This is a genomic window from Pseudomonas sp. S2_E01, from assembly GCF_054668365.1.
This window is the reverse complement of the sequence record NZ_CP162762.1, coordinates 5368855-5425539: the sequence shown is the minus strand read 5'-3', so window position 1 is coordinate 5425539 and position 56685 is coordinate 5368855. Positions and strand designations below refer to the sequence as shown.

51 protein-coding genes, 1 tRNA gene and 3 pseudogenes (2 of these 55 cut by a window edge) are annotated in these 56685 nt (G+C 56.1%); 18 read left to right on the top strand and 37 right to left on the bottom strand.

Annotated elements, in window-relative coordinates:
* The 3 genes from AB4O36_RS24995 to AB4O36_RS24985 all read right to left on the bottom strand — a co-directional run.
* Positions 1-2086: the 5' portion of an FdhF/YdeP family oxidoreductase gene (locus tag AB4O36_RS24995; protein WP_460140517.1), read on the bottom strand. Its footprint begins 263 nt before the window's first position; the window shows 2086 of its 2349 coding nt (coding positions 1-2086); the start codon lies at positions 2084-2086; its stop codon lies off the left edge, out of view.
* Positions 2083-2922 (bottom strand): formate dehydrogenase accessory sulfurtransferase FdhD, encoded by an 840-nt coding sequence (gene fdhD, locus AB4O36_RS24990; RefSeq protein ID WP_460140516.1) that lies wholly within the window; start codon positions 2920-2922, stop codon positions 2083-2085. Before fdhD ends, AB4O36_RS24995 begins: the two co-directional genes overlap by 4 nt.
* Positions 2923-3016: 94 nt before the next feature.
* On the bottom strand, positions 3017-3904 hold the full coding sequence (locus tag AB4O36_RS24985) for a LysR family transcriptional regulator (RefSeq protein WP_460119052.1): 888 nt from the start codon (positions 3902-3904) through the stop codon (positions 3017-3019).
* Positions 3905-4041: 137 nt separating this feature from the next.
* Here AB4O36_RS24985 and lysM point away from each other — a divergent pair, with 137 nt between their 5' ends.
* A complete protein-coding gene (gene lysM / locus AB4O36_RS24980; protein WP_460140515.1) occupies positions 4042-4491 on the top strand; it encodes a peptidoglycan-binding protein LysM in 450 nt (149 codons plus the stop codon).
* 93 nt (positions 4492-4584) lie between these two features.
* Here lysM and yrfG read toward each other — a convergent pair whose 3' ends face one another.
* Positions 4585-5247, bottom strand: coding sequence for a GMP/IMP nucleotidase (yrfG, locus tag AB4O36_RS24975; RefSeq protein WP_460119049.1), 663 nt, complete (start codon positions 5245-5247; stop codon positions 4585-4587).
* Between the two features lie 90 nt (positions 5248-5337).
* Between yrfG and nudE the strand changes: the two genes are divergently transcribed.
* Entirely contained in the window at positions 5338-5904 is a 567-nt protein-coding gene (gene nudE / locus AB4O36_RS24970) for an ADP compounds hydrolase NudE (RefSeq protein ID WP_460140514.1), read from the top strand.
* Entirely contained in the window at positions 5901-6728 is an 828-nt protein-coding gene (gene cysQ, locus AB4O36_RS24965) for a 3'(2'),5'-bisphosphate nucleotidase CysQ (protein ID WP_460140513.1), read from the top strand. The genes nudE and cysQ overlap by 4 nt, the downstream gene beginning before the upstream one ends.
* A gap of 110 nt (positions 6729-6838) precedes the next feature.
* Here the strand turns inward: cysQ and AB4O36_RS24960 are convergent, their stop codons facing one another.
* From AB4O36_RS24960 to rfbB, 7 genes are read right to left on the bottom strand one after another with little or no spacing between them, the layout of a single operon-like run.
* Positions 6839-7294, bottom strand: coding sequence for a thioesterase domain-containing protein (locus tag AB4O36_RS24960; protein WP_460140512.1), 456 nt, complete (start codon positions 7292-7294; stop codon positions 6839-6841).
* A gap of 28 nt (positions 7295-7322) precedes the next feature.
* Positions 7323-8717 carry a sigma-54-dependent transcriptional regulator gene (locus AB4O36_RS24955; RefSeq protein ID WP_460140511.1) on the bottom strand — a complete coding sequence of 465 codons (1395 nt, stop codon included), beginning with the start codon at positions 8715-8717 and terminating at the stop codon, positions 7323-7325.
* Complete coding sequence (locus tag AB4O36_RS24950) at positions 8714-10522, bottom strand: sensor histidine kinase (RefSeq protein WP_460140510.1); 1809 nt, start codon at positions 10520-10522, stop codon at positions 8714-8716. Before AB4O36_RS24950 ends, AB4O36_RS24955 begins: the two co-directional genes overlap by 4 nt.
* Before the next feature lie 35 nt (positions 10523-10557).
* On the bottom strand, positions 10558-11427 hold the full coding sequence (gene rfbD / locus AB4O36_RS24945; RefSeq protein ID WP_460140509.1) for a dTDP-4-dehydrorhamnose reductase: 870 nt from the start codon (positions 11425-11427) through the stop codon (positions 10558-10560).
* Positions 11424-11969 (bottom strand): dTDP-4-dehydrorhamnose 3,5-epimerase, encoded by a 546-nt coding sequence (gene rfbC, locus AB4O36_RS24940; RefSeq protein ID WP_460140508.1) that lies wholly within the window; start codon positions 11967-11969, stop codon positions 11424-11426. The genes rfbD and rfbC overlap by 4 nt, the downstream gene beginning before the upstream one ends.
* Positions 11966-12841 (bottom strand): glucose-1-phosphate thymidylyltransferase RfbA, encoded by an 876-nt coding sequence (gene rfbA / locus AB4O36_RS24935; RefSeq protein WP_460140507.1) that lies wholly within the window; start codon positions 12839-12841, stop codon positions 11966-11968. The genes rfbC and rfbA overlap by 4 nt, the downstream gene beginning before the upstream one ends.
* Positions 12838-13920, bottom strand: a complete 1083-nt coding sequence (gene rfbB, locus AB4O36_RS24930; RefSeq protein ID WP_460140506.1) for a dTDP-glucose 4,6-dehydratase — start codon at positions 13918-13920, stop codon at positions 12838-12840. Before rfbB ends, rfbA begins: the two co-directional genes overlap by 4 nt.
* Before the next feature lie 177 nt (positions 13921-14097).
* Between rfbB and AB4O36_RS24925 the strand changes: the two genes are divergently transcribed.
* The 5 genes from AB4O36_RS24925 (at position 14098) to AB4O36_RS24905 (ending at position 21346) form a co-directional block, all read left to right on the top strand.
* Complete coding sequence (locus tag AB4O36_RS24925) at positions 14098-17010, top strand: aminotransferase (protein ID WP_460140505.1); 2913 nt, start codon at positions 14098-14100, stop codon at positions 17008-17010.
* Positions 17011-17288: 278 nt separating this feature from the next.
* Positions 17289-18167, top strand: coding sequence for an N-carbamoylputrescine amidase (gene aguB, locus AB4O36_RS24920; RefSeq protein WP_460140504.1), 879 nt, complete (start codon positions 17289-17291; stop codon positions 18165-18167).
* Between the two features lie 5 nt (positions 18168-18172).
* Complete coding sequence (aguA, locus tag AB4O36_RS24915; protein ID WP_460140503.1) at positions 18173-19279, top strand: agmatine deiminase; 1107 nt, start codon at positions 18173-18175, stop codon at positions 19277-19279.
* 245 nt (positions 19280-19524) lie between these two features.
* Complete coding sequence (locus AB4O36_RS24910) at positions 19525-19737, top strand: hypothetical protein (protein ID WP_460119023.1); 213 nt, start codon at positions 19525-19527, stop codon at positions 19735-19737.
* Positions 19738-20059: 322 nt separating this feature from the next.
* The gene (locus tag AB4O36_RS24905; RefSeq protein WP_460140502.1) at positions 20060-21346 is read left to right on the top strand and encodes an OprD family porin; all 1287 of its coding nucleotides are present in this window, start codon (positions 20060-20062) and stop codon (positions 21344-21346) included.
* Positions 21347-21581: 235 nt separating this feature from the next.
* On the opposite strand, the gene AB4O36_RS24900 is transcribed toward AB4O36_RS24905, so the two are convergent.
* A complete protein-coding gene (locus tag AB4O36_RS24900; protein WP_460140501.1) occupies positions 21582-21863 on the bottom strand; it encodes a DUF3077 domain-containing protein in 282 nt (93 codons plus the stop codon).
* Between the two features lie 226 nt (positions 21864-22089).
* On the bottom strand, positions 22090-22413 hold the full coding sequence (locus AB4O36_RS24895) for a helix-turn-helix domain-containing protein (RefSeq protein WP_460140500.1): 324 nt from the start codon (positions 22411-22413) through the stop codon (positions 22090-22092).
* Positions 22414-22631: 218 nt separating this feature from the next.
* Here AB4O36_RS24895 and AB4O36_RS24890 point away from each other — a divergent pair, with 218 nt between their 5' ends.
* The 4 genes from AB4O36_RS24890 (at position 22632) to AB4O36_RS24875 (ending at position 25355) form a co-directional block, all read left to right on the top strand.
* On the top strand, positions 22632-22853 hold the full coding sequence (locus AB4O36_RS24890) for a tautomerase family protein (RefSeq protein ID WP_460119013.1): 222 nt from the start codon (positions 22632-22634) through the stop codon (positions 22851-22853).
* Positions 22850-23506 (top strand): DsbA family oxidoreductase, encoded by a 657-nt coding sequence (locus AB4O36_RS24885; RefSeq protein WP_460140499.1) that lies wholly within the window; start codon positions 22850-22852, stop codon positions 23504-23506. Before AB4O36_RS24890 ends, AB4O36_RS24885 begins: the two co-directional genes overlap by 4 nt.
* A 39-nt stretch (positions 23507-23545) precedes the next feature.
* The gene (locus AB4O36_RS24880; protein WP_460140498.1) at positions 23546-24256 is read left to right on the top strand and encodes an SDR family NAD(P)-dependent oxidoreductase; all 711 of its coding nucleotides are present in this window, start codon (positions 23546-23548) and stop codon (positions 24254-24256) included.
* Between the two features lie 130 nt (positions 24257-24386).
* Positions 24387-25355, top strand: a complete 969-nt coding sequence (locus tag AB4O36_RS24875; protein ID WP_460140497.1) for a LysR family transcriptional regulator — start codon at positions 24387-24389, stop codon at positions 25353-25355.
* 20 nt (positions 25356-25375) lie between these two features.
* Here AB4O36_RS24875 and AB4O36_RS24870 read toward each other — a convergent pair whose 3' ends face one another.
* Positions 25376-25837, bottom strand: a complete 462-nt coding sequence (locus AB4O36_RS24870) for a RidA family protein (RefSeq protein WP_460140496.1) — start codon at positions 25835-25837, stop codon at positions 25376-25378.
* Positions 25838-26092: 255 nt separating this feature from the next.
* On the opposite strand from AB4O36_RS24870, the gene AB4O36_RS24865 reads away from it, so the two are divergent.
* The 3 genes from AB4O36_RS24865 to AB4O36_RS24855 all read left to right on the top strand — a co-directional run bounded on the left by AB4O36_RS24865 (position 26093) and on the right by AB4O36_RS24855 (position 29567).
* The gene (locus AB4O36_RS24865) at positions 26093-26779 is read left to right on the top strand and encodes a hydrolase (RefSeq protein ID WP_460140495.1); all 687 of its coding nucleotides are present in this window, start codon (positions 26093-26095) and stop codon (positions 26777-26779) included.
* Positions 26780-26943: 164 nt separating this feature from the next.
* A complete protein-coding gene (locus tag AB4O36_RS24860; protein ID WP_460140494.1) occupies positions 26944-27351 on the top strand; it encodes a helix-turn-helix domain-containing protein in 408 nt (135 codons plus the stop codon).
* A gap of 776 nt (positions 27352-28127) precedes the next feature.
* The gene (locus tag AB4O36_RS24855; protein ID WP_460140493.1) at positions 28128-29567 is read left to right on the top strand and encodes a TIGR04141 family sporadically distributed protein; all 1440 of its coding nucleotides are present in this window, start codon (positions 28128-28130) and stop codon (positions 29565-29567) included.
* Between the two features lie 78 nt (positions 29568-29645).
* Here the strand turns inward: AB4O36_RS24855 and AB4O36_RS24850 are convergent, their stop codons facing one another.
* The 12 genes and pseudogenes from AB4O36_RS24850 to AB4O36_RS24795 all read right to left on the bottom strand — a co-directional run bounded on the left by AB4O36_RS24850 (position 29646) and on the right by AB4O36_RS24795 (position 42363).
* Positions 29646-30317 carry a Cap15 family cyclic dinucleotide receptor domain-containing protein gene (locus AB4O36_RS24850; RefSeq protein WP_460140492.1) on the bottom strand — a complete coding sequence of 224 codons (672 nt, stop codon included), beginning with the start codon at positions 30315-30317 and terminating at the stop codon, positions 29646-29648.
* A gap of 454 nt (positions 30318-30771) precedes the next feature.
* Entirely contained in the window at positions 30772-31899 is a 1128-nt protein-coding gene (locus tag AB4O36_RS24845) for a hypothetical protein (RefSeq protein WP_460140491.1), read from the bottom strand.
* Positions 31896-32525 (bottom strand): Cap15 family cyclic dinucleotide receptor domain-containing protein, encoded by a 630-nt coding sequence (locus AB4O36_RS24840; protein WP_460140490.1) that lies wholly within the window; start codon positions 32523-32525, stop codon positions 31896-31898. The genes AB4O36_RS24845 and AB4O36_RS24840 overlap by 4 nt, the downstream gene beginning before the upstream one ends.
* A 515-nt stretch (positions 32526-33040) precedes the next feature.
* Positions 33041-34021, bottom strand: a pseudogene (locus AB4O36_RS24835) (integrase domain-containing protein).
* Between the two features lie 910 nt (positions 34022-34931).
* A pseudogene (locus AB4O36_RS24830) lies at positions 34932-36249 on the bottom strand (tyrosine-type recombinase/integrase).
* A gap of 172 nt (positions 36250-36421) precedes the next feature.
* Positions 36422-36497, bottom strand: a tRNA-Thr gene (locus tag AB4O36_RS24825).
* Positions 36498-36616: 119 nt separating this feature from the next.
* Positions 36617-37858, bottom strand: coding sequence for a nucleoside deaminase (locus AB4O36_RS24820; RefSeq protein ID WP_460140489.1), 1242 nt, complete (start codon positions 37856-37858; stop codon positions 36617-36619).
* A 298-nt stretch (positions 37859-38156) separates the two neighbouring features.
* Positions 38157-39389: a methyltransferase gene (locus AB4O36_RS24815; RefSeq protein WP_460140488.1), complete on the bottom strand. Its 1233-nt coding sequence runs from the start codon at positions 39387-39389 to the stop codon at positions 38157-38159.
* Complete coding sequence (locus AB4O36_RS24810; RefSeq protein WP_460118985.1) at positions 39370-40059, bottom strand: ABC transporter permease; 690 nt, start codon at positions 40057-40059, stop codon at positions 39370-39372. Before AB4O36_RS24810 ends, AB4O36_RS24815 begins: the two co-directional genes overlap by 20 nt.
* Positions 40056-40751 (bottom strand): ABC transporter permease, encoded by a 696-nt coding sequence (locus AB4O36_RS24805; protein ID WP_460118983.1) that lies wholly within the window; start codon positions 40749-40751, stop codon positions 40056-40058. Before AB4O36_RS24805 ends, AB4O36_RS24810 begins: the two co-directional genes overlap by 4 nt.
* Before the next feature lie 78 nt (positions 40752-40829).
* Positions 40830-41576 (bottom strand): ABC transporter substrate-binding protein, encoded by a 747-nt coding sequence (locus AB4O36_RS24800; RefSeq protein WP_460140487.1) that lies wholly within the window; start codon positions 41574-41576, stop codon positions 40830-40832.
* A gap of 13 nt (positions 41577-41589) precedes the next feature.
* Positions 41590-42363: an ABC transporter ATP-binding protein gene (locus tag AB4O36_RS24795; protein WP_460140486.1), complete on the bottom strand. Its 774-nt coding sequence runs from the start codon at positions 42361-42363 to the stop codon at positions 41590-41592.
* Positions 42364-42928: 565 nt separating this feature from the next.
* On the opposite strand from AB4O36_RS24795, the gene gabP reads away from it, so the two are divergent.
* A complete protein-coding gene (gabP, locus tag AB4O36_RS24790) occupies positions 42929-44320 on the top strand; it encodes a GABA permease (protein WP_460118977.1) in 1392 nt (463 codons plus the stop codon).
* 81 nt (positions 44321-44401) lie between these two features.
* Here gabP and AB4O36_RS24785 read toward each other — a convergent pair whose 3' ends face one another.
* Genes AB4O36_RS24785 through AB4O36_RS24775 form a run of 3 tightly spaced genes read right to left on the bottom strand, consistent with a single transcriptional unit; the run spans position 44402 to position 46276 of the window.
* Complete coding sequence (locus AB4O36_RS24785) at positions 44402-44854, bottom strand: hypothetical protein (protein ID WP_460140485.1); 453 nt, start codon at positions 44852-44854, stop codon at positions 44402-44404.
* Positions 44855-44860: 6 nt separating this feature from the next.
* Positions 44861-45277: a hypothetical protein gene (locus AB4O36_RS24780; protein WP_460118967.1), complete on the bottom strand. Its 417-nt coding sequence runs from the start codon at positions 45275-45277 to the stop codon at positions 44861-44863.
* An 18-nt stretch (positions 45278-45295) separates the two neighbouring features.
* Positions 45296-46276 carry an alpha/beta hydrolase family protein gene (locus tag AB4O36_RS24775; RefSeq protein ID WP_460140484.1) on the bottom strand — a complete coding sequence of 327 codons (981 nt, stop codon included), beginning with the start codon at positions 46274-46276 and terminating at the stop codon, positions 45296-45298.
* Positions 46277-46484: 208 nt separating this feature from the next.
* Here AB4O36_RS24775 and AB4O36_RS24770 point away from each other — a divergent pair.
* Positions 46485-46933, top strand: a pseudogene (locus AB4O36_RS24770) (carboxypeptidase regulatory-like domain-containing protein).
* 20 nt (positions 46934-46953) lie between these two features.
* Here AB4O36_RS24770 and AB4O36_RS24765 read toward each other — a convergent pair.
* From AB4O36_RS24765 to AB4O36_RS24740, 6 genes are all read right to left on the bottom strand, one after another.
* Positions 46954-47745 carry a TSUP family transporter gene (locus AB4O36_RS24765; RefSeq protein WP_460140483.1) on the bottom strand — a complete coding sequence of 264 codons (792 nt, stop codon included), beginning with the start codon at positions 47743-47745 and terminating at the stop codon, positions 46954-46956.
* Positions 47746-47803: 58 nt separating this feature from the next.
* Positions 47804-48097, bottom strand: coding sequence for a hypothetical protein (locus AB4O36_RS24760; RefSeq protein ID WP_460140482.1), 294 nt, complete (start codon positions 48095-48097; stop codon positions 47804-47806).
* Between the two features lie 889 nt (positions 48098-48986).
* Positions 48987-49283 (bottom strand): helix-turn-helix domain-containing protein, encoded by a 297-nt coding sequence (locus tag AB4O36_RS24755; protein ID WP_460140481.1) that lies wholly within the window; start codon positions 49281-49283, stop codon positions 48987-48989.
* 638 nt (positions 49284-49921) lie between these two features.
* Complete coding sequence (locus tag AB4O36_RS24750; RefSeq protein ID WP_460140480.1) at positions 49922-50746, bottom strand: DUF4160 domain-containing protein; 825 nt, start codon at positions 50744-50746, stop codon at positions 49922-49924.
* A 4-nt stretch (positions 50747-50750) separates the two neighbouring features.
* On the bottom strand, positions 50751-51902 hold the full coding sequence (locus AB4O36_RS24745) for a DUF3696 domain-containing protein (RefSeq protein ID WP_460140479.1): 1152 nt from the start codon (positions 51900-51902) through the stop codon (positions 50751-50753).
* The gene (locus AB4O36_RS24740; RefSeq protein WP_460140478.1) at positions 51895-53061 is read right to left on the bottom strand and encodes a DUF262 domain-containing protein; all 1167 of its coding nucleotides are present in this window, start codon (positions 53059-53061) and stop codon (positions 51895-51897) included. The genes AB4O36_RS24745 and AB4O36_RS24740 overlap by 8 nt, the downstream gene beginning before the upstream one ends.
* A 296-nt stretch (positions 53062-53357) precedes the next feature.
* Between AB4O36_RS24740 and AB4O36_RS24735 the strand changes: the two genes are divergently transcribed.
* On the top strand, positions 53358-54065 hold the full coding sequence (locus tag AB4O36_RS24735; RefSeq protein ID WP_460140477.1) for a recombinase family protein: 708 nt from the start codon (positions 53358-53360) through the stop codon (positions 54063-54065).
* A gap of 758 nt (positions 54066-54823) precedes the next feature.
* On the opposite strand, the gene AB4O36_RS24730 is transcribed toward AB4O36_RS24735, so the two are convergent.
* The gene (locus tag AB4O36_RS24730) at positions 54824-56221 is read right to left on the bottom strand and encodes an FRG domain-containing protein (RefSeq protein WP_460140476.1); all 1398 of its coding nucleotides are present in this window, start codon (positions 56219-56221) and stop codon (positions 54824-54826) included.
* Between the two features lie 73 nt (positions 56222-56294).
* A protein-coding gene (locus AB4O36_RS24725; RefSeq protein WP_460140475.1) for a DUF6538 domain-containing protein crosses the window boundary here: on the bottom strand, positions 56295-56685 show its final stretch. The gene runs 1361 nt beyond the window's last position; only the last 391 of its 1752 coding nucleotides appear in the window; the start codon falls outside the window, past its right edge; it ends in the stop codon at positions 56295-56297.

The window sequence follows — 56685 nt, the reverse complement described above, 5'->3', positions numbered from 1 at the left end:
TGTCTGCCTCGTTGACGAACAGCACATCACGCTGACCTTTTACCCCGCGATAACGGTCGTTGAGACCGTAGATCGTAGTGTTGTACTGATCGTGGGAGCGCATCGATTGCATGATCAGGTCTGGCATCACACCCGTAGCGCGGGTGCGTTCGTGTACCAGGTCCTGTGGCAGCACATTGGCGCGGAAGTTGGCCCGACCCGAGGCGGTGGCCCACTTGCGCGCACCGGCTGTGTTGCCCAGATAGAAACCGCCCTTGTTCTTGATCTTCTCGTTGAAGCCCTTGAAGTTCGGGAGAATATCCGCGATCAGGTCGCGAATACGGCTGTAGTCGGCCACCAGCCAGTTCCAGTCCACCGGGTGGTTGCCCAGGGTAGCGGCGGCGATACCGGCCAGGATTGCCGGTTCCGAGCGCATCTGGTTCGACAGCGGCTGCAACTGGCCGTTGGAAGCGTGCACCATGCTGAAGGAGTCTTCCACGGTGACCGCTTGTGGGCCTTCGGTCTGGATATCGATGTCGGTGCGACCCAGGCACGGCAGGATCAGCGCGTCTTTGCCGCGAGCCAAATGGCTGCGATTGAGCTTGGTGCTGATCTGCACGGTCAGGTCGCAATTGCTCAGGGCCTTGAACGTGCGGGGGCTGTCCGGGGTGGCCTGGGCGAAGTTACCCCCCAGACCGATGAAGACCTTGGCCCGGCCTTCAGCCATGGCATGAATCGCCTCGACCACGTTGTGGCCGTTTTCGCGCGGGACCTTGAACTGGAAGCGACGTTCCAGGGCATCAAGGAACGCCACCGGAGGTCGCTCGTTGATGCCCATCGTGCGGTCACCCTGCACGTTGCTGTGGCCACGCACCGGGCACAGGCCGGCGCCCGGCCTGCCGATGTTGCCGCGCAACAGCATCAGGTTGGCGATTTCCTGGATGGTGGCCACCGAGTGACGATGCTGCGTGATGCCCATGGCCCAGCACATGATGACGTTCTTGCCCTTGGCGTACATGCGCGCCGCTTGTTCGATCTCGACCAAGGTCAGGCCGGACTGCTCGACAATCTGGTCCCACGAGGTGTCATCGATGACTGCCAGGTAATCCAGCACGTTGACGCTGTGCTCGTTGAGAAAGTCGTGATCGAACACGGCCGGTGCGCCAGCCTTCTGCGCATCGCGTTCCCATTGAAGGAGGAACTTGGCCATGCCGCGCATCAACGCCATGTCGCCGCCCAGTGCTGGACGGAAGTAGGCGGTGTTGGTCGGCTTGTCACCGTTGGTGAGCATTTCGATCGGCTTTTGCGGGTTCTGGAAGCGTTCCAGGCCGCGCTCCTTCAGTGGGTTGACGCACACCACCTGGGCGCCGCGCTTCACCGCTTCACGCAGTGGTTCAAGCATCCGCGGGTGGTTGGTGCCGGGGTTCTGGCCCCAGACGAAAATGGCGTCGGCGTGCTCGAAGTCATCATAGGTCACGGTGCCTTTGCCGACGCCGACGCTCTGTGACAGCGCGACACCGCTGGCTTCGTGGCACATGTTCGAGCAGTCGGGGAAGTTGTTGGTGCCATAAGCTCGGACGAACAACTGGTAGAGGAACGCCGCTTCGTTGCTGGCCCGGCCCGAGGTGTAAAACTCGGCCTGATCGGGGCTGGACAGGCCGCGCAGGTGTCTGGCGATCAGCGCGAAGGCATCGTCCCAGCTGATCGGCTGATAGCGGTCGGTTTCGGCGTTGTAGCTCATGGGCTCGGTGATTCGCCCCTGGTACTCAAGCCAGTAGTCACTTTGCTCCAGCAGAGCGGTAACGCTGTGTTTGGCGAAGAACTTACTGTCCACGCGTCGCTTGGTTGCTTCCCAGTTCACCGCCTTGGCGCCGTTCTCGCAGAACATCACCATGCCGCCTTCCAACGAATCGCCCCAGGCGCAACCCGGGCAGTCGAAACCGCCGTTCTTGTTGGTCTTGAGCATCATGCGCAGGTTCTTCAGCGCGTTGTCGCTGGTCAGCCAGGCCTGGGTCACGCTGATCAGCGCGCCCCAGCCACCGGCCGGGCCTTTGTAGGGTTTGTAGCGAGGGACGGGGGTCTGATCGGCTTGACGGTGTTGACTCACGCTTGGCTCTCCAACGCCGGGCTGTAGACCCGTGGGGCGTTCTTCTGTGGCAAATGGATAAGATTGAGGTTATGGCGACGGGCCCATTGCACGGCCAGGCCCGTGGGCGATGACAGGGTGACCAGGGTCTGGATGCCTGCGCGCAAAACTTTCTGGATCAATTCGAGGCTGCAACGACTGGTGACAATGGCCACACCGCCTGCCGTTGGGATTTTCTGGCGGATCAGTCCGCCAATCAGCTTGTCGAGGGCGTTGTGCCGGCCGATGTCCTCACGTCCCAGGCGCAATTCGCCGGTGGCGTCCATGAACACGGCTGCATGCACCGCGCCGCTGTACTGGCCCAAGGGCTGAAAGGCACCGATGCGCTGGCGCAGGCCCTCGAGCCATTCGACCGGGGGCAACGGCGTGCCCGGCATGACCTTGAGGTCGGGCAGCGCCTGCTCTACTGCTTCCACGCCACACAACCCGCAACCGCTGGTGCCGGCCAGTTGTCGACGCTGTTGCTTGAGGTTCCAGAAGGCGCGGTTGGCGATGGTCACTTGCGCATACTGCGCCGACCCCGAGCCACTGAGTTGCAGGTCGTAGATGTCGGAGGGGTCTTCGATGATGCCGCTGCCAATGCTGAAGCCCACGATGAAATCTTCAAGATCGGTCGGGGTTACCAGCATGACCGCCTGATTGATGCCGTTGTAGGCGATCGACAGCGCGACCTCTTCGGCCAGTGCAGTACTGGCATTTTCAGTGTATTGAAGGTCGCTGTAGGTGTACGTCTGGCTGGCGGCGGGCGCGGGCGTTTCGAGGGCTGGCGCCGCGCAGGTTGGGCGCTTGGCGTTCATGGGGCATCACCAACGGTTTGGTCAGTGTTAAGCCTAAGCGCGACAATGTGTCGCGTCTAATTGCTATTACTGATCTGCCGATAGATGACGTCGATCAAGAGTCGGTCGGTGATTTCTGATACAGCGCGAAACAGGCTTCCGCCAGCGCCGAGCGCGGTGCGCTGCGGCGCATGATCAGCCCCAGCCGGCTGAGGGTTTGCGCGTTTTCAATCGGCTGCAGGCGCAAGTGGTCGGTCAGGTTTTCCAGGCCGCCTTCCAGCGGCATCACCGCGCAGCACAAGCCACCGTGAACAGCCTGCAGCAACTGATGCACCGCATCGGTCTGCAACAGCGGCTGGGGGCTGAGGCCGCGACTGTGGAAGTTGTGATCGATGGACTGGCGAAAATGCATGCCGCTGGTGAGCATGCCCAGCGGCAATTCGATCAGCGACTCCCAGCTTAGCGGCGCTTCGCCGAAGCTGAAGAAGCGTTGATCGTAGAGCAGCCCCATTCGGGTTTCGCTGAAGGCCAGTGAATCGAAACGCTCGGCGTCCAGGCGCTCCAGGTAGGACACGCCGAGGTCCAGGCGATTGTTCGCCAGTTGTTCGAGGATCTGCTCGGAACTCAACGACGACAGTTCGAAGCGCAGGTTCGGGTGCTGGGTGTGCAGGCGTTGCATCAGCGGCAGCGGATCGAAACTCGACAACGGCACCACGCCCAGGCGCAACGTACCCACCAGGTTGCCACGACAGGCTGCGGCCTCGGCTTGCAAGCCATCGCACGCCGCCAGTACGGTGCGCGCCCAGGCCAGTACCCGTTCGCCCGGCGCGGTGAATCCTTCAAAGCGCTGACCACGCTTGACCAGTGGCAGATCCAGCTCTTCCTCAAGGCTGCGCAGGCGCATGGACAGGGTCGGCTGGGTGATGTGGCAACGCGCGGCGGCCTGGCCGAAGTGCCGGGTTTCGTCGAGGGCGATGAGGAATTTCAGCTGCTTGATGTCCATCTTCGTTCCAGGGCGCGGGTAGACCGGGATTCTAGCGCCTGGGGACAAGTGGCGTCATTGGTCGGTTTGGATCCTTCTTTGGCAAAGCTGGACTAGGCTTTTACGTCTGGACACATACATTCCAAGGAGAGCGCACAATGAGTCTGTTCAGTTTTCTGAGAGAAGCGGGTGAAAAAATCCTCGATGCGCTGACGCCGGACAAGGCCGAAGCCAACAGCGAGGCACTGACCAAACATGTGAAGGATGCACTGACGGGGATCGACACGTCGAAAATTCAGGTGAAGGTCGAAGGCGAGAAGGTCATCGCCACGGGCGAGGCGAGCAGTCAGGAAGAGAAGGAAAAAATTCTCCTGGCGCTGGGCAATGTGGCAGGTATCAGTGGTGTTGAAGACCAGATCACGGTAACCGGGCCGGTCGTCGTTGCCTCGAAGTTCGTGGTGGTACAGAGGGGCGATACCCTGAGCGCTATTTCGTTGCGGGTGTATGGCGATGCCAACAAGTATCAGAAGATTTTCGAGGCCAACAAGCCGATGCTCAAGGATGTGAACAAGATTTATCCGGGGCAGTCGTTGCGGATTCCTGATTAGTCCCTAAGATCGCCATCGCGGGCAAGCCCGCTCCTACAGGGGCACCGCCGTACCTGTAGGAGCGGGCTTGCCCGCGATGGGTTCACCTCGGTCTCAAAGCCCGGCAATCAACTCCCGATAATCCCCCACCGCCGCAAACTCGGCCGTGTCCTTGGGGCCCTTGCGGCTGTCCGGCTCCCGTACCGCGAGCAAATGCGCCACCCCATAATCCCGGGCGCTGCGCAGGATCGGCAAGGTGTCGTCGATAAACAGGCTACGCGCAGGGTCGAACCCGATGTCGGCCTGCAAGGCATCCCAGAACTGCCGGTTTTCCTTGGGGAAGCCATAGTCGTGGGAGCTGATCAGGCGTTCGAAGTACGGTGCCAGTTCCACTCTTTCCAGCTTCAATGACAGCGAGTCGCGGTGCGCATTGGTGATCAACACCACACGCTTGCCGGCGTGCTTGACGGCGGCCAGGAATGTGTCGGCGTCCTGGCGCAGGGCGATCAGGTGTGCGGTTTCCAGTTTCAGTTCGCGCACCGGCAATTTCAGCTCGGCGCTCCAGAAGTCCAGGCAATACCACTGCAACTGCCCGGCATTGCGCTCGAACAGCGGTTGTAACTCCATTTCGGCCATGGCCCGACTCACGCCGTGCAAGTCGGCGTAACGCTGGGGCAGGTGTTCGAGCCAGAAGTGGTTGTCGAAGTGCAGGTCCAACAGCGTGCCGTCCATGTCCAGCAGAACGGTGTCGATGTCGCGCCACGGCAGCAGTGACATAAAAAACTTCTCCAACGGTAAAAAAGATATCCGGGATCAACAATCAGGATAGGCCGGGTATAGTAACCCGTTCACGCCAAGGAGCTTTTCATGCGCCAGAAACCCACTGTCCTCGCCCGCGAGATTGTCGCCACCAGCCGCCTGTTCTGCGTTGAAGAGCTCAAGCTGCGCTTTTCCAATGGTGCGGAGCGTACTTATGAGCGGTTGGTGGGCAAGGGCGCTGGATATGGGGCAGTGATGATCGTGGCGATGCTCGATACAGAGCACGCCGTGCTGGTCGAAGAGTATTGCGGTGGTACCGATGCGTACGAGCTGTCGTTGCCCAAGGGTTTGATCGAGCCGGGCGAAGACGTGTTGGCGGCGGCGGAGCGCGAGCTCAAGGAAGAGGCTGGCTATGGCGCGCGTCAATTGGTACACCTGACCGAGTTATCGCTGTCCCCCGGTTACATGAGTCAGAAGATCCAGGTGGTGTTGGCCACGGATCTGTATGAAGAACGGCTGGAAGGTGACGAGCCTGAGCCGATGGGGGTGGAGACGATCAATCTTCGCGAGCTGTCTGCGCTGGCGCAGAACCCGAAATTCACCGAGGGTCGCGCCCTGGCGGCGTTGTACCTGGCCCGTGACCTGCTGACTCAGCGCGGAGTGTTCCTGCCATGACGTTCCCGCATCCATTGATGGCACCCGTGGTGGAACTCGCGTTGCAGGCCGGAGAGTCGATCCTGCCGTTTTGGCGCACCGGTACGGCGGTGACCGCCAAAGCCGATGATTCACCGGTCACGGCGGCCGACCTCGCCGCCCATCACCTGATCCTGGCCGGGCTGACGGCGCTCGACCCGAGCATCCCGGTGCTTTCCGAAGAGGACGCCAACATCTCCCAAAGCGTGCGCGCCGGCTGGCAGCGCTGGTGGTTGGTCGATCCATTGGATGGCACCAAGGAATTCATTGCCGGCAGCGAAGAGTTCACCGTCAACATCGCCTTGATCGAGCAGGGCCGGGTGGTGTTTGGGGTGGTGTCGATGCCGACCAATGGACGCTTTTATGCCGGCGGTGCGGGGCTCGGGGCCTGGCGCGGCGATCGAGGTGCCGAGCCGCGAACGATTCGGGTCCGTAATGCGCCGGCCCCCGGGCAGCCATTCACCGTGGTCGCCAGCCGTCGGCACTCGAGCCCGGAGCAGGAACGGTTGCTGACGGGATTGAGCGCCAGCCTGGGTGATCTCGAATTGGCCAGCATTGGCAGCTCGTTGAAATTCTGCCTGCTGGCCGAAGGCGCGGCGGATTGTTACCCGCGCCTGGCGCCGACGTCCCAGTGGGACACGGCGGCAGCCCAGGGTGTTCTCGAAGGTGCCGGTGGTGAAGTGCTGGATTTGAATGGCGCGACCTTCAGCTATCCAGCGCGTGAGTCACTGCTCAATGAATTCTTCCTGGCGCTGCCGGCGCAGGCGGCCTGGCGTGAAACGTTGCTGGCGCTGGCGCGTAGCTAAGGCCCCTGTAGGAGCGAGCTTGCTCGCGATGGCGGACTGTCAGCCGACACATGTGCAAGCTGACACACCGCCATCGCGAGCAAGCTCGCTCCTCAGGTGATGAATCACGATCAGCGGTGCAGGACGTACTGCCCGGTAAACGTCACGGCATCGTCATCGCTGTTCACGTTGACGACCCGCGAATGCAACGTCAGCCGCGCCCGTCCATAACGCTGGTACATCGCCAGGAATTTCTTCCACACCGCCGCACTCGGCGCCTGGCAGATTGCCGTGGCGTCACCGGTTACCGGCAGCGGATAGCTGATCTGTCCTTCGTGGATCACGATGTGCCCGTCGTCGATTCCTTCTTCGCGCAAGCGCAAATGCAGCCAGCCCCAACCGGCCAGTACCGCACCGCAATACAGGCTGCCGCCGAACATGGTGCTCTTGTGATTGACGTTGGCCTCCAGCGGCAAGTGCAGGCGCAGTTGCTGGTCGTGCCAATCGAGCACCTTGATGCCCATGGCTTGTGTCAGGGGAATGTCGTGATGCAGGACCGATTCCAGGTCGTGACTGTCGCGGTTCATGCGGGGCCTCTTGTTGGGCGTGAGCGGTTCAATCGTGTTCGTCGGTGGAATGTTGCGGGCTACTGTCGGCGAAGTTCAGACCGTGTTTGCGCAGTTTGTCGTGCAGGGTCTTGCGCGGAATGCCCAGGGCTTCCGCCAGGCTGCGTACCGAGCTGTGGGAGCGGGCCAGCTCGGCGGCAATCAATGACTTCTCGAAGTTCTCCACCTGCTCGCTCAGGCCGCCACTGACCATCTCTACAGGGGTGCCGGGCGCACCATCTGGCGGTTGGTTATCCAGCGCCAATTCCAGGCCCAGGGCGAAACGCTCGGCGGCGTTCTGCAGTTCCCGCACGTTGCCAGGCCACGTGTGGCGCAGCAACAGCGCCCGTTGCCCCGGTTGCAATTCATGGGGCGGCAAGCCATGGCGGGCGCTGGCTTCGTCGGCGAAGTGCTGGAACAGTACGAGTGCATCTTCACCGCGCTCGCGCAGTGGCGGGATTCGCAGCGGCGCGACGTTGAGGCGGTAGTACAAGTCGGCCCGGAAGCGGCCCTGATCGGCGGACTGGCGCAAGTCTTCCTTGGTCGCGGCGATGATGCGGATGTCCAACGGGATCAACTGATTGCCACCGAGGCGCTCCACCACTCGCTCTTGCAGCAAACGCAGCAGTTTCACCTGTACGTCCAGGCTCATGCTTTCAATTTCATCGAGGAACAACGTCCCGCCGTTGGCGAATTCGAACTTGCCGATGCGGCGTTTCTGCGCGCCGGTGAAAGCGCCTGGTTCGTGGCCGAACAGCTCGCTTTCCACCACAGACTCCGCCAGGGCACCGGCATTGATCGCCACGAACGGACCGTTACGCCGACCCGATAGATCGTGCAGCGCCCGGGCCACGACTTCTTTGCCAGCACCGGTTTCGCCGAGGATCAGGACGTCGGCCTTGGTCGCCGCCAGTGCACCGATTTGTTCGCGCAAACGCAGCATGGACGCCGATTGCCCGACCAGACGGGCACTGAGCTCATGACGATCGCTCAGGGCCAGGCGCAGGCTGCGGTTGTCCAGCACCAGGCGGCGCAACGCCAGTGCGCGGCGCACGCTGTCGAGCAAGGCGTCGCTGGCAAAGGGTTTTTCAAGAAAATCGTAGGCTCCGGCTCGCATCGCTTGCACCGCCAGCGGTACGTCGCCGTGGCCGGTAATCAACAGCACTGGCAACTCCGGGTCGAGTGCATGCAGTTCACTGAGTAACTCCAGGCCGTCCATGCCCGGCATGCGGATGTCGCTGACCACCACCCCCGGCCAGTCGCGCTCCAGTTGTCCGGCCAGGCCCTTGGCTTCGCCCAGCGACAGGATTTTCAGGCCGGCCAGGTCCAGGGTCTGGCTCAGGGCCTGGCGCAGATGCGGATCATCGTCGATCAACACGACCTGCAGTTGGTTGTCGATGGTCATGCACTTCGGTCCTCGGACGGTTGCAGGCTCACGCCCGGTGCGCCTGCGCGCAGTTTCAGGGTAATCAGTGCGCCGCCTTCCTTGTGGTTGGAGAACAACAGTTCCCCACCGAAGGCGAGCATCAGCGTTTCACAGATCGCCAGCCCCAGGCCCAACCCTTGCGTACGCGTCTTGGTGGTGTAGAAGGGCTCGCTGGCGCGGCCCAGGGCCTCCATGCAGAAACCCGGACCGTTGTCGCGAATGGTCAGGGTGACGCCCTCCGCCGTGGATTGGGCACTCAGCCAGAGTTTACGCGGCGGCCCCTTTTCCGTCAGCGCGTCGAGGGCGTTGGCCAGCAGGTTACCGAGCACCTGACGCAAACGGGTTTCCCCGGCCTCGACCCACAGGGTGGCTGCCGGCAGGTCACGAATCAGCTCGACCTCCATGCTGCGTCGGCGCTTGGCCAGCAGCGCCAGCGCATCATCCAGCGCCGGTTGCAACGCCACGCTTTCCGGCGCGTGACGGTCACGGCGGGCAAAGGCGCGCAAATGGGCGATGATCGAAGCCATGCGCCCGGTCAGTTCGCTGATCAGCTTCAAATTGCCACGCGCATCCTCGGTACGTTGATGATCGAGTAGCACCTCGGCATTTTCCGCGTAGCTGCGAATAGCCGCCAACGGTTGATTGAGCTCGTGGCTGATGCTCGCTGACATGGTGCCCAGTGCCGACAGCTTGCCCGCCTGGACCAGGTCATCCTGGGCGCGCACCAGCTCCTGTTGCGCCTGCTCGCGCTCCAGCACTTCCTGCTTCAGGCGGCGGTTGAGGCCCTCGAGGTCGCTGGTACGCTCGGCGACACGGCCTTCCAGTTCGCGCCGGGCCTTGGCCTCGAACGCGATCCGGTCCAGATAATGCCGACGACGTTGCATCATCAGTCCCAGCAGCAGCATCAACACCAGTAACGTGGCGCCACCGATGGCGACCACCGTGCGTACCGGGCGATCAATCAGCGTGCGAGGTGCAAGGATGCTGACGCTCCAGCCGGTTTCATCAATTTGCTGGGTCTGGGTCAACCAGGCCTCTGGGCTTAGACTCAACGCCTTGGGTTCGCGGGTCGGGTAGGGTTGAATCGCAGTGATTGCAGCGCGCTCGGCATCACTCAATGGCCGAGTCGCGCGAAAGCGCCACTCCGAGCGCGAGGTCAGGATGACCACGCCGTTATGGTCGGTTACCAGCAGTTGCTCGGGGGTTTTGCCCCATAGGCTTTCCGTGTGGTCCAGGTCGACCTTGGTCACCAGCACGCCAATGACTTTTTCACCATCACGTACGGCGGCGGCGAAGAAGTACCCGCGCTTGGCGGACGTGGTACCCAAGCCGAAAAATCGCCCCAGACGACCGGCCATGGCCTCGCTGAAATACGGTCGGAACGCGAAATTTCGCCCGACAAAACTGTCATGTTTGTCCCAGTTGGACGCGGCGATCGTATTGCCCTGGGTGTCCATCAGGTACATGACTTCGGCACCGGTCTGCAGGGCGATGTTTTTCAACAGCCGGTTGGCATTGCCTTGAACGACACCGTCATTCGGTGCCATCAGGTCCGCGCGCAGGGCGGGCAGGTCGCCGAGGATCTGCGGCAGCACTTCATAACGGTGCAGGGTGCCCAGCAGGTTGGCGACGTACAGGTCGAGGGTCTGGCGGTTCTGCCCGGCCAATTCGCTGCGGTAGTAGCGCTCGGCCAGATGTTCCAGCGGCCACAGCAAGGGCGCCAGGCACAGCGCAAGCAGGGCCAGGCTACGCCAGCGGGGTCTGCGGGGAACGGTGGGAGTCATGAGCTCAAGCGCCTGTGGGTACAGGCGCATTATGCCTAGGCTTGTGCGGCAAGACACTCGCGCAGCGCGGTTTGCCAGTCGGGTTGGCTGACGCCCCACTCGCGTTGCAGGCGCTGGCCGTCCAGGCGCGAGTTCAGCGGTCGGGCGGCCGGGGTCGGGTAGTCGCTGGACGGAATCGGCAGCAGGTTGGCGCAGGCCTTGCCCTGCGCGCGCAAAGCGTCGCCAATGGCCTGGGCAAAACCGAACCAGGACGTTTCGCCCTGCGCGCTCAGGTGATAGGTGCCCCAGGCGCCGGATTGTCCCGCCTGCCAGCGTTCGATCAGGGCGCGGGTGCTTTGGGCGATGGTACCGGCCCAGGTCGGCGCGCCGATCTGGTCGGCGACCACGCGCAGCTCCGGTTTTTCCTGCAGCAGGCGTTGCATGGTCAGCAGGAAGTTACGGCCATGGTTGGAGTAGACCCAACTGGTGCGCAAGATCAGGTGCTGGCCTTGCACCGCCGTGATGGCCTGTTCGCCAGCCAGTTTACTTTGGCCATAGACGCCCAGCGGGTTCGGCGCGTCGTCTTCGTTGTAAGGCGTGCTTTTGTTGCCGTCGAACACGTAATCGGTGGAGTAGTGAATCAGCGCAATGCCCAGCTGCGCTGCTTCTTCGGCCAGAATGCCGGGCGCCGTCGCGTTGATGGCGAACGCTACCTGCGACTCGTTTTCAGCTTGATCGACCGCAGTGTAAGCCGCGGCGTTGATGATCAGGTCGGGACGAACCCGGCGTACCTGCTGACGCAATTGCTGTGGATTGGTCAGATCGAACTCGGTGCGCCCAAGTACTACCAATTCGCCAAGTGTCTTCAAGTGATGTTGCAGCTCGGTTGAAACCTGTCCATGTTGACCGCTGATAAGAATTCTCATGGAAACAGGTCGACCTCCTGCAAGGTTTTGCCGAGCTGGTCTTTGGCTGACAGTTGCGGCGCTTCGGTCAACTGCCAGTCGATGGCAAGTGTCGGGTCGTCCCAGCGGAGGCAACGCTCGGCCGACGGGTTGTAATAATCCGTGGTCTTGTACAGGAACTCGGCAACATCGCTCAGCACCACGAACCCATGGGCAAAACCTTCCGGTACCCACAGCTGGCGGGCGTTTTGCGCGGATAGGCGCACCGCCTCCCACCTGCCGAAATTCGGTGAGCTGCGACGGACGTCCACCGCGACGTCGAGCACTTCACCGACCGTTACCCGAACCAGCTTGCCCTGAGTGTTTTCCAGTTGGTAGTGCAGGCCACGCAGCACGCCTTTGAGCGACCGCGAATGGTTGTCCTGAACGAACTGGCGCTTGAGCCCGGTCGCTTCCTCGAATGCCTTGGCGTTGAAACTCTCGTAAAAAAAACCGCGCTCATCACCGAAAACCTTAGGCTCCAGGATCAACACGCCGGGCAGGGCGGTTTCAATCACCTTCATTTGCTCGCCTCAGCCAGTTTGAAGAGGTACTGACCGTACCCGGTCTTGCCGAAATAGCTGGCGCGCGCCAGCAGGCAATCGCGGCTGATCCAGCCATTTTCGTAGGCGATTTCTTCGAGACAGGCGACTTTCAGCCCTTGACGGTGCTCGATGGTCTGCACGTATTGCGAGGCATCGAGCAGGCTGTCATGGGTGCCCGTGTCCAGCCAGGCGAAGCCGCGGCCGAAGCGCTCGACCTGTAGATCGCCGCGTTGCAAGTACGCATTGTTGACGTCGGTGATTTCCAGTTCACCACGAGGAGACGGCTTCACGGCCTTGGCGATCTCGATCACATCGTTGTCGTAGAAATAGAGGCCGGTCACCGCATAGCTGGACTTCGGCGCCTTGGGCTTTTCCTCGATCGAGAGGGCACGACCCTCGTCGTCGAAATCGATCACACCGAAACGCTCGGGATCCTTGACCCAATAGCCGAAGACTGTGGCACCGGATTCACGCTTCACGGCTTGTTTCAATTGGTCGCCGAAGTGCTGGCCATGGAAAATGTTATCGCCGAGGATCAGGCACACCGGATCATCGCCGATGAACTCTTCGCCGATCAGGAAGGCTTGGGCGAGGCCATCGGGCGAGGGCTGCTCGGCGTAGCTGAAATGCACGCCGAACTGGCTGCCGTCACCCAGCAGGTTGCGGTATTGCGGCAGATCCTGGGGGGTGGAGATCAGCAGGATTTCCTTGATGCCGGCCAGCATCAGCACCGAGATCGGGTAGTAGATCATCGGCTTGTCGTAGATCGGCAGCAGTTGTTTCGACACGCCCAGCGTGATCGGGTGCAAACGCGTGCCCGAACCACCGGCCAACACAATTCCCTTCATCATGCGATCAACTCCTTGGTATTGAAGGCGCCCAGTCGTTCGCCCTGGTAGCTGCCGTCCTGAACGCGGCGGCACCACTCGAGGTTTTCCAGGTACCACTGGACGGTTTTGCGCAGGCCAGTCTCGAACGTTTCTTCGGGCACCCAGCCGAGTTCGCGTTCAATCTTGCCGGCATCGATGGCGTAGCGCACGTCATGGCCCGGGCGATCCTGGACGAACGTGATCAGATCGGCGAAGTTCGCCACGCCTTCGGGTTTTTTCGGCGCCAGCTCTTCAAGCAGGGCACAGATGCCGCGCACCACGTCTATGTTCTTCTGCTCGTTGTGGCCGCCGATGTTGTAGGTCTCGCCAACCACGCCTTGGGTTACCACCTTGAACAGGGCACGGGCGTGGTCTTCGACAAACAGCCAGTCGCGAATCTGCAGGCCGTTGCCATAGACAGGCAGTGGCTTGCCCGCCAGGGCGTTGAGAATCACCAGCGGGATCAGCTTTTCGGGGAAGTGGAACGGCCCGTAGTTGTTCGAGCAGTTGGTCAACAAAACCGGCAGGCCATAGGTGCGCTGCCAGGCGCGGACCAGATGGTCGGACGCTGCCTTGCTGGCGGAATACGGCGAGCTTGGCGCGTAAGGCGTGGTTTCGGTGAACAGGTCATCGACGCCGTGCAGGTCGCCGTACACTTCATCGGTGGAAATATGGTGGAAGCGAAAGGCGCTTTTTTCAGGCTCGGCCAGCGTGTTCCAGTAGGCGCGAGTGGCTTCCAGCAGGCTGTAGGTGCCGACGATGTTGGTCTGGATGAAATCCGACGGGCCGTCGATGGAGCGGTCGACGTGAGATTCGGCTGCCAGGTGCATGATCGCATGCGGCTGGAAGCGTGCCAGCACCGCGCTCACGGTCGGCTGATCGCAGATGTCCGCCTGGACGAATTCGTAGCGAGTGTCGGTGGCGATGCTGGTGAGCGATTCCAGGTTACCGGCGTAAGTCAATTTGTCGAGATTGAGCACTTCGTGCTCGGTGTTACGAATGAGGTGTCGAACCAGGGCAGAGCCAATGAAACCGGCACCGCCGGTGATGAGAATACGCATGTAGGCCAGCCTTTATCTGTAAGAGCGTTGAAGCACATGAGCATAGCTTGTCGGCAGCAGACCAGAGGTGCAATAGCGATGTGAAAGCTATTTGAGATTTGGTCCGTACTATGGGGGTTGATTATCGACCGGCGCAGTGGCGATATAAGCGCCTAATAACATTTCAGGGGTCGTTCCATGCCGCTCGCCACGTTGATTCATCGCGCCAGTTTGCCCAGCCCGCAGGTGTCTGCGGCGCAAGCGCTAGAGCTGCTCGAGGGGCATTACGGGCTGAGCGGTCGCCTGCAGTCTCTTGGCAGCCAGCAGGACCTTAACTTTCGCGTCGACAGCGCCGAAGGGCGTTTTGTACTGAAAATTTGCCGGGGCGACTATTCGTCGCTGGAGCTGCAAGCCCAGCACGCCGGGCTCAAGCATGTGGCTGAGCACTCACAGGTGCAGGTGCCGCGGGTGATAGCGTCGCGGACCGGCGCTGATCTGCTCTCGCTGGAGATCGCAGGGCAAGCGGTGCATGTGCGTTTGCTCGAGTACATCGAGGGGCAGCCGCTCACGGCGCTGGAGCATTTGCCGAGGTCAGTGGTGGCCGGCTTCGGCCGGCTCTGCGGTGAAATGGATCTGGCACTGGCCGGTTTCAGCCATGCCGGCCTGGAGCGCACCCTGCAATGGGACGCCCGCCACGCCAATGCGTTGATCGCGCACTTGCTGCCGGTGATCAAGGACGATGAGCAACGCGCCTTGATCGCGCAAGCTGCCGCGCAGGCAGATCAGGCCTTGCGGCCACTGGTCGACAAGTTGCCGGTACAGGCCATCCACATGGACATCACCGATGACAATGTGGTCTGGCAGCGTGATGCGCAACGCCAGTGGCAATTGCAGGGCGTGATCGACTTCGGCGACCTGATCCGCACCTGGCGCATCACCGACTTGTCGGTAACCTGCGCGGCGCTGCTGCACCATGCCAATGGCGACCCTTTCTACATCTTGCCGGCGATCCAGGCCTATCACGCGGTCAATCCGCTGCAACAGGAAGAATTGCTGGCCCTGTGGCCGTTGATCGTTGCGCGGGCTGCCGTGCTGGTGCTCAGCGGTGAACAGCAGGTCAGCATTGATCCCGGCAATCAATACAGCCGTGACAACCTGACCCACGAATGGGAAATTTTCCGTGTCGCCACCTCGCTGCCCATGGCGTTGATGGAAGCCGCCATCCTCACGTCCGTGGGGCTGCGCCTGCCGGAGATCGGCAGCGAAAATTTTGCGCCGTTGCTGCCCAGCCTGGTCGGGCGTGAATTTGCCTTGATCGACCTGGGTGTCCTGAGCCCGCATTTCGAGGCTGGCAATTGGGAGCAGGACGGTATCGATCAGCGCCTGCTGGACGAAGCGGCTGCTGCTCACGGTCTGGCGGCCAGCCACTACGGGCAGTATCGGTTGTCCCGCACGCGACCGGACAGCGCCAACGAGCCGGATACTTACCCGTTGCATGTCGAGTTGCGTGTGCCCCACGGCACCGCCGTTGAATCGCCTTTTGCCGGGATGGTTCACCAACCGGCGTCCGGTGTGCTGCAGCTCGATGGTCCTCAACTGAGCGTGCGCCTGTGGGGCGTGACACCTTCGCTCCACAGTGGCGCGGCGCTGGTCAAAGGCCAGGTATTAGGCACCGTCAGCGGGCCGTTGCGGGTGCAGTTGTGCCGAGGTACTTCACTCGACGCGCCGTTGTTTTGTACGCCGACCCGAGCGCCGGCCTGGCAGGCGTTGTGCCCCTCTCCGGCCGCGCTGTTGGGACTGGCCTGCGATGCACCGGCAGAGCTCGATGCGCAAACCCTGCTGGCGCGCCGCGATGCCAGCTTCGCCCGCACGCAAAAGCACTACTACGTCGATCCGCCGCGCATCGAGCGCGGTTGGCGCAATCACCTCATCGACATGCAGGGCCGCTCTTACCTCGACATGCTCAACAACGTTGCGGTGCTCGGTCATGGCCATCCACGCATGGCCGCGGTGGCGGCCCGCCAGTGGTCGCTGCTCAACACCAACTCGCGTTTCAACTATGCAGCGGTGGCGGAGTTTTCAGAACGTCTGTTGAAGCTGTCGCCGGACTCCATGGACCGGGTGTTCCTGGTCAACAGCGGCAGTGAGGCCAATGACCTGGCAATCCGTCTGGCGTGGGCCTACAGCGGGGGGCGCGACATCATCAGCGTGCTCGAGGCCTACCACGGCTGGACGGTGGGCGCGGATGCGGTTTCAACCTCGATCGCCGACAACCCCAAGGCCCTGAGCAGCCGTCCCGACTGGGTGCATCCGGTGCCAGCGCCGAACACCTATCGCGGTGAATTCCGCGGCCCCGACAGCGCCCCCGATTATGTGCGCAGCGTCGAACACAACCTGGCGAAAATCGCCGCGCAAGGCCGCCCGCTGGCCGGTTTCATTTGCGAACCGGTGTATGGCAATGCCGGCGGCATTTCGCTGCCGAAGGATTACCTCAAACAGGTCTACAGCCTGGTCCGCGCCCAGGGCGGTGTGTGCATCGCCGATGAAGTGCAGGTCGGTTACGGGCGCATGGGCCATTTCTTCTGGGGCTTTGAAGAACAGGGCGTGGTGCCGGACATCATCACCATGGCCAAAGGCATGGGCAACGGTCAGCCGCTGGGTGCGGTGATCACCCGCCGGGAAATCGCCGAAGCGCTGGAGGCCGAGGGCTACTTCTTCTCGTCGGCTGGCGGCAGTCCGGTGAGCTGCCAAGTCGGTATGGCCGTGCTGGATGTCATGGAAGAAGAAAGGCTCTGGGAAAACGCGCAGGTTGTCGGCGGGTACTTCAAAGAGCGACTTGAAGCACTGATCGATATCCATCCGTTGGTGGGCGCGGTGCATGGTTCCGGTTTTTACCTGGGCGTGGAGTTGATCCGCAACCGCGAGACCCTGGAGCCGGCCACCGAAGAAACCACGGCGTTGTGCGACCGCCTGCGCGAACTGGGAATCTTCATGCAGCCGACCGGGGATTACCTGAACGTGCTCAAGATCAAGCCACCGATGGTGACTTCGCGCCGGAGTGTGGATTTCTTCGTGGACATGCTTTCGAATGTATTAGGGGAGGGGTTGTAACCAATTTTTCTGGATTTCCACAGACCCTGTGGGAGCGGGCTTGCTCGCGATGGCGTTGTGTCAGCTGATGAATTCTTTACTGACACACCGCCATCGCGGGCAAGCCCGCTCCTACAGGGGATGTGATTATTCAGATATTTATCGGTTTTATTTCGAGTTTTTTTCGGCTTACTGATGGTTTTCGCTTCTAATACCGATATTTATCGGCTATAAAGTCGCACATACCGAGGCGTGGATGAACCATGCCCAATCGTCGCGCACTTGCCCGGAGATGATCCATGAGCCGTATCGTTACCGTCGCCGCCACCCAGATGGCCTGTTCCTGGGATTTGGAAGCCAACCTGGAAACCGCCGAAAGACTGGTGCGCGAGGCTGCGGCCAAGGGCGCGCAGATCATCCTGATCCAGGAACTGTTCGAGGCACCGTACTTCTGCCAGAAGCCCAACCCGGATTACCTGCAACTGGCCACGACCGTTGAAGACAACGTCGCCATCAAGCATTTCCAGAAGGTCGCCAAAGAGCTGCAAGTGGTGCTGCCGATCAGTTTTTATGGGCTGGCGGGCCGCGCGCGTTTCAACAGCATCGCGATCATCGACGCCGACGGCACTAACCTCGGGATTTATCGGAAAAGCCATATCCCGGACGGCCCTGGCTATCACGAGAAGTACTACTTCAACCCGGGCGATACCGGTTTCAAGGTGTGGGACACCCGTTACGCGAAAATCGGCGTGGGCATCTGCTGGGACCAGTGGTTCCCGGAATGCGCGCGCAGCATGGCGTTGCAGGGCGCGGAAATTCTGCTCTACCCGACGGCCATCGGCAGTGAGCCGCACGACAAGACCATTTCGTCCCGTGATCATTGGCAGCGCGTACAACAGGGCCATGCCGGCGCCAACCTGATGCCGCTGATCGCCAGCAACCGCATCGGCAACGAAGAACAGGACGGTTACGACATTACCTTCTACGGTTCGTCGTTCATCGCCAACCAGTTCGGTGAGAAAGTCCAGGAACTCGACACAACCGAGGAAGGCGTGCTGGTCCACCGTTTCGACCTCGATGAGCTCGAGCACATCCGCAGCGCCTGGGGTTCCTTCCGCGACCGCCGTCCGAACCTGTATGGTGCTATCAAAACCCTCGACGGTTCTCTGGAGTCCTGATCGTCATGACCACACTAAACAGCACCCCCCGCGCCGACGGTTTCTACATGCCGGCCGAATGGGCCCCACAAACCCAGACCTGGATGATCTGGCCCGAGCGTCCGGACAACTGGCGCCTGGGTGGCAAGCCGGCGCAAGCCGCTCACGTCGCGGTGGCCAAGGCCATTGCCCGGTTCGAACCGGTGACCGTCGCCGTATCCGCCGGCCAGTACGAAAATGCCCGTGCGCGCCTGGACGTGCCGAATATTCGCGTCGTGGAAATGTCCAGCGACGATGCCTGGGTGCGCGACACCGGTCCGACGTTCGTCATCAACAACAGTGGCGAAGTTCGTGGCGTGAACTGGGACTTCAATGCCTGGGGTGGTTTTGAAGGTGGCCTGTATTCGCCGTGGAACCGCGACTCGCAGGTCGGCGGAAAGATCCTCGAAATCGAGCGCAGCCCGCGTTACCGCACCGAAGGCTTCGTGCTGGAGGGGGGCTCGATTCACGTAGACGGCGAGGGCACCCTGATCACGACTGAAGAATGCCTGCTCAACCGCAATCGCAACCCTCACCTGGGCCGTGAAGAGATCGAAGCGGTGCTCAGCGCGCAGCTGTCCGTGGACAAAATCATCTGGCTGCCGGACGGTTTGTTCAACGACGAAACCGACGGCCATGTGGATAACTTTTGTTGCTATGTGCGTCCGGGCGAAGTCTTGCTGGCCTGGACCGACGACCCGCAGGATCCGAACTACCCTCGCTGCCAGGCCGCGATGAAAGTGCTGCAAGGCAGCACCGATGCACAGGGGCGCCCGTTTACGGTGCACAAGATGCCGATTCCGGGGCCGCTGTACGCCACCGAAGAGGAATGTGCCGGTGTCGATCCGGTGGACGGCACCCAGGAACGCAATCCGTCGGTTCGCCTGGCCGGTTCCTACGTGAATTTCCTGATCGTCAACGGCGGCATTATCGCGCCGAGCTTCGATGACCCGCTGGATGGGCCGGCCAAGGAGATTCTGCAAAGCCTGTTCCCGCAGCACGAAGTGGTCATGGTCCCGGGTCGTGAACTGTTACTGGGGGGCGGAAATATCCATTGCCTTACTCAACAACAACCCGCGCCGCACAAAGAGTGAGTGCAGGCGTAACAGCCTGAGATCCTTACAAAATCGGTCGGATAAAGGTTTATCCCTGACCTTCGGCCAGAAGCCCGCAGCCCGCAAGGACTGCGGGCTTTTTTGTATCCGTCTGCTGACCGTCGCGACACCTTGGCACAGCTCTTGTATCTGTCATGAAGTGAAACGGGGAGGGGGAGAGCTTCGATGTTCTGTCATAAACCTTGGATAAGTTAGCCGCTCACGAACCGGGAGAGAGCGCGGACATGAACGCTGAAATGAACTTGATGAGCAAGCGGGCACCGCACCCCCTGGCAGTAAACAGCGAATCGCTCCAGGTTCTGGCGCACTGGTTGAAGTCCAATGGAACGCGTCAGATCAGGGAACCTGATCCGCGCCGGACAATGATCGAGCGTTACCCTGCTGGTTTGTTCAGCGAGGCGGAACTGGATGCGTTGTGGGATGTGATAGAAGGATAAGAAGAATAAACAACGGATTGATCAAGACGCTGCCAGGATGGCGGCGTTTTTTATGTCTGAGCCTGTGAGCCCTTCATTTCAACGGCGCTTATAGCTTTTGCGCCTATCTTCAGACGATTCATGAAATTGACACAGACTTCCGGGCCCGACTAGGATGCCCTCCAACGCCTGTGGCCAACCGCCATGACTCAAAATAATAAAAAGGCCCGCCGCGATGTTTCGTGGGCGGGCCTTTTTGTTTCGAGGTGAAAAAAGAGTGCATCAGCGCCGTTTCAGCCGTTCGACACAGCGCGTATCCACCCGTAATCAGGAAAAAAACAAAATGTTAAATAAGCGAATCAGTCTGATCGCTCTGGGGATGTTGAGCGCTACTTCGGCTATGGCCAACGACCAAGCCGAGTCCAAGGGTTTTGTTGAAGACAGCAGCCTTAAAGTGCTGCTGCGCAATGCCTACATCAATCGTGACTACAAAGATGGTCGCCCGGATAAAGCCGAGTGGGGTCAAGGTGCAATCGGTACATTCTCCTCCGGTTTCACCCAAGGCACCGTAGGTGTGGGTGTGGACGCGTTCGGTTTGTACGCGCTGCGTCTGGATGGCGGCAAGGGCCGCACTGGCGCACAAGGCATCGACTTCTTCAAGAAGGGCGACAGCGGCAACGCGGCTGATGACCTGTCCAAGGGCGGCGCCGCGGTCAAGTTCCGTCTTTCCAGCACCGTGTTGACCTACGGCGACCAAATGCCGGCACTGCCCGTGTTGAGCTACGACAACGTGCGTCTGCTGCCAGAAAGCTACACCGGTACTTTGATCACCTCGAAAGAGATCAAGGGCCTGGAGCTGAACGCCGGTCGCTTCACTGCTGAATCGCGCAAAAGTGCCGAAGGTCGCGACAGCGGTGGCCTGAAGTCGATCAACGTATTGGGCGGTAGCTACCAGTTCACCGAACAGTTCAAGGCTGCGCTGTATGCGTCCGACGTTGAAGACGTGCTGAAGAAGCAATACGTCAACGCCAACTACGTGTTCCCGATCGACAAGGATCAGTCCCTGACCCTGGACTTCAACGGCTACCGGACCAAGCTGGACAATTCCTACGTCCGCGAAAACGGCGTAACCGGCGACGACAACAAAATCTGGAGCCTGGCGGCTACCTTCGCTACCGGCCCGCACTCGTTCACCATCGCGCACCAGCGCAGCACCGGTGACAGCAACCTGGGCTACGCCTACGGCGGCTACCAGAAGGATCAAGGTCGTGTGGGCGATGGCGGCAACACCATCTACCTGGCTAACTCCTACTGGTCCGACTTCAACGCCGAAGACGAACGCAGCTGGCAACTGGGCTACGGCCTGGACTTCAGTGCATTCGGCATTCCCGGCCTGAGCTACAACGTGGCCTACGTACGCGGTGACAACATCACCACGTCCACCAGCGAAGGCGGCACCGAGCGCGAGATCTTCAACCAGTTCAAGTACGTCGTACAAAGCGGCCCGGCCAAAGACCTGAGCGTGAAACTGCGTAGCTCGGTTCTGCGTGTGTCGCAGAAATCCAGCGAATACAACGTCAGCGGTAACGAACTGCGTGTGTTCGTGGACTACCCGATCAACATCTTCTGATGATTGCTCGGTGATAGAAGAAAGCCCCGACTGGTTCGGGGCTTTTTTTCGTCTCGGGAGGGGCACATTTCGCGAAAAAATTGGTTGAGCACCCTACTTACCGAGTCTGCCACAGCACCTGTGGGAGCGGACTTGCCCGCGATGGAGGTCAACGGTGACGCGGGTCGTCTGAATGCCTGCGTTGTATGGACGTTTTTTCGCGAGCAGGCTCGCTCCTACAGAGATATACGCGCTTTTACTCGCCCCGATTATGCATCGGCGCCTCCAGCACCTTCACCACATCATCAATGATCGCCTTACTCATATCCTGCAAAAAATGCGACGCCCAGGCATGGCGGTCGCTGTCGCGAACCATGGCGGCGTCAGCTGCGAGCAGCTTGGAAATGTGCAGCAGATCCGAGGCGTGGGAGAGCGCGCTGATGATGGGAACATCCCGACAGACGCGGAACAGTGGCTCGTTGTCGTGGTAGCAGAAGGGGGTGTAGCCGATGGTTTTCAGATCGATGGGGCAGGTCATTGGGCACCTCCGGTTTTTGGGAGGCGGGCAAAGCTTGAGCAGGTATTGGCTGAGAGCATGAACAGATTGCGGGCATGCATGAGAAGAACTCCAAGTGGTTCCTGTATCGAAATTCGAGTTCTCAGGCCCGGTCGCTGATTTGGCAGCGACGCTTTGAAATTAGCGCGAGGGAGTGATGTGCGCAATCGTGGACAGGGCTATCCCGCAAGAAGAGTGGTTCGGATTGTTACGCCGATTGAACCCGAGAAATGACGATCCCAGGTAAGCCTCTTGTATCGTTGATCGACAGAGTGAACGTGCTGCGAAAGCCCAGTTTATCCAGCATGTCCATCATTGCATCGATCGTGAATTTCTCGATCTTGCCGGTGGCCAGTTCTGAAACGCGAGATTGCGCAATGCCCAACCGTGTCGCCGCTTCGCTCTGCTTGAGGTTGAGCGTTTTGAGGCAGTCAGTGATGAACATCGACAGCTCCATTTTCAAAGCCATCTTGCTGGCGACCTCATCATCATGGGTGACATGGAACGGACTTTCGAAGAATTGAATGGCCATGATTTATCCTTGAGCGTTTATCTAAAATTTAAGATAAGTCAAAGGCGAGCCGATTGACCATCTTTTCTCTACGCATTTTTTCTTGCTGGAGATAACCGATTACACCACGTAACTAATGATGTTCCCGCCCCCACCTTTATCCCCATCCCCCACACGCCTACATTTAGCTCCAACACCTACCCATCATCCCGATGAGCAGGTCACTGGAGATCTTCCTCATGCCATTTGTAAGCGTACGCATCACCCGCGACGGCGTTACCTCTGAGCAGAAAGCTCAGGTGATCGCCGAAATCACAGAGACGTTGCAACGCGTGCTCAAGAAGGACCCGCACCTGACCCACATCGTGATCGAAGAAGTCGACACCGATAACTGGGGCTACGCCGGGATTACCACCACTGAGTATCGAAAACAGCTGACGGAAGAGGGGGGCAAGTCGTGACGGCGCAGGTTTCCATCGACTTCATCTCCGACGTGGTGTGCCCATGGTGCGCATTGGGCGCAACGGCACTGGAGCAAGCGATTGCCAATGTGGCCGGTGAGATTTCGGTTGAGCTGACCTACAAGCCATTCGAGCTGAACCCGAACATGCCCGCCGAAGGCGAAAAAGCCGTCGAGCACTTGATGCGTAAATACGGACGCACCGCGCAAGACGTGGCAGCTGGCAAGGCCATGCAAATCGCTCGCGGTGAGGCCCTCGGTTTCAAGTTCGATCTGGAGAAGCGCAGCCATTTCTACAACACCTTCGATGCCCATCGTTTGTTGTTCTGGGCATTGCAGGAGGGGCGGCAGGTGGCACTGAAGAAGATCCTGCTGCGCGCCTACTTCACCGACGGCCAGAACCCGAGTGACCGCCAGACGCTGGTTAGCCTGGCTGCCGAAGCCGGCCTGGATGCAGCCGCGGCGCAAGAAGTGTTGGCCAGCGGGGCGTATGCCCAGGAAGTGCGTGAACTGGAAGGGTTTTACCAGCAGCGCGGCATCAACTCGGTCCCGGCCATGGTCCTCAACGGTCGTCACCTGGTGTCGGGTTCGCAATCGGTCGAGTACTACGAACAGATGTTGAGACAAATGGCCGAGGCCCCCGCCGAAGCCTGATTACTTTCTAAATCATTTCTTTATTTGCAGAGGTTCATCATGAGCAATTCGAAAAAAGTCATCGTTATCACTGGCGCCTCCCAAGGTCTGGGCGCAGGCATGGTCAAGGCATTCCGTGACCTGGACTACAAAGTCGTCGCCACCTCGCGTTCGATCAAACCGTCCACCGACCCGGACATCCTCACCGTGGCCGGCGACATCGGTAACCCGGAAGTCGCGCAAAAAGTCATCCGCGAAGCCATCGAACGTTTCGGTCGCGTCGACACCCTGATCAACAACGCCGGCATCTTCGTCGCCAAACCGTTCACCCAGTACACCGCCGAAGACTACGCCAACGTGCTGTCGGTAAACCTGAACGGCTTCTTCTACATCACTCAACTGGCCATCGCCGAAATGGAAAAACACGGCAGCGGCCACGTGGTGAACATCACCACCAGCCTGGTCGACCACGCCATCGACGGCGTGCCATCGGTACTGGCCTCGCTGACCAAAGGCGGCCTGAACGCCGCAACCAAATCCCTGGCGATCGAATACGCCAAGCGCGGCATCCGGGTAAACGCGGTCAGCCCAGGCATCATCAAGACGCCGATGCACGGCGAAGAAACCCACACGGCACTGGGCGCCTTGCACCCGGTTGGGCACATGGGCGAAATCAGCGACATTGCGCAGGCGGTGGTGTACCTGGACTCGGCCAACTTCGTGACGGGGGAAATCCTGCACGTGGATGGTGGGCAGAGCGCCGGGCACTGATTGTTCCGAGCCTGGAAATAACAAAGCCCTCGTAGAAGTACGGGGGCTTTGTTTTGTATGGGCAAGAATGTGGCTGCTTCACCCAACCCCTTCTCGTATCATCAGCGCCTTCGCATCTGGAACCGACTGTGTGAAATCGCTAACTGGAAAAGCTCCGGCTGCCCCTGATGGGACGAAGTGGGACGTAGGCGAGGCTGTCAATCAGCTCTCGTGGGACGACTTGCGCATCATCAAGACGCTCAGTGATTGCGGCAATCGTTCGGCTACCGCCAAGAAGCTTGGCATCAATGTATCCACCGTTTCGCGCCGAGTTGCTCAAGTTGAGCGAACGCTCGGCATCGCGCTGTTCGATCACCGCAAATCAGGGTATCTGCTCACCGCCGAGGGTGCTGAATTGCGAGCACTCGCCGAGCGAGTGGAGCTGGATATCGTCAGCGTCACGCGGCGTGTTTCACGTTCAGGCCAAGGCCCCCTCGGGAAACTTCGAATTACCACCAGCGACTCGCTGCTGCTGTACTTCTTCACCCCCATCATCGCGGACTTCAAGGCCCTGAACGAGGGGATCACCATCGAGGTGCTGGTGGGCAATGAAACCCTTAGCCTCGCCCGGGATGAATCGGATATCGCGATTCGAGCGACGAGAAAGCCTGCAGAAAGCCTGGTGGGACGTAAACTGGCGAACATTGCCTGGGCACCTTACTGCTGCGCCAAACAGGTGACTGGCTTGCCGCTTTTCGAAGAGGGCCAGGCATGGGTGTCATACTCTGCAGCGCTCTGCGGTTTGAAGGCGACAAGCTATGTCGAAAGCAGAGTCGCTGCTGAGCGCATCGCGTACCGCACCGATTCTGTTGCAGCCGCCAGCGCTGCAATCGCGGCGGGTCTGGGATTTGGACTGCTTCCCTGCATGTTGGGCGACATAACCCCAGGGTTGGTACGCGCCGGCCCGGTGGTGCCAGAGCTTCAGGATGAGTTGTGGCTGCTGACTCACCAGGACATTCGAAAATCGTGGCGGGTCAAAGCATTCATGACCTTCTGCGCCGCTGCGGTGGCCAGTCAAAAGCCCTTGGTCGAAGGGCAATTGATACTCCCGGTCTCCTAGATCGAAACCGGGAGTGCAGCTTAGATGTCTCGGGCGCCAATCACGGCCTTGCACACGATCTCAATCAGCTGCGGACGCTGGGCAAGTCTCGACACCCCAATGATATTGCTCGCGCACTGAGGCCGCTCAGTGCCATAGGCCGCTTTGCGCACTTTGCCGACCACCGCGAACGCAGCGTCCATGTCCAGCACATAAAGCGTTTCCTCGACAACGTCTTGCATCGTTGCGCCATACAAGGCGAGCAGCTTCGAAATGTTGTCGTAAGAGACCCGCATCTGCTCTCCCATCGAAGAGAAGTCGCTGGGCTTGCCGTCGGCGTCCAACGGCGCCGGGGCTACCAGATTACCTTCCTCGTCATGGTTGAATTGGCCTGACACGTAGATCTCGTTTCCCACCCGCCGTGCCTGCGGATAGCCATACGCCTCTTCCCAGGAAACGCCCCAGTAGGCGGTCTGTTGGTTGAACGGTTGTGAAGCTGACATTGCATCCTCCTGCACATGACGGACCGGCTTGATCCGAATGGGCGGATGCTAGCAGTGTGAACGCGTATTTGATGGCTCATAAATGAGCCGCCATGAGCGCAAAAATGCGCCACCGACAGGCGTCTTGATTAGTTATCTTTTGCTCGTCCTCAAGCAACGACGCTGAGGAGTGCGCTCGTGGCTACGGTAATGCCTGCAAGGTGCGGGCCCCGAGACTTGTTCGATTGAACATCATCAAGCTGAAAGGAAACAAAAATGAACAATCCTAAAACTGAAGTCCTGACTCCGCTCAATAGCCAACTGATCTTCATCGATCAACAGCCACAGATGGCCTTCGGCGTTCAGAGCATTGACCGGCAAACGCTGAAAAACAACACCGTTGCCTTGGCCAAGGCAGCGAAGATTTTTAATGTCCCCACCACCTTCACCACGGTCGAGACAGAAAGCTTCTCAGGTCACACCTACCCCGAGCTACTCGCTGTGTTCCCGGACGCCCCGCTGCTTGAGCGCACTTCCATGAACTCCTGGGATGACCAGAAGGTACGCGATGCACTCAAGAGGAATGGCCGCAACAAGATCATCGTCTCCGGCTTGTGGACCGAGGTCTGCAATGCCACCTTCGCCCTGTCGGCAATGAACGATGCCGGCTATGAAATCTATATGGTTGCAGACGCCTCCGGCGGCACCACCAAAGAAGCACACGACTACGCCATGCAGCGCATGATCCAGGCCGGCGTGGTACCGGTGACCTGGCAGCAAGTGCTGCTGGAATGGCAACGGGACTGGAAGAACCGCGACACCTACGACGCCGTAATGGAACTGGTAAGGGAACATTCTGGTGCCTATGGCATGGGCGTCGACTACGCCTACACCATGGTGCACAAAGCGCCAGAGCGCGTTCAGCATGGCCCCACCCTGGCGCCTGTCGCTGCATCTGTCTGAGCCATCGCCAGCCCCTGCCCTGGGGGCTGTTCACAGACTTGCGAAGGGTGCGCAATCGACTGAACCGAGTCAACGAGCCTGGCCTGGAACCTCTGGGTATTACCAGTGCCCAGCGCTGTTCGAGCCAGGCGCTCGCATCCTGTTACCTGGAAGAATGGATGTGTATGAACAAGGACCAATCTACCGTGCTGGCGACGCTCACACTGGCGTCGACAGGGCAGCTCAAATCCTGGCAGATAAAAACTGCCAAACAACTGATGCTCGGCAGGCTGGATACCGGCATCTCAGTGACCGAACTCGCCGAAGCGTGCGCATTGTCGCGCAGTCACTTCTCACGCATGTTCAAGGAAAGCACCCGAATGCCCCCGCAGCGATGGCTGCGTGAACAGCGGGTCAAGAAGAGCAGAGCGTTATTGAAGGATTCCACGATGTTGCTCACAGAAATAGCACTGGAATGCGGCTTCAGCGATCAATCTCACTTCTGCCGCACATTCGTGAAGGCTGAGGGCATGACACCGAAGGCTTGGCAATCTAAATTGCTAATAGAAGCCCCCGAAGATATTCGGGAGTGAGGAGAGTTGGGAACGTTCTTTACACCGCGGTCGCAACCGGTGGTCGTGATGATGCTGCTGTTGGGTTGAGGTTGCTTAGTTGTTGGTGTTTTGGGAAGGGCTCCAGTTGCCCCGGCCCGGCAGATCGTCGGTGGGGTTTATGGCCTTATAGCGAGCAGGCCCGTTCCCAAAGATTCCGGTGTTGGACAAAAAAGTGGACGATCTAGGAACAATAAAGCCCGCGTATTTCTACGAGGGCTTTATTGTGTATGGTGCGGCACCAGGAGTCGAATCGCTCAACAAGCACATGATTTATATATTGTTTTAACATGAGGCTATTAGTTACTACCTCATGGAATATCCTTAGCTTCACTTTCAGCCGCATGGGATCTATATCCCAGATGTGGGTGGCGGAACTGAAACGTGGGGTTGCCAGCTTTTTTGCCCGATCCATCTATACTCGAATAAACAAAAGTATGATGGCGAAGGGGGCATGGTGTATTTAATCAAATTTCGCTCTGGCGTTACGTTTTTTCGCCGGCCAGCTTCATGTGGCACACTCGTTGAGCACAAAAAATGATGTCACATGTCCGAAGACTTTCGGCCCTAATAAGCTGATTTAAATTTCTATGGGTATGGTAATGGAATCCGATACCAATGATAGAGCCTAGACAGAGAAAAGAAAGCCAGAAAATATCTATTTATAAAATTAAAACCCCAGGCGAGTTTGATGTGGACTCGCTTATCAGAAAAGGCTTTATAAAAGAATATGAGGGGGGAATACGACCGTTCTTCTATTGAAAGATAAACAATCCACACCGTCTTGGTCAGTGCATCTGAAGAAAGATTTTGGAGTGGGTGAAGTGAAAAATATAAGTAACAGTTTCATGCTTCTACAGAAAAGAGAAGATGAACTGTATGCAGTGTGTGGTGGATATGCGTTCAAATATTTAAAGGATCTCTATCATGATGATTTTGGTTTGGAGGTCGCCGTACGGTTAATAACAGATGCAAATAGTATAACGTCTTTCCATCAAAGGGCTTTGAGTGGCGCGATTAAGCAACTATACCATGCAGTCAAAGGATATAATCCAAACTTTGATACGGAGAATTATTCTAGGATGTTGCGGTTTGTGGAGGGTAATTCTGTATTTGAAGGTAAAAAGTATAAGGTTTCCGGTCGATCCTCTTTGGTTGTTAGGACAGAGCGTGGGCTTAAAAAAATCGATGAGATAATCGCTGATATTGAAGTCGTGTTAAGGGGGGAACCAAACGTTAAATTTCCTAAAACTTTTAAGCAGGTTTCTGATGAAAAAATAAAAGAGAAGTTGGATTCCGATTTTCTTAGCGAGCTTGCTGAGTTTCTGTGCGTACCTGAGGGTACGACAACAATCTCGTTGGAGCTTGATGACTTTGTTAAGCAAAGCAGTTGCGAAAATTTTAGGGTGAATATTAACGGAAAATCTGTAACTTTGAATTGTTTAGATATTGATGAGTTAAAAGATAGGCTTTTTGAAAAAATAGATCCTGCGGGCCTTGATGCTGAAAGTGTATTGAAGATCAACTTTACTTCAAAGGATGAAAGCGGAGAGCCAATCTTAGAGCGTGTGCCGATAGACAAAATTTGTGTTTATGAACAGACTATTGGCAACAAGAATTTCATAAGGTTAGGAGGGAAATGGCTGGAGATATTGGACGATATCCAAAGCTATATTGATGAAGAAATAGCGAATATCGAAGTGAGACAAGGTATTCTGCCTGATTGGGATAAGCGAATTTATAAAGAGGAAGGGAAGTACAACGAATTTGCGGCTGATAATAAAGGTTTTCTTTGTACTGATGCAGACTTTGTATATCTAAAAAACGGACAAAATAAATTAGAGCTTGCTGATTTATTTGATAGTGCAACGAAAACTTTTTATCATATTAAAAATACTTGGGGGAGTAAGTCTTCATATTTTTTTAATCAGGCTTCTGTAGCCATTGAAACCTTCAAGAAAAGTGCAACGTTTCGAGAAAATATTAGGAAGAAGTGGCCTAAAGAGTTTCCCGGTACATTCAAGCTGGGGCAGTCTACGGTGGTCATTGGTTTTGCAATAACAGAAGATAAGCACGCGGACTTTCCAAATAATTTGTCATATTTTACTAAGTTGAGCTTGATAAACAATATTAATAAGATGGCTCAGTGTAATGTTCAAGTTGTATTGTCCCCTATTAAGCTGGTAGTCGGAGATTAGGTTCTTTAAAATGTTTGGCGTCGCTATGGGGTGCAGCATATATGCCATTTAAAGGTGTGGGTTTATTGTTAGCTTCTCTTAATAGCCTTTCCAGTCGGATTTGTTTGGCCATAGAGATTTTGCATCTTTGAATGATTGAATTTCGATTTTTGAAGCGATTTTACGGAGGCGTATCACGCCGTTTGTAGGACTGCTAGTCCAATAGCTTCCACTTAGTTTTAAGTTTAAATTTGATAGTTGAAGATCGCCCGCGCCGTTGATAAGTGTCGTTCTACCTTGATATTCGTTTTGTAACTCATATACATAAGCTAAACGGAAAATCCCCGTTTTTTTGTTTTCAAGTATCGCTTCTACTTTTGATTCTCCAACCTGGTGTTCGGTTAGGCTTCTGATTGAAAGAGTAAGATATGACTGTTTTACTATAAAAACAATTGGTAGTACAAGTGCCTGGTTACGCTCATCTATCTTGTAGTTTGAAGAAAGCTCGCCTATCCACGTTCCTTCAAGCACTGGCCGCCCCAGCCATTTGGGGATCTTCCAAAATTTCCAAACTAATTTGTAGAACAGGAAAAATAGAACTGATGTGATAGTGATGCTGGAGGAAATCCATCTAAAGCATTGAGTTGCGTCAGGGAGTTCCTGGGGAGATGTATTAATTGTCGCAAATATTAAGAAGAGTAGAACTGTTAGCGTGCCAAAGATTTTTTTAAGTGACGATAATTCGTCAGAGGATAAGGTTAAGTTCTGCATGTTAAGTCCCGGGTTCCATCCGAAAATATTTCTATAAAGTTGGTACTGCTAATTAGAGCAGTGCACTCTACGAATGTTATTTTTGACATTGCCATCGCTGATTTGTGGCGAGCACCAACCGGTAAAGCGCCTGGATATGGCTCGCTGAACAGATCGAAACTAGGAGCTACGTACTGACAAATGTGCGTTAATTTGAAGGCTGGGTATTCAATAAGGTGAAAGCCATCATGCCAGTCAGATTCTTTTTGAGATATTTTCATTAATGTCTGTGCAATAGCGTCCTCTCCAACGATTGGAAGCTCAGGCTGAAAAAGGCTTTCATCTCCAAGTGCAGATATGGGTAAAGCGTTTAGCTCACGATAAAATATAATACCCAGGCCGGTAAATGATGAACCTGAATTTTTGGATATCGACTCAAGTAGCCTAATAATGCTTGCGTCTATCATAGAGATTTTCACACATAAATAGACGTTAAGACATTCCGACTCTCGGCATGTCCAGGTTTTTCTTTAAGAACCAAAAGGAAGCTATTCTCCTTTGCTACTTGTATCAGTAGTTCATCCATTGCAGCGGAAAGTGCAAGGAGTCCTTCAAATTTCTTCTCGTCATCAAAAATTAGTCTTGATTTGTCTGGGACTCGTAACGTCCTTGCGAACGCTTTGTCCTGCCAAAGAATGTCCAGGAATCGCTGTGCCTCAGCCAGTATCGTCAGCTCATATGCCACGCCATTTCTGAACTGTTGCATATCGGCGTGGTACATACATGCTGTAATGTCGAAGCTTGATAGGTTAACTTTTCTCCCGTCTTCCTCGATATCTGCCTTCACGCTTTTACAAAGTCTTATGGCCTTTCTGAGACCGCCTCCGGTTGTATCACATAGGTCTTTGACCAATTTAATGTGGGTAAATGGCCAGTTATCGATTGTGATATCGGCTGCCTTATCATAAATTGTTACGGCTCTATCATGTTCAGTGTTACTGCTTTGATAGGCTGTGGTGTTGAACCAGTGCGATGAAATTATATCTACAGGGCGTGGAAGTGATCCTCCGGTAAGCTTGATGGCTTTACCACCGGATGAATCAATGTTCACTGCAGGAAATGCCAGCCTCAATTGTCGTTCGCTATGCGCTCGTAGCTCAATCAGGACCTCTTTTGAGTTGCGGGATGAGAGGTTATATCCGCCGCGTGTGCTAACTATACCTGCGGGATCGAATGTAAAAAAATCGGTCCTTAATGTAAGTAAGTCCACGTCGCTTACACCTCTAATATGGACATCAAGGGGAACAGATCCTTGAAGTCGATATTCAGTAGGGATGCCGATGGTCTGTAAGCGGGTAGATAGTTGGTTGCGTACTCTTTCAGCTGTTTCTAAACTGATTCTCGTGTAATCTGCGTCAACTGGCTGCATAGCACCAAGAGCATAAGTAGTTGAAGGTTTGTCTTTGCTTCTGCGTTCCCATGCTTCAGCTGTTCTACTTTTGTTATTGATGAAATCCTTTGCGTCTTGTGTTATATGGTCGAAGCGATCGGTCCCGTTTCTACGAGCACGTAATCTAGATAAACGCTGATTGATATCTGTCATTTTTTGCTCCTAGTAAGTTTTAGTTTTCCGAAGCTTTGCCGGCCGTAACCGTTGTAGTATTCACCCTCCGCTGTATCTAATGTTTTGCTGAAGAGTATGTCTGCAAAGCCAATGTGGCTATGTAACTCCGGCTCGCCTAGTTTTGGGTCATTTTTGTAGTTGTAGAGCAGTCTAAAGCCTTCGGCTTCGTCATGCACTATAGCTGCCGTAATACTGTTAGATCCAGATTGAGAGGTTTTAAGTCTAATTCGTATCTTGTCCCAACTTTGTAAAATCGTAACTTCAGCGTCCCATGAGTATATCTCTTTGCCATCTACTGAAAGTGACGAGCCTTTACAGTCCCAAGATCCTTTGAGATTTGGGACTTTTAAAAACATAGAAAAATATTTCCAGCACCATGCATATTTATTGAATATCATATATAGCACAGTGAATACTGTGCCCGCACTAATTAGCGAAAGTACAGTTGGAGGAAGGTTGGCTGGCAGTCCGAATTTCTTGGCAATATCTATTGCAGACAAAACGAGAAAAACTATCGCGCCTGAAATTGCTGCGGCTGCAATGCTTATATATCGCCCTATTTGTGCACGGTTCACGCCGCCTAGTAATGAGTATTCGTGATCCATAAATCCCTCATCCTTTTGGCTTAGTGGATAAAGCCAATATTACAAAATGTTACGATTTTTATGTGCTAGCGATTGTGGCGCTTTAGAACTTACGCTTTGGGGGTAGTGCCATGCTCACATGGATAGTGCTTTTTTTGGAGGTTTTACTCTCCTCCTGCTGCACGCAGACAAGAATAATTCAGCTATGTGAAACAACACACTATTTTTATTGCTGGAAGTCAGCGGATGGCTGAAGGGGGGCAGTTGTACCTAGATAACCCAGGGTTTATCTAAGCGTGTGATGATCAGCTTCAGCGTCAACCTATAGTAGGTCACTGTTGATTTTTTATGATGTCGCAGTGCTTGTGTCAGATACCAAATGAGATGCTTTCGCCTCCAAGTCCATGGGTTATCTCGGTGCCAGCGATCAGAGATCGCTGTTTGAATGGCTTTTGCCTGGCGTAGGTGGCGCTCGCGACTGGCATGCGACCCGGTTAGAACTCCTGCTAGGAAAAGCTCCATGTCGATGGGTTTACTCATACTCGACCACCGATGTATGCCGAGACCACATCGATTCGACCGTGTCCCAGCTCATAGCTGATTTGTAATCTTGCCTCTCGATCAAGGCGCGGATCGAGCCGCGTGCACCCGCCACCGTTGATGGGCGCTAGGTGGTGGGTGATCTGTTTATAGCGTTCGCACGCATAGGCTGCACGCAAATCGTGGAAGCCTTTTAGGTTGTACTGATGAAGGATGTCCCGTGCGGGGCGGACGATTTCCCGTTGAAAATCGAGGTAGCTTTCGTTTGGTGCCAGCAGGTTGCGGCTACCACCGGGTGTGACCTGTTCGGCGTGCATGAGTGCTTCGCGAATATGCTCATCCACCCTGATCCTGCGAGGTGCTGTTGCACCGCCGCGGCCACCTTTGGTGCCGTCCTGAATGTTAATCTTGCCGAATTGTTCGGCTTCACGTTTCAAGCGTGGCAGGTCGGCCAAGACGGCCTCGCGCAAGCGCATGCCGGTGGATCGGGCCAATAGCACAATGGCTGCGGCGCGCGGCAGCTGGTGTTCGCACAGTGCGTTCACGACCCCCTTAACCTGTTCAAGAGCCTGGCCTTGCGGTGTTGATATTCGGACTGTTGTGCGCTGCATGCCCAGCGCCTTGCTCGGACTCGATACCTTCACATACTGATCACCGCGTAGTGCGGCGAGGGTCCGGTTCACGCTGGACAACCGGTTTTGCGCAGTCGCGATGGCAATCTCACCATGTTCAACTTGCTGTCGCAGATGTTCGGCGTAGTCCACCAAGGTCTGCCGATCAATTTGTCGCGCATCGTTAAACCCCGGCCCATCCTCCGACCGACATCAACGAACAAACGCCTGCCAGCGATCACTATGCGCCTTGACCGTGCCGTAATGCCCGCCGCCAAACAGATCGCGCAACGCCTGTGGCCCGGCATAACTCAGTTGCCGTCCATATCCAAAATTCCGCCCATCCCGTCTACCTACCAATGCCATGATCAAACTCCTGTCGAAGCCAAATCTTTGAAACTTTCCCCACGTCATCCCGCCACGAATGTTGAGTGTTATCAGGGATCAAGGCCCCTGCGACCTGTGAGGGTTGTCCACTAACGCGGGACTGGCGGCTCTTTACGACCGGGAGCTTGGGCATCTCATGACCTGGCCTCCTGAACACCTCTGAAGAAGTGGGCGGGTGGAGGCTGCACTGGCTGACGAGACCAATGCCGCGAGATCCTGAATCGGGTGAAGGCAGTGAAGCGATGACCGGGGCGTGCCTGACTGTCAGTCAGGTGCAGTCCATTCCGTGGGCTGCGGCACCATCATCTGCTTCGCTGTTGCTGGTGATTTCGGTGTTTGTCACGCCGATTGTCACGAGGGGGAATGCCGCAAAGCCTTGTACGAGTTGGGCTGCAGCAGCGGTAGGAGCGCCCGTCTCTTTCCGGGAGAAAGAGACGGGCGCAGGTTGGCGCAAGGATATGGCCAAGCGGATAGGTTGCTGCAGGGCAGCTAAAAAGGAGTATGAGTTGCCGCAGTGGGCACTCTGGTAGAAGTGGGCATCCATCACATCGCTGTGACCGTGCGAGCTACCGGACGCTAATCGCACTTTGGGAGAACCACCACGGTGTGGCGTAGCCTTAAAGGTTCTGGCTACCTGGGTTGCTGTCGACGACAGCGCTTTGCCCGATCTTTTCTACGCCTGTGGATAATTCGGGTCAAGACTCCAATTTTCGGGAGTTCTGCGACTGTGGATGAAATTATCCACCGGTGGAAATCAGTGGTTTTCCACAGACAGTTGTGTGGGCTTTAGATTTTTTAAGTGAGGTCCATCCAAGCAGGGCGGCTTTGCAGCCCTGCTTGGATGGACCCGCGTGGACAAGCGGATCACTGCGAATTGAAGACCGAGCGCTTACTCGGTTGCGCCACGTTTTGCTTTTAGGCGAGTGACGTTCACTCCGGTCTGGTTCGCGAATTCGTGTGGAGTGACATGCTCTTGCCTGTTGGCCTCCAGGTACCGGCTCCACCAGTTCATGATCAGCCTGCGCTCCTCGATGAACTCGGCCTTGTGGATGTAAGCGGCGCGGACGTTGTTGCGTTCCTTGTGGCTCATCTGCCGTTCAATGGCTGTCTCCGACCACAATCCTGACTCGATCAGTGCGCTGCAGGCCATCGAACGAAAGCCATGGCCGCAGATTTCGGTTTTGGTGTCGTAGCCCATCTTTCGAAGCGCGCTGTTCACCGTGTTTTCAGACATGGGTTTCCAGGGCTTGGTATCGCCTGCAAACACCAGGTCGAATTTACCGGTGAGGACGTGGATCTGTTCAAGCAGGGCCACGGCTTGCGGCGATAAGGGTACAAGATGGATATCCCCGGCCATTTTAGTACCCCTTGTGGAAAAGGGGACGCCGTCCAACGCGGGACGGGTGTCGGGAATCTCCCAGGTGCCGCGCTTGAGGTCAAATTCGTTCCAACGGGCAAAGCGCAGTTCACTGGAGCGGACAAACACATGCAGCGAGAGCATGGCCGTCAGCCGGGTAAGTACGCGGCCGTTATATCCCTCAATGCGCTCCTGCAATTCAGGCAGACGCGATAAGGGTAACGCTGGGCGGTGAACAACCCTCGGGGCTTTGATCAAACCTTCAAGGTCGGAGGCAGGGTTTGCCGCGATCTGTCGAGCACGCTTCGCCTCGCGCATGATGCTTTGCAGGTTGTACCCTTAAAGCTACGTCAATTGTGCCGCGCTCCTGGATCGCTTCCAGAGGTTGCATCAGGTCATGGGTGTCCAAGTCGACAATAGAGCGAGCGCCGATCAGTGGAAAGACATGGGTTTTGAGGCGGCTCAGAACCGTCTTGGCATGGCCCGGTGCCCATTTGGCAGACATCGCTTTGTGCCAGTCCAGTGCCGCGCTTTCAAAGGTTCGGCCTTGGATTGCGGCCTGCGTCTTAGCTTGGTGTTTGGACTCTATGGGGTCGATGCCTTCCGCCAACATCCGCTTGAGCTCCAGGCGCTTGTGGCGCGCATCGGCGAGACCAACCACGGGGTAGTTGCCGAACGAAGTCAGTCCTTCGCGTCCATCAGGTTTTACATACCTGAGACGCCAGCCTTTACGGCCATTGGGTTGGACGAGGAGGTAGAGGCCGTCGCCGTCGAAAAGCTTGTAGGCGCGGTCGGTGGCTTTGGCTGCGCGGCAAGCCGAATCGGAGAGTGGTGCAGTGGTGCGCGACATAAGGGTACTCCTCCCTTTATCGAATGACCTTACCCCTATATCTATCCCTAAAACGGTCGGAATCCAACAGATTTTGACGGAATCTGACGGAACGCCAAAACGAAAAAACCCGCCAGAAGGCGGGTTTTTCGGGGGTTCCAGAGACTTTGAAAGCTTTCTATGGAACCTTGTATGGTGCCGGCACCAGGAGTCGAACCCGGGACCTACTGATTACAAGTCAGTTGCTCTACCAACTGAGCTATACCGGCGTGTTAGGGCGACGATTATAGCGATTGGGCGGCTTCTGTAAACCCCTGAATTCAGACTATTTTTACGTGGGTGTCGGGCCGGCCTCGCGGATGCTTGCGCGGGGCCGGCCGGGGGTGGATTAGACTCCGTTTTTGACCGCGTTGATCAAGTCCTGGCTCAGCACCTGGGCGGGCGCGACCTGCACGCTTTGCGTGTAGAACGGCGGCAGGTTCTGGGCCAGTGTCGATAACGTTTGTGCCGTGGTGTTGCCTGGCAGCAGCACGTATTGCAGGTTCGACGGATAGCCCTGGGGCACCGGGCCTTCCATGGTGGAGCCGTAGGCGCCGAAGGTCATGACGGCTTGCGGGGTTGTCGGGTCGGGGGCGTAGAGGAAAACGAAGGTGCCGTACTTGGGATGGGTCAGGTATTCGCCTGCTTCAGCGCGCACGGCCGGGTCGGGGTCGTTCATCAGGGTCCAGCGCATGACCGCGTAGTTGCGGGTGGTTTCCATGAAGGCTGTGCGAATCGGCGACTGGTACTCCGCTCCGCCCTGGCACACCAGCAGGTTGCCGAATGGATCGATCAGTGCCACCGAGTTGAACACCTTGCTCTGTTGCGCGGTTTTGAGCAGTGGCGGGGCGAGTTCGGCGCCGGGGTCGCGTGGGTTGGCCGATTGAACGGTCAGCGCGAACGGGCTGAGGGCCGTGAGTGCCTGGCGGACTTTGCTGTTGGCGGGCAAGGTGGCGGGGTTTTTCAGCTGATCGGGTGGCAGGCCGCTGTTGTTGCTTGCGTCGCGCACGGTGTTGACGCTGGCGGAGAAGATTGAGCTGCAGAGAAAGAACGCCGCAGAATCGATGCTCTGGCCACCGAACACCGGGCTGGTCGAACCCTGATACGCCCGGCTGACCGGCGCTGCAATGGCGTAGTAGGCCCAAGTGCTCTGCGCTTGCTGGCGGATTTGCGGAGGGAGCGTCGGAAAGTTGAACTGACTGTTGTAGTTGATGCCGGCGTAGTCATCGATCGCGCTGACGGCGACGTTGAATCCTGCTGTCAGCAGTGAACCGGCGCACATGGCGCAGGGGTCCAGCGTGGTGACGATGGTCAACTGATTGGGTGGGGGCAGGCTCAGCCGCGCCGCATTCTGGTAATACCAGTCCACCAGTTGCCGCTCGCCGTGGGCGGTGGGGTCGTGGGGCAGGAAGAAAGTCGTGGTGTTACCGGGAAACGGCATCAGCACGTTGTTGTGCATCGCGGCGATCAGTTCGCCCGTGCCGTTGTTGATGATGGCACCACCCACGGCGAAGGTCTGTTGCAACGCGGCGTAAATGGCTTGGTTGGCGACGGTGTCGACGGCTTCCTGCGCACTGTTCAATGTGCTCATTTTTTCTCGCTCCTTGCTGTCCTTAAGCGTCAGTGAGTTCTGACGTTTGGCAACAATAGTCGAGGATTTCCGGGTGGTTTATGTTCTTTTGGCTTAATGCTTATGCACAACGGAATGTCTGTTGCACTTGACGCCGCGCGAAAATGTGGATCCGTTCTCATTTGACCGCAAATAACTGTTTTTGCGGTTTTTTCTACCCATGTACGAAAATTGAACAGATTGGTTTCAGCAGTGAAACAGGCGAATAGATTGGATCCATGATTTTTAATCAACAGAGTTATCCACAGGCTGCGTAGGATTAATCGCGTTCGGCGAGCAGCAAGAAATTACGTGGCGTGAGCGGCGTTTCGCAGAAGGTTCCGAGGCGAACGGTGTAACCCTGCTGTCTGAGGAAAAGTGCTCGATCCAGCACCAGCCAAAGCTCCAGTGGGCGACGGAAAAGTCCGCGCACGAGCTCCAGGTTGCGCACTTCAGCCAATCGCCTCCAGCCAGCGGCTTCAACGGCCGGCCAATCCTGGGTTCCGATTGTGGATAACTCCTTGCGTGCGGCCAGATGATGGCAGTACACGGGGAAGGGTTTATCCAGCCAGGCGCTGGGCAGCGATGGTGTGGGCATGTATTCATCCACACCACGCAGTTGCCGCTGCAGCAGATCGAATGCCAGGCGGCGTGCCATGGAGGTGTCGCGCTGACGGCGGACGCGAGCACCGGCGGTGACGGTTTCACTCATCGGCAGTGCGAGATCGTCGAGATTGAGCTGTAGCTCGGAGCGAGTCGCCACCGAGGATATCGGCTGATAGTGCGTCAGGCCGATCCGGTTATAGCAGCACGGCGCAACAGCCAGTTGTTTGCAGCCCACGGCGCTGGCGAGCTGGATCAGTCGCACGTGCAAATCGCCACAAGCGTGCAGCGCCACTGGCGTATGGTCTGCGCTCAATAAAGCGGCCACCTCGGCGGCGAGCACATCTTGCTCGACATGCCGTGCAATCAAATGATGACGCTCGCTGAGGGCCTGACCACTCACAACCAGGGCCGGATCATATTCAACGCACGTGAGATCCTGACCGGGTTGCAGCAACCGTCGCCCCAGGTGGCCCTTGCCGGAGCACCAATCCAGCCAGTGTGTTGCAGGCCTGGTGAACGACAACCGACTGGCGAACGCCGCGATCTGCTGCCATTTGCGCCCCGGAACATCGACATTTAACCGATGCCCGGCTGCTTCGAGGGTGTGCCCTGGCAATTGCCCCACTGCGCTGAGTTCAATGGATCGCGCCGCCAGCGAAGCAAACGGCTCAGGTGCTTGTTCCAGAAACGCGGGTTGGTTATGCGCGCTGTCCGCCGCTTCCAATGACCTGGCACGCAGCCGTGCGGCCATCTCGGGGTAGGACGCTTCCCAAGGAAGTCGCAGATGAGTGAACGGCCTGGGTTTCCACAGCGCCTGATGCTCGACCAGAAAAGCATCCAGCGCCATGAAGCGGGCGAGCAGAGCCTCGCCCGTCAGAACATCGCCATCAACGACCCTGGCAGGCATCGACGCGCAACCAGCGCTCCAGCTGCTTGAAGCCGTGCACCAGGATAAAGGTCATCAACAGGTAGAACATGCCGGCGGCAAAGAAGATCTCCACCGGCAAGTAGGTCCTGGCAATGATGGTGCGCGCCATACCCGTCAGTTCCAGCAGCGTCACGGTACTGGCCAGGGCACTGGCCTTGAGCATCAGGATCACTTCGTTGCTGTAGGCCGGCAGGCCGATGCGCGCCGCACGGGGCAGGATGATGTAGAACAATGCCTTGCTGCGGGACATGCCCAGCGCGCGCGCCGCTTCGATCTCTCCCGGCGGAATGGCCTGGATTGCACCGCGCAGGATTTCGGCAATGTAGGCGGCGGTGTGCAAGGTCATAGTCGCCGTGGCACACCAGAACGGATCACGCAGGTAGGGCCACAACGAACTGTTACGGACTGCGTCGAACTGCGCCAGGCCGTAGTAGACCAGGAACAGTTGAACCAGCAGCGGCGTACCACGGAAAAAGAAGATGTAGCCGTAGGGAAAAGCCCGCACCCACCACAGGCGCGACGAGCGTGCGATGCCCAGCGGGATGGCCAGCAGCAGGCCGGCGATGACTGCGATGGCCACCAGTTCCAGGGTCAGTGTCGCGCCCTGAGCCAGTCTCGGCAGCCACTTGATGATGACTTCCCAGTTCATTGGGTGCTCCTCGCGAAGCCGCGAGCGGCGCGTTTTTCCATGAAGTGCATGCCGGCCATGGCAAGTACGGTGAGGCCCAGGTACATGAACGCGGCCACCATGTAGAAGGTGAATGGCTGTTTGGACACGGTCACGCCGATCTGCGCGTGGCGCATGATTTCTTCCAGGCCGATGACCGACACCAATGCGGTGTCCTTCATCAGGATCATGAACAGGTTGCCCAGCCCGGGCAGGGCGATGCGCCACATCTGCGGCATGATCAACCTGGTGAAGATTCGCCACTTCGACAGGCCCAGGGCCACGCCGGCCTCACGATGACCTTTTGGAATGGCGAGAATTGCGCCGCGAAACACTTCAGTGGCATAGGCACCGAAGCACAGCCCCAGCGCAATCACGCCGGCAGCGAAGGCATTGAGTTCAAGGTCGGGATTGCCGAAGAACTCACCCAGGGCACGCATCAGGTTGACCGTGCCGAAGTAGATCAGCAGCACCCAGAGCAGTTCCGGGATGCCACGAACCAATGTCGAATAAGTGCCGCCAAGCCATTGCAGGGGCTTGTACGGGGAAGTCTTGGCCAGGGCGCCGAGCAAACCCAGCACCAGCCCCAGGCATAGGGCCGAGAGTGCCAGTTTTACCGTCATCAGCGCGCCAGCGGCAAGCGCCGGGCCGAATCCGTAGAGGTCGATAATCATGTATTTCTTTTCAAATCGCGGCAGGCAAGGCCGGGGACCTGCGGCGCCGTCAAGCGACGCAGGTCCGGCAGGTCAGTATCAATAGATGCTGAACGGGAAGTACTTGTCGTTGATCTTCTTGTAGGTGCCATCAGCGACGATTTCTTTCAGCGCAGAGTTCAGCTTCTCGCGCAGCGGGTCGCCTTTACGCACGGCGATACCGATCTTGTCGCTTTCTTCCACCGGGTCGCCCTTGAATTCGTAGGATTTGCCAGCGTCGCTTTTCAGCCACTCGTAGTTGACGTATTTGTCTGCGAGGATGCCGTCCAGTCGACCGGAAGTCAGGTCAAGGTAGGCGTTTTCCTGGGTGTCGTAGAGTTTGGTTTCGACGCCCGGCATGTTGTCTTCAAGCCAGGTGCCTGCCAACGTCGCGCGTTGTGCGCCGATCACTTTACCTTTCAGGGCGTCTGCGTCGGTTTTGAAGTCAGCGTCTTTCTTGGCAATGAACTGCAGTTTGTTCGAGTAGTACGGATCGGTGAAGTCCACCGCTTGCTTGCGCTCGTCGGTGATCGACATCGAGGAAATCAGGAAGTCGAACTTCTTGGCGTTCAGGGCCGGGATGATGCCGTCCCAGTCGGAGGTGACCACGGTGCAGTCGACTTTCATCTTGGCGCACAGGGCGTCGCCGATTTCCTTGTCGAAGCCGACGACGTTGCCGCTGGCATCCTTGTTGTTGAACGGCGGGTAGGCCGCTTCGATGCCCATCTTCAAGGTTTCGGCCATGGCGCCGGCGCTGAACGCCAGGGTGACGGCGGCGGCCAGGAAGACCTTTTTATAGTTCTGCATGTGGGTAGCTCCGTTAGCGGTTGCTGGACATGAATTGTTTGCAGCGCGCCGAAAGCGGGTTTTCGAACACCTGCTGTGGCGATCCTTGCTCTTCTACCAGGCCCTGGTGGAGGAACACCACTTCGCTGGACACCTGACGAGCAAAGCTCATTTCGTGGGTGACCAGCAACATGGTGCGGCCTTCTTCGGCCAGTGCGCGGATGACATTAAGTACTTCCTGGACCATTTCCGGGTCAAGGGCGGAGGTGGGCTCGTCGAACAGGATCACTTTGGGTTGCATCGCCAGCGTGCGGGCGATGGCGGCGCGTTGTTGCTGGCCGCCTGAAAGTTGCGCCGGGTAGGCGTGGCGCTTGTCGGCGATGCCGACCTTGGCCAGCAGGGCTTCGGCGACCTCGATAGCCTCGGCCTTGCTTTGGCCGAGCACGCGGCGCGGTGCTTCGATGATGTTGTCGAGCACGCTCATGTGCGGCCATAGATTAAAGTTTTGAAACACAAAACCAATCTCGCTGCGCAGGCGATTGATCTGTTTATTGTCGGCGGCGTGCAACTCGCCGTTTTTGGCGGCCTTGAGCTTGAGCTCTTCACCGGCGACCAGAATCCGCCCCTGATGCGGGTTTTCCAGCAGGTTGATGCAGCGCAGGAAAGTGGACTTGCCGGAGCCGGAGGAGCCCAGGATCGAGATCACATCGCCGTCACGGGCGGTCAGCGATATGCCTTTGAGCACCTCAAGCTGTCCGTAGCGTTTGTGCAAGTCGCGGATTTCAAGCGCGGGCGTGGCCTCAGCCATGTGCGTTCCTCATAGTGTGATGCGCTCCTGCTGTTGGCGGGCCTTCCTGACGAGGCGGCCAACCTAGCATAGCGTCTGAATGCCAGCCAACAGCGCTGCGGGCCCTAAACGCGCGGTGTGCGACAGGTTGTCGCATCGGCGCAGCAGACTGTCGCCCTGCTATCAACCGAACAGCCGTTTGAACCCTTCTCGCCTATGAAAAGCGCGACGGCATTCGCAAAAGGGGCGCGATGTTGCCAGCTTTGTCGGGGTGTTGGAAGCGCTAACCGGCCAAACGTTAGCGTTGCGCACTTTAATTGTGCGTCTGGCGATTTTTTAGTGTGTTTCTGGTGCGCTGATTCGTTACGAAAGTGAGTCGCAGGGTAACGCTCTGGCAAATTGCCATTAATCTCAATGAGTTGCGATGACTGTCCGGTCGCGCTCCAGGCCCCGAAGTTGAAGACTTTGAAACATTTTGGCGCAATATTTGCGTGCAGAATCCGGAACGCCCTGTTGGTTTCTTTTTACGAGAAGGAATGCCAGGCCGGGCAGAAGCACATCGCTTTCCTTTACAAAGGTAGTTTCAATGAGCAGTACCCCAAGCTCCAATGGCCTCGAACAGGGGCTCAAACCGCGTCATGTGACCATGCTGTCGATCGCCGGGGTTATCGGTGCCGGCCTGTTCGTCGGCTCCGGCCACGCCATTGCCGCCGCCGGCCCTGCCGTACTCCTGGCTTATGCCGCCGCCGGTATGCTGGTTGTTCTGGTCATGCGCATGCTCGGCGAAATGGCGGTCGCCTCGCCGGACACGGGCTCCTTCTCGACTTACGCTGATCGCGCGATCGGTCACTGGGCCGGTTTCACCATCGGCTGGCTCTACTGGTGGTTCTGGGTGCTGGTCATCCCGCTGGAGGCCAACGCCGCCGCGACCATCCTGCACGCGTGGTTCCCGGGTGTGGACATCTGGGCCTTCGCCCTGGTCATCACCATGTTGCTGACCGTCACCAACCTGTTCAGCGTGAAGAACTACGGTGAGTTCGAATTCTGGTTCGCCCTGCTCAAAGTGGTGGCGATCATCGGTTTCATCATCCTCGGTTTGGCGGCGATCTTCGGTTTCCTGCCGGGCAGCCAGGTCAGCGGCGTGTCGCACCTGTTCGATACCCAGGGTTTCCTGCCTAACGGCATGGGCGCGGTGCTGGGGGCAATCCTGACCACCATGTTCTCCTTCATGGGTACCGAGATCGTGACCATTGCGGCCGCGGAATCGAAGAACCCTGGCAAGCAGATCTCCAAAGCCACCAACTCGGTGATCTGGCGGATCGGTTTGTTCTACCTCGTGTCGATCTTCATCGTCGTGGCCCTGGTGCCATGGAACGACCCGGTCCTGGCCAGCGTTGGTTCCTATCAGACCGTGCTTGAGCGCATGGGCATCCCGAACGCCAAGATGATCGTCGACATCGTCGTATTGGTCGCTGTGACCAGTTGCCTGAACTCGGCGCTGTACACCTCGTCGCGCATGTTGTTCTCCCTGGGCAAGCGCGGTGATGCACCGGCCGTTGCCACTCGCACCAACAAGAGCGGCACGCCTTACTGGGCCGTGATGTTGTCCACCGGCGCGGCCTTCCTGGCCACGTTCGCCAACTACGTGGCCCCGGCCGCCGTGTTCGAATTCCTGTTGGCCAGCTCCGGCGCCATTGCACTGCTGGTGTACCTGGTAATCGCGATTTCGCAACTGCGCATGCGCAAGCAGCGTGTGGCGCGTGGCGAGAAAATCGTCTTCAGCATGTGGCTGTTCCCAGGCCTGACCTACGCGGTAATCGTTTTCATCGTCGCGGCCCTGACCATCATGGGCTTCCAGGACGCCCACCGCGTGGAAATCCTCGCGACCGGCCTGCTCAGCGTACTGGTGGTGGCAACCGGCTTGCTGGTGGCGCGCCGTCGTCGCAGTGAGCGTTTGAGTGCTGCTGTGGCGCGCTGAGGCCCTGGCCTGAGCTGTTGAAACGGAAAAAGGCCGCCTGTCAGCGATGACAAGGCGGCCTTTTTGTTTGGCTCGTGCCGCTTATTCGGATTTTTCTTCCGAAGCCTCCAGCGACCGACCGTAAACATCCAACGCTTCGCCAAAATCGCTGATGAACTGCGGATCGCTCAAAGCGGCCTGCGCCGCCTCGCGGTCCATTCCGTCAGCCCACATGTGGTAGTCGATCAGCATGTCGGCGGCCAGGTGGGTGGCGGCCATGGCTTCGTTTTCTGCGTTTTCCAGATCCAGCAGTTCCGGGTGATCGTTGATGATCCCGGAAAGGTCGTTCAGCAGAACCGAGAGCATTTCGCTGCGGTCGATGGCTTGCGCATCGCGCATCTTGCTGAACATCGCCAGGGTGTATTCCGGGATCGGTTCGGCGAGGTGGCCCTGGTCATCGTCCAGGGCGGCAGGTTTACGGCCGACCATGCGGATTTGCTTGGCTTTGGCTTTGGCGCGCTTGGCGCGTTTCTGTAGCTTGTTCGGGGAGGCCATGGGAGCTCAGTTCGATTTCTGTTGGGTTTGCGCGGCGATCGCGTCGGACGCGGCCACGTAGTCAGCCTGGAACGCCGGAGATTCGATCCACGCCAGGGCGCCAGCTTCGTCGGTTTCAGTGGACCACTGGCGGTACTCGATCAGCGCCGCGAGGATGAAGTCCATCGCGCCTTCTTCGCCTTCCTGCTCGTACACCAGTGCCAGCAACGGATCTTCGAGGAACGCGCCGCACATGGCCTGCTGACTGATTTTCTCGGCGTCGATCATTTTCTTGAACAGTTCGGTGAGATCCACCGATTCAAAATCGATGCGGTCGTCGTTCGGGTCCAGCTCCACCGGCGCGGCAGCCCGCTGGGTGCGGTTCTGCTTGGCCTTGGTTTTGGCGCGGGAGGCGCGTTTTTGCTGCTTGTTGGCGGAAGCCATGGTGTTGATCCGTATGCGTTATGAGGACTGTCTGCGCGGCACCAGCCGCCCGGGAGTGTCGGGTGCCAGTTCGCCGCTTCGCAGCCAGGACAATGCGATGGGCCATAGTGTGGCTTGGTATGCGCTGCGAAAAAAGGCGAAATGTCCGACTTGTTGCTCGGCGATGTCTTCTGGAGCGATGCGCAAATGGGTACTGGTACCGCCCGTGAAATAGCTGAGCAGGCGTTCGATGGCCGGGATTGTACCGTAGGGATCGTCTGTAACGCTGATTGCCAGGGTTTTCGCGGCCATTGTCGCGAAGGGCAGGGCACCGAGTCGGTCGATGAGCGCGCGACCGCTTGGGCGCGTTTCATAGCGGCGGGTGGGCGTACTCCAGTCACGGACGACCCCAGCCGGCGTGTCTTCGAGCCAGCCAAGACGTTTACCGGGGAAAAAACCGCAGAACATTGTGATCAGCGGCATCATCACATGCCATTTACCGAACATCCGCCAGCGATGAGCCGGCGCATAGTCGCGCCAGTAAGCGAATTGCGCGCCGACGGTCACCAGGCGCCGGATGACATGCCCGGACGCCCCCAGGCCCGCCGCACAGCCGCCGAAGCTGTGGCCGACAACGTCAATGGGCTGGCCGGGGAATTCGCGCTGGGCGCGCTTGAGCATCGCCTCGAAATCCAGCGCACCCCAGTCGGACCATGACGCCTTCAAGCCTTTCAGCGACTCGGGCCGCGATTCGCCGATACCGCGGTAGTCGTAGGTGATGACATCGAAGCCATTGGCAAACAGGTAATCGGCGAAGCGCGAATAGTGCCGGCAGCGCACCGAGGTGGCGGCGTTGATGATCACCACCGGGCGTATCGCGTCGGGACTTGCGTGTCGCCAGGTAAAGCCGCCGAGGATGAAGCCGTCTGCGGCGGGTTCCTTGAACGGAGCGGGGGAGGCGCAGGTTGGCAGCGGCGAGGCAATTTGCGTGGGCGCCAGTGAAATGTCCTGCGAGTTCATCACATGCAGACCTCTACGGGGAGTTGCCAACGATAGCCCTGGAGCGGTGGTTGAACAATCCATCCGGTTTCGCAGGATCGCTGCGACAGGTTCAACCTGTAGTCCAATTCGCAGTGACCCCAAGTACTAATCAATCTAAAACTTGGGCGCGCCGCAGCCCATCCAAAGAAGGTAACGGTTGGGCTCCATGGAGCCCGGGAGTCGTCCCATGAAACGTTCCCTTGCAGTCATTCTTCCCCTCGCTGCCGTTGGCCTGATGATGTTCTCGGTTGCGCTGGAAGCCGCGAGCTCTGAGCCTTTCGACAATGCCGGAGTGCAGATCCAACGGCAGGAGCAAAACGGAGTGGCTTATCTGTCCGGCGGTATCGGCGAGGACGAGGCGAAGGCCATCCAGCACGCGACGGGCTATAACCTGCACATGACCTTTTCCATCGGGCCTGAGGGCAAGTATGTGCCTGACGTCGATGTGGTGGTGCAGAAGGCACAAGGGCCGACAGTGTTGACGCTGAGCCAGGCCGGCCCCTTGGTCTATGTGCAATTGCCACCCGGCAAATACATGGTGGTTGCAACCCGTGGGGGGAGGCACGGCACAGCGCGGCGGAAGTCACCAACGGCGTGGCACGCAATCTTGTTTTTCACTGGAGTGGTGACGAGTGAAGCAAGTGCTATAGCGAAAGTCAGGGCGCGCCCACCACCTGCATTAATGCGACGCGCAATGGATTGGTTTCCACGCTCAGGAGCTTGATGGCCAAGGCGCAACACACCACGATCAACATGGGCTTGATCAATTTCGGGCCCACCCGTACAGCGGCGCGGGCACCCAATTGTGCACCTACGCAGGCGGCTGCAGCCATCGCGATTGCTATCGGCCAGACGATCACGCCTTTGGTGATGAAGACCGCCAGTGATCCTAGGTTGCAGGAGGCGTTGGCGAGTTTGGTAAAGCTCATGGCTCGCATCATTCCCAATCCACAAAGCAATACAAAACCGACGATGAAGAACGAGCCTACGCCGGGGCCGAATATGCCGTCATAGAATCCCAGGATGGGTGCCACCGTGAACGAAAACAGCAGAACGCCGATTCTTTTGCGCCGATCTTCGTTGGCCAGCTTCGGAGTGAGTGCGAAATAAACGGCGACTAGGATCAGCATGATCGGTACGGTGATCTCCAGGTATCGTTTATCCACTGAGCTGACGAGCAATGCGCCACTGGCCCCGCCGATAAATCCGCAGAGAATCAGAAAGCGACCATTGCGCCACTCGATCATCCCCTTGCGGGCAAAGGCGGCCGTTGCCGATAGCGTCGCCGAAGCGGCCTGAAATTTATTCGTCGCGATTGCGCTGATGGGATCAACGCCGGCCAGAAACAAGGCAGGTAGAGTGATCAACCCTCCACCTCCCGCAATTGCATCAAAAAATCCGGCGCAGAATGCGACGAGCGCCAACAGGCCAATTACATCCCAAGACATTCCATTTCCTCTTTCGCAGCACTTGATCGCATGATTGGTTTGTTCACACCCTGCGGACTCAACCTTGCAGCAGCAATGGGTCTTCTGAAATAACGATCGGGGATGAGAACTTGGAAAGCCCGAAAATTCGAACTAGAACCCGACTATTGTTTTTGATCACATCGCGGCAGTGCAGGGCGCGAGTGTTGTTGATGATCATGGCTGACTCCTGGTTGAGCATGTATTCGGTCGGAGCCGCCTCGGTATGCGGGCCAAGGGCCAGACCGGAATGGGAGCTGATTTCTTTGTGAGCTGGCTCTTCGGGGATTCTGGTCAGCCCGCCGCCCTTGAAGTTGGCGACCAACCGGATCATTTTCCCCTCGTTATCCATGTCATAGGCGAAGGCTTTGTGATCGACCAACTCGAGCAGAATCTGATTCCTGGCTGCCAGCCATAGGACTTCATGTCGGTTCTCCAGCGATCTCAGGTTCGGTAGTTCGTGGGGAGGAGGGGGAATCAGTGATCTTTCGCAGTCCCTCAAAGATCAACACGCAAACATGGCCTTCGGAATAGGCTCGCAGCAGTTCGCTTTGTTGCTTCGAGCAAGAGAGCTTTAAGGCAGTGGCTGCCAGAGCGGCTTTGGACCTCGCTCCCGACGTCTGTGGCCCCCCGATGCCGGCGAGCTCCTCGGCAAAATGGTGAATCAGCGTTGACTGCCGAGCATCAAAACGCAAAGTCCAGATGTCTGGCTGCGTTGAAGACTCAGTGGTTTTTGCGCCAGCTATCATCGCGTCGGTCATTGTCTACGTCCCAGTAGTGCAATCTGCTCCAGGTGATACGGCAGATCCTTGCTGATTCTGCTCAAGCCGAGAACGAGCGTATGTCGTCCTTTTCCGTGAATGCACACGGAGCGCTCCGAAAGTCGCGAGAGATTGTTGGGAGGGGAAACCCCGAAGGCAACGAATAGCCCGGCAAAGCGTCTTCTGGTTTAGGGGGGAGCGTGATAGACGCTGCGTCAAAGGCTGTGCAGGAGGCTGGAGCGGTGACTTATCAAATCCCAGGCATAAAAAAAACCTGAATCTTGCGATTCAGGGTTTTCGGTATTTGGTGCCCAGAGACGGAATCGAACCGCCGACACTGGCCGACATTGACTAAGCCCAATGAAATAGGGCGTTTATCTTCGCCCTCTCTATGCCTAGTGTACCTGTGTTGTGTACCCAGGAGAAGCTAGGCGCAGGAGGGGCCGCTTGGAGTCTGAATCCTCACTCCTCGCGAATAGCTGACATCACTCGTGATCGTCCTGCTTTGCTGAGTCTATGAAACGCAATGAGCAATTCGGCGGTTTCGTCATCCCCGGCGTAGAAGTAGGCAGCCGGAAGCTTCAGGACTTCAGCAATCCGCTCAACAAGTTCAAGACTTGGTACTCGATTGCCCTTCTCGTAGCGGTTCATGCGGGCACTAGCAGACATCGCATCTAAGCCCGCCTCCAACCCTAGACGCTCTTGCGACAGGTCGGCACGGATACGTGCTTCCTTCAGCCGTTTCGCAAGTACAGACATGACCATCCCGTCTAAATTCTTGATGGTCGTTGGTCTGGGTTGATTGGGTGCTACCGATTTGGTAGTTTTGCGGCTGAGCCACCTGATCCCGTGGTTTGCTGTTCTGGCCCTGGGAATCAATATTAGTGATGGAGGGATGCTAAATGGGAATTTTTGGGGGGGTGATGCTCGGTTATGTTTTAACCAGACTAACCAGCGTTCACGAGGAGTTAATTATTTCGCGTTCGCGGGAATTCATTGGAGCAGGAGGGGGGATAGATTCGTTGTCTCTCCGGAGGCGCATGGAAATTGAGACAAAATATCCAAAATGGTTGAGCAGATTGACAGAGTACCCTCGTCACGAAGTCACACGCTCGCTTATTAAGAATCTTCAGGTTTCTGATGCGGTAGGAAATGAACTGAGAAGCTCAGCTATAGGGGAGTTGTTCGAGATTTTAGTGAGAAAAGGATATGCTTTAGATGCAGAGTCGTTTGCTGCATATTACAGCTAGTGTGGTGTCGTTGATGTACATAAGTATGGTGTTTTATATATATGGTTTAGTAGGTTATTACCAAGATGCTACGGGTTTTTGAGCTGTGTCTTTGACAGTTTGCCCACGGGGCTTGCGCCCCGATCTTTGTAATTTTTATTTGCTGCGTTAGTTTCTCAATTCGTAGGGGTGTTTTCCAGTCTGACACCGAACCCATGATTGCAGCAGTTGGTCACGGTATTTATCGATCCATGCTTTCATTTCGGTATCCCACCTATGATCTCCTTTTGATCTCTCGAAAGGATCAATATTGTATTTGGCTAATGTGGTAGGTGAGTTTCTACTTTGTAGTAAGTGCACGTGAGGTGGATTGTGCTCTAGAGGGCCTGAGTACATTACAATTGGATGCTCGTTAAGCGAGTCAAGGACGCTGGAGTTGGAAATGACCTTTCCCCAGTCTTGGATCTCGGTAATCCAGTCATTTATATGAGACGTTTTGGAGATGTGGTCGATACTGCAATCGACAGGATCGTTAAAATCTCCGGTATCATTCAGTGTAAAGCGCTGTGCATTTATTTCCTTCAGTTCCCAGGTTTGATTTGGCAGTTGAAGGCTAATTGCCCAGCCATGCCCATGCAGGCTTGATATGAAATCGGCAAGTGTTAGTGCGTTGCCTGGGTTATTGCTGTGTCTGACTTCTTGGGTTAGATTGAAGTCCGGGGAAAGGGTTGTTATTCTTGAAAGTATCTTGCGGTATTTATCTTTTTGAGAGCCGGTATTTTCTCTGATTCGACTTAATAGAATTTTTCCGCCACAAGCTTTATTCATGGTTCCTTCGGGAACTGCTAACATCCCGTCGGGACGATGCTCAAAAATCGTCAGTGCCGTATCCACAAACTGGCTGACAGATTGGTTCCAGTGAGCCTCGCTGATTTCTTGATCTTCTAGATGTTCAACACAAAGCTCATTAAAAAAGAAGTTTAGCTTTTCCATGCGATTAGCTCAGCAATGATTCGAGGCTTTTATCCCATTCATCAAAAAAACCGTCCGGCCAGGAGTTTAATTCTCCATTTGGTAGGATGGTTGGAGTTTCTATAAAGCTGTCACCGCTTTGAAGGTCTCGTGTGAAATTACATATGCGTACATTGCTCGGTGAAATATTTTTTTCTTTAACGGCGAGCCTGACTCCGTTTAAAATATGATCGCTATGCGTTTCGACAATTATTTGTATGCCATCGGCTGCGCATTTTGCTAATAGCTTGCCTAAGGCTGCTTGTCCTCGCGGATGCAAGTGCGCTTCTGGATTTTCTAACAAGAGTAATGAGCCAGGAGGGGCGGCTAAGCATGCTGTTAAAATTGGTAAACTATAAGTCAATCCGTATCCGACATTGGTGGGTCGACGCCAGTTAGAGTCTTTTGCAAGCTCTAGCGTTGCATATCCAAACCGCAGTGCAACCAGGTCAGTATCGGATAACTTCTCCGCTTTCAGCTTTACTCCTGGACTTATCTGCTGAAGCCACCCGCTTACTTGGTCATTTAGTTTGTTGGTGGCTACAATTCTGTTACTTATAGCCCTGGCCGTTTCGTCAGCTGGCTTCGGGTATCGTCTTGACTCGGAGACCTCTATCTTATCTCCGTGCTCGCTTAGAAAATCAGGCGTGTGCTGGCCGTGGGTGCCCAAAAATCCAAGCTCTCGGTCTATTGAATTGCTTTTATTATACTGGGTTTGGGGTGTCAAACGATCCGCTTGAAGGTACTGAAAATGACATTGTTTTAAGTAATTTAAAGTGACTAATTCGGGGTCGTAAGTGTTGTCTATGCTTGTCTCAAGTGCGTCGCTGCCTTGCTGAGTTTCGGATTTCCAATGAGTGATTTTATCATTGAATTTTAATATTAACTCGATGCTGCTGGTCTTTGCAGAGTCACTGTGTACGTCATTTGAGGAACCTAACTCAACTAAAGGTCCTCGAAGGTGTAAGCGTGTGCGTGTGTCAAGTGAAAGGATTAAGCTTTGGCGCATTAACGCGATTGCTTGGAGTAAAGTGCTCTTTCCTGATCCGTTATAGCCGCTGAGCACAGTTAGCGCGGCCATAGGTATAGCTAGTTCTCGGGCGGACTTGAAGTTTTTTAATGTTAGGAGTTCAAGCATTTAATAAGGTCTCCTTAAAGATCTTCATTATTTCTTCAATCCTTGAGTTTGAAGATTCGGCATGGCCTGTACCCGATCTCAATACTGTGCTTAGTTTGCTTTTGGTCTCATCCATTTGCCGGCCAAACTTGCCTGAGACTATTTCGTTGTTTCTAACTAGGATGTCAACTTCTTGGTCGCTTAATGATGCAAGGCAAATAGCCTGGGCTTCAAATAATCCTTTGTTAATAGGTGATCTTTGCAAGGTGTGGTGGCTTTTTCGAAATGCGTGCTTGCCAAAAACTCTTACAGCAGCAAGGATGCCTTTCTCAAATGCGCTACGTGCTGTCTCCCAATTCTTCGCTGTCCAATCAGGTAATCGAGTTTCTACTGTGTCATTGAGGAATTTATCTAATACTTGATCTGCCGGGCGCATGAATGTTGGTTGCAGTGCCCATAGTGCAATAAAGCGTAGGATCATTTCCATGTCTTGCTGACGGTCAGTTGGGATTTTTTCACCAGTTGCATCAAGAAAAGTTTGGCTCTGGGCCATGCTTCTGATTTCTGATCGCCATTGTCCGGGGAATATAGCGTTGCGGATCTCTTGAGCGCTTAGAGGTAATCCCCCTTGATTGAGGCGAGCGAAAACGTTGAACATCACAGGTTTAGGGGTCGAGGCCCGAATGACGTTGACGTTTATTTCAAGTTCATTGATTCTTCGTTGGAACGGGCGCTCTAGTTCGGCAAAAGTAGAGCCCTCTTTTTCAATTAAATACTGTAATCCTTCCAGTCGAAGAGGATTTAGTTTTGATTGGGTGGCTGCGTTAAGGGCTAAATAATCAACGAAATGAAATATTGCACATAGCCTCTGCAACCCATCAACGACCTCAAAGTTTCCATCTGAGTCTTCGCTGAAGTAAAAGGAAGGTAGTGGTATCCTTAAAAGTACCGACTCTATCAGTCGACTTTTTCGAGGTGTATCCCAAAGGTTTGCTCTGCGTTGAAAGTCCGGCGTTAATGTTAGTTCGCCATGTTTTAAGCGCTCAAGCAAGGAGCCAATCGTTAACTTCCTATCCGCGATATCGACTGAGACAGGATCGAATGGGGTGCTAATCATGTCATGCTCATTGTCCCTTTCTTCTTCAAGGTCAAGAACATCGCCTTTGATGGCTTTAACCATTTTCAAAATCCTAGATAAACGCGTTCACTTGACCTTACTAAAGCATACGCTTTTAGCGGCGGCCCAATTTTAATCAGGATTTGGCAGCAGACGCCTAACACCATCTGAGCTTGTCCCTCCCCCCACACCTGCTCCTGAACTGTGCCAACAATGCCTATTTCATGGGGCTCAAGTTGGCTTTAAGTACGAAGCGGTGTCAAGCTTTGCCGATTATGTCGTACTGTTGACGAGCGTCTACAATATGATAATTTGCGGTCTACAGTTTGATAACGACGGCTGAGCCGGCAGGAGGGGGTATGGAAGTGGTCGCCTATTACAGGGTGTCTACAGCGCGGCAGGGTGAGTCAGGGCTCGGGCTGGACGCTCAGCGTGAGTACATACGTATAGCTGCGCACCAGCATGGCTGGAGCGTCGTTGCTGAGTTTGAGGATCTTGAGTCTGGTGCCACGGCTCCTGAGCTTAGGGAGCAGTGCAAGGCCGCTCTGGCAATGAGTCGGGCGCGAAAAGCTACGCTGGTCGTAGCGAAGCTTGATCGACTTAGCCGGGATGTAGAACACATCGCAGGCCTGCTTAAACTGGTGGACTTCAAGGTTGCCACGATGCCTAACGCTGACAAGTTTCAGCTTCATCTCTATGCGGCCCTTGCTGAACAGGAGCGAGAGTTTATCTCTCGTCGAACCAGAGATGCTCTGGCCTCGCTCAAGGCTCGGGCCGAATCGGGAGATGTTGCAGCCAGAGGCAAGATTGATCGTAGGACAGCAGGGCGTTTGGCTGCCAACAAGGTTGGGAATGGTGCAGCAGTCTCGGCTGTTCAGGTAAGGGCGGATCAATTTGCCGAAAGTCTCCGCAGTGCGGTGAAGGCTGCAATGTATGACGGGGTGGCTACGTTGCAAGCTCTTGCTGCATGGTTGAACGCCAATGGTCACAGGACGGCGCGAGGGGCCAGGTTCACTGCGACAGCGGTCAGTCGTCTCATTAGTCGCTTGGGAATGGCCTTTTCCTAGGGCTCAATATTGGCCTACTACATGGATAGGAAATTTGTGGGATGTGAGTATTGGCTCACTACTTGGATAGAAGGTGCTGCCTTTTCGTTGCGATGGAACGGCGGTCGTATCTATCTGGTCGGATGTATATCCATAAGCTCCCTGCTGGCTTGTTGATGATCGCCAGAGAGGATGGTCGGATAGTAGACATGGCAGATGGTTACTGAAGGACGGTAGGAAGGCAGACAGATGGTTGCTGAAGGATGAAAGTAAGGCATGACAGATAATTACTAAAGGATGTAGTAGGTAGAGATGGATAGTATCTGGTGAGCTTGTGTAATAGCTAATATATAGATATATGGATATATAGATATATAGATATATATATGTATATATGTATATATGTATATATGTATATATGTATATATGTATATATCTATATATGTATATGTGGTAATAGAATACGTCACTGACGGCCTAGACTTCTGTAAAATTTATATAGGATCTTTCTAGTGAGTTTTATTCTCTTATAAATCGATATTTTTAACCATCTACCACTAACCTACTGCAAGCCTGTGTAGGTGGATCATTGAGACTCACTAAATTACTATTCGTCCTGCGGCGTGATCAAAATATGTTGATATAAGAGGTGGGAGGAGAGCGATCACAAAAAATGCAAGCTCGCCAAAGCCTGTAGGCTCACCTCAGAGCACGTATAAAGCTACGCATAGCTACTGCCTTGTTTAGACGTGCGTTAGGTCGTATGAGTAAGTGGAAGCTTAGTCGCCCGTTGAGGGTTGTGAGGTGCTCGATTCGTTCTCACCTAAATCGGAGAGTGGTTTGGTTCGAAATCGCCGGGCGATATCACGAGCCGAATTCTCGATATAGGGGAAGACAGTGCTTTCCGTTATGTTAAGTAACTCAAGCTCATGAAGGATATGTCTCTTATTCACCACACGAATTCGCTTGACGGCAATTTCCTGTGTGCCATCTTCGCTCAATACGACATCGTGTCCAAACAGCAGGAACGCACCTGATTGGGAGGAGATGCGATCATTGCTGCGCTTGCTCTTTACGCATATAACTGAGCGTAAATCCTCTGGCAGTATCCTGGGTTTGAAGTAAGGTTTTTCGTTCCCGATGTAGTGAAGCAATCTCTGTATTTGAATCTGATCATTAAAGCGCTTAAGGTCCTCTTCGACGTTTGCTCCCGGGATATATCCGGTCTTTGGCTCTGCTGCTAACTCAAATGCTATCTGGTCCCGCTCACTTGCACTCATTAAGGCCAGATTAGCTAGGCAGCTTGCAGTGTCGGAGTCAAAATATTTGATCTTGTTCCTGTTAAGGTAAAACAAGATGACTTCGCCGGGTGCGTCGAGTTTGGTTTCGGACCAGACGGCGAAGAACAGGGCAATCAATGGATTGGCCGTGATGTCGAGTAAGCGTGTCGGAAGCGAGTAGTGCTGCATCCTCACCATTCGGTCTAAGGTCGAACTGTCCTCTCTGAAGTCGAACGAGTTTGATACTAGAATCTCTCTAAACATCGTGTGTTCGCTGTCACGATACAGCGGTATGCCTGAGGGGTCGGCTCGGAAGGCCGAGGGCATCAGTCTGTACACTGCATCCGAATGCCCACGATAAAAGCACTCCTTGTCGGGAAGGCTCAGCCCTTTTACCGCTGAGATGAAATCAGTTATTGAGGACACAGATATCTGGGATAGAGTTTCATCTTGAGGGGAAGGAGCGACCGTCACCGGAGGAGGCTCCTCAACATTGCCAGAAATTAACTCTGCCTGTCTGAGTTTTAAGAAAAGATCGCCTTGCTTGATTGCCCAATGTGTTCTAGAAAATTCCCACTCGTGTACTCCGAAACGTTTTCTGGTAGCAATGAACGACTGGAAGGGAATAGGGCCTATACCGCTATCGAGCTCAACAAAAATACGCAACGTATGCCGATCTAGTTCGATATCCGTAATCTTGGCAATCCATAGGTTTTCCTCTCCCTCATAAGCGCATAGGCAGGGAAGCGACTTGAGTTGTTCAATGTTCGAAGAGTTGATGCCTTCAAAGATTGATGCAATGTCATCGGGAGTGTACTCAAGGAATCTGCTCCTCGAAAATTCTTCGACCCCATCCTGCCAAGCGTCATGGGAAGCTGTGACCAAAAAGTGGAACATTGAGGCTCCATTGCGATTGCACTGTTTTTTCAGATGAAGAGAGCGTAGCTGCATTGTCGGGGGACAATACCGACTAAGGTAATGGGGCTAGAGGGAATTTCCTTAGCTCCTCTGCCATTCGGGTCAAGGGCATGTTCCCGTAATCTCGACCTACGCTACCGTTGCTGTGTCCCGTTAATGCGTCGTGTACTTCTTCGGGTATGCCGACCTGCCGACTTAGGGTTTTAAAGGTATGGCGAAAACCGTGGGAGGGGCTGGCAGGGCTTTGGAGGTCGACTATGTTCCGCAGGTACTCAGCCCACGCCTTGCCCCAGTTCGCACCGTAGAAGCCCGCTGGATTGGCTTTGAGCAGGGGAAACAATTGCCCATCGAGAGAGAGCGTCTCGACGTAGTCCAGCAGTCCAAGCTTTATGAGGTGGTCGTGTAGTGGCACCAGCCTCCGGCTACTCTCAGACTTCACTGTA

Excerpts from the sequence above, each read along its gene's own strand:
- fdhD (WP_460140516.1), bottom strand. The coding sequence starts at position 2,922 with ATGAACGCCAAGCGCCCAACCTGCGCGGCGCCAGCCCTCGAAACGCCC.
- AB4O36_RS24985 (WP_460119052.1), bottom strand. The coding sequence starts at position 3,904 with ATGGACATCAAGCAGCTGAAATTCCTCATCGCCCTCGACGAAACCCGG.
- lysM (WP_460140515.1), top strand. The coding sequence starts at position 4,042 with ATGAGTCTGTTCAGTTTTCTGAGAGAAGCGGGTGAAAAAATCCTCGAT.
- yrfG (WP_460119049.1), bottom strand. The coding sequence starts at position 5,247 with ATGTCACTGCTGCCGTGGCGCGACATCGACACCGTTCTGCTGGACATG.
- nudE (WP_460140514.1), top strand. The coding sequence starts at position 5,338 with ATGCGCCAGAAACCCACTGTCCTCGCCCGCGAGATTGTCGCCACCAGC.
- cysQ (WP_460140513.1), top strand. The coding sequence starts at position 5,901 with ATGACGTTCCCGCATCCATTGATGGCACCCGTGGTGGAACTCGCGTTG.
- AB4O36_RS24960 (WP_460140512.1), bottom strand. The coding sequence starts at position 7,294 with ATGAACCGCGACAGTCACGACCTGGAATCGGTCCTGCATCACGACATT.
- AB4O36_RS24955 (WP_460140511.1), bottom strand. The coding sequence starts at position 8,717 with ATGACCATCGACAACCAACTGCAGGTCGTGTTGATCGACGATGATCCG.
- AB4O36_RS24950 (WP_460140510.1), bottom strand. The coding sequence starts at position 10,522 with ATGACTCCCACCGTTCCCCGCAGACCCCGCTGGCGTAGCCTGGCCCTG.
- rfbD (WP_460140509.1), bottom strand. The coding sequence starts at position 11,427 with ATGAGAATTCTTATCAGCGGTCAACATGGACAGGTTTCAACCGAGCTG.
- rfbC (WP_460140508.1), bottom strand. The coding sequence starts at position 11,969 with ATGAAGGTGATTGAAACCGCCCTGCCCGGCGTGTTGATCCTGGAGCCT.
- rfbA (WP_460140507.1), bottom strand. The coding sequence starts at position 12,841 with ATGATGAAGGGAATTGTGTTGGCCGGTGGTTCGGGCACGCGTTTGCAC.
- rfbB (WP_460140506.1), bottom strand. The coding sequence starts at position 13,920 with ATGCGTATTCTCATCACCGGCGGTGCCGGTTTCATTGGCTCTGCCCTG.
- AB4O36_RS24925 (WP_460140505.1), top strand. The coding sequence starts at position 14,098 with ATGCCGCTCGCCACGTTGATTCATCGCGCCAGTTTGCCCAGCCCGCAG.
- aguB (WP_460140504.1), top strand. The coding sequence starts at position 17,289 with ATGAGCCGTATCGTTACCGTCGCCGCCACCCAGATGGCCTGTTCCTGG.
- aguA (WP_460140503.1), top strand. The coding sequence starts at position 18,173 with ATGACCACACTAAACAGCACCCCCCGCGCCGACGGTTTCTACATGCCG.
- AB4O36_RS24910 (WP_460119023.1), top strand. The coding sequence starts at position 19,525 with ATGAACGCTGAAATGAACTTGATGAGCAAGCGGGCACCGCACCCCCTG.
- AB4O36_RS24905 (WP_460140502.1), top strand. The coding sequence starts at position 20,060 with ATGTTAAATAAGCGAATCAGTCTGATCGCTCTGGGGATGTTGAGCGCT.
- AB4O36_RS24900 (WP_460140501.1), bottom strand. The coding sequence starts at position 21,863 with ATGACCTGCCCCATCGATCTGAAAACCATCGGCTACACCCCCTTCTGC.
- AB4O36_RS24895 (WP_460140500.1), bottom strand. The coding sequence starts at position 22,413 with ATGGCCATTCAATTCTTCGAAAGTCCGTTCCATGTCACCCATGATGAT.
- AB4O36_RS24890 (WP_460119013.1), top strand. The coding sequence starts at position 22,632 with ATGCCATTTGTAAGCGTACGCATCACCCGCGACGGCGTTACCTCTGAG.
- AB4O36_RS24880 (WP_460140498.1), top strand. The coding sequence starts at position 23,546 with ATGAGCAATTCGAAAAAAGTCATCGTTATCACTGGCGCCTCCCAAGGT.
- AB4O36_RS24870 (WP_460140496.1), bottom strand. The coding sequence starts at position 25,837 with ATGTCAGCTTCACAACCGTTCAACCAACAGACCGCCTACTGGGGCGTT.
- AB4O36_RS24865 (WP_460140495.1), top strand. The coding sequence starts at position 26,093 with ATGAACAATCCTAAAACTGAAGTCCTGACTCCGCTCAATAGCCAACTG.
- AB4O36_RS24860 (WP_460140494.1), top strand. The coding sequence starts at position 26,944 with ATGAACAAGGACCAATCTACCGTGCTGGCGACGCTCACACTGGCGTCG.
- AB4O36_RS24850 (WP_460140492.1), bottom strand. The coding sequence starts at position 30,317 with ATGCAGAACTTAACCTTATCCTCTGACGAATTATCGTCACTTAAAAAA.
- AB4O36_RS24845 (WP_460140491.1), bottom strand. The coding sequence starts at position 31,899 with ATGACAGATATCAATCAGCGTTTATCTAGATTACGTGCTCGTAGAAAC.
- AB4O36_RS24840 (WP_460140490.1), bottom strand. The coding sequence starts at position 32,525 with ATGGATCACGAATACTCATTACTAGGCGGCGTGAACCGTGCACAAATA.
- AB4O36_RS24820 (WP_460140489.1), bottom strand. The coding sequence starts at position 37,858 with ATGAGCACATTGAACAGTGCGCAGGAAGCCGTCGACACCGTCGCCAAC.
- AB4O36_RS24815 (WP_460140488.1), bottom strand. The coding sequence starts at position 39,389 with ATGCCTGCCAGGGTCGTTGATGGCGATGTTCTGACGGGCGAGGCTCTG.
- AB4O36_RS24810 (WP_460118985.1), bottom strand. The coding sequence starts at position 40,059 with ATGAACTGGGAAGTCATCATCAAGTGGCTGCCGAGACTGGCTCAGGGC.
- AB4O36_RS24805 (WP_460118983.1), bottom strand. The coding sequence starts at position 40,751 with ATGATTATCGACCTCTACGGATTCGGCCCGGCGCTTGCCGCTGGCGCG.
- AB4O36_RS24800 (WP_460140487.1), bottom strand. The coding sequence starts at position 41,576 with ATGCAGAACTATAAAAAGGTCTTCCTGGCCGCCGCCGTCACCCTGGCG.
- AB4O36_RS24795 (WP_460140486.1), bottom strand. The coding sequence starts at position 42,363 with ATGGCTGAGGCCACGCCCGCGCTTGAAATCCGCGACTTGCACAAACGC.
- gabP (WP_460118977.1), top strand. The coding sequence starts at position 42,929 with ATGAGCAGTACCCCAAGCTCCAATGGCCTCGAACAGGGGCTCAAACCG.
- AB4O36_RS24785 (WP_460140485.1), bottom strand. The coding sequence starts at position 44,854 with ATGGCCTCCCCGAACAAGCTACAGAAACGCGCCAAGCGCGCCAAAGCC.
- AB4O36_RS24780 (WP_460118967.1), bottom strand. The coding sequence starts at position 45,277 with ATGGCTTCCGCCAACAAGCAGCAAAAACGCGCCTCCCGCGCCAAAACC.
- AB4O36_RS24775 (WP_460140484.1), bottom strand. The coding sequence starts at position 46,276 with ATGAACTCGCAGGACATTTCACTGGCGCCCACGCAAATTGCCTCGCCG.
- AB4O36_RS24765 (WP_460140483.1), bottom strand. The coding sequence starts at position 47,745 with ATGTCTTGGGATGTAATTGGCCTGTTGGCGCTCGTCGCATTCTGCGCC.
- AB4O36_RS24760 (WP_460140482.1), bottom strand. The coding sequence starts at position 48,097 with ATGATCCGGTTGGTCGCCAACTTCAAGGGCGGCGGGCTGACCAGAATC.
- AB4O36_RS24755 (WP_460140481.1), bottom strand. The coding sequence starts at position 49,283 with ATGTCTGTACTTGCGAAACGGCTGAAGGAAGCACGTATCCGTGCCGAC.
- AB4O36_RS24750 (WP_460140480.1), bottom strand. The coding sequence starts at position 50,746 with ATGGAAAAGCTAAACTTCTTTTTTAATGAGCTTTGTGTTGAACATCTA.
- AB4O36_RS24745 (WP_460140479.1), bottom strand. The coding sequence starts at position 51,902 with ATGCTTGAACTCCTAACATTAAAAAACTTCAAGTCCGCCCGAGAACTA.
- AB4O36_RS24740 (WP_460140478.1), bottom strand. The coding sequence starts at position 53,061 with ATGGTTAAAGCCATCAAAGGCGATGTTCTTGACCTTGAAGAAGAAAGG.
- AB4O36_RS24735 (WP_460140477.1), top strand. The coding sequence starts at position 53,358 with ATGGAAGTGGTCGCCTATTACAGGGTGTCTACAGCGCGGCAGGGTGAG.
- AB4O36_RS24730 (WP_460140476.1), bottom strand. The coding sequence starts at position 56,221 with ATGTTCCACTTTTTGGTCACAGCTTCCCATGACGCTTGGCAGGATGGG.